The sequence below is a fragment of the Candidatus Wallbacteria bacterium genome (assembly GCA_028687545.1).
Taxonomy (GTDB): Bacteria; Muiribacteriota; JAQTZZ01; order JAQTZZ01; family JAQTZZ01; genus JAQTZZ01.
In genome coordinates, this window is the sequence record JAQTZZ010000016.1 from 1 (window position 1) to 57,671 (window position 57,671).

Genomic DNA, 57,671 nt, shown 5'->3' on the forward strand with positions numbered 1-57,671 from the left:
ACGGCCAGACCTGAGACCGGGTGGCCACCCAGGGAATGCCGGATTGCGTCCAGGTCGAAGGAACCGGCCTGATTATAAAGCATCATGAATCCGAGCAGCATCATCAGGGCTCCGAAAACAGTCATCAGGAATGACTTGTCTGCCCTGAGAACCTGATGTTTTTCGCGGTAGAATCCGATCAGCCGCCAGCTGACCAGACTTGTGATTTCCCAGAAAACATACAGCACGATCAGGTTTCCGGCAAACACCAGTCCCATCATCGCGCCCAGGAACAGAACCACCATCAGGTAATATTCATTCTGATTATTGCATTGTTCGATGTATCCGAAGGAATAAAGCACAATCACCGCGCTGATGAAGGAGGAAACCAGCGCCATGAAAAGCGCCAGCTTATCACCTACGAAGATGGATGAAAAACCGAGCGGCATGTGCCGGTCGATCTGGATTATCTGATCATTAACAAAGATCGACTGGATCAGTAGAAGGGATAGAAAAAAAGAGGAAGAACTGAAAAGGAGAGCCATGATGTTTCTGAACAGCTTGGAGATTTTTCCGAAAAAAGGCAGCAGGAACGCGCCAATGGTAGGTATGAAGACGATGCTCAGCAGTATGCTTTTTTCCAACTTGGGCTCCAGGACTTTTTAGTAAGACGCCCGTAATTTACAACGCATTCCGCAGGATTATTTTACTAACATTTCAATGCTTGTCAACAAAAAAAAAATACCGGCTGACACTATCCTCCAGACCTTTTCGGAATAATTTGCCAAAACCCGGTACCATGTGTATCATGTCTCAAAAATATTGCCATGGAGTTTTTTATGAAACTGGAAATTTCAAAAAAGGAATTGCGTCAGGCTCTGAACAATGTCCATAAAACAGTAGCTACACGATCCACCCTGCCGATCCTGAACAATATTTATCTCAAGGCCTATGGAAAGGAAATTTATCTTTTCACTACGAACCTTGAATCATACACTGAGGTGAAGATACCTGCCAATGTGATTGAAGAAGGAGAAATCACTCTTCCTGCCAGGCTGATGCTGGAGATGGTGAACGCCATTTCCTCAGGAAGCGAGGAAATCACTCTGGAGAGCAGCAATCTCAAATCAGCCAGACTTTTTTCCGGTCCCTTCAATTACATGCTCAACGGCATTGAAGCATCTGAATATAAGGAGTATCTGCCTCAGTTCAACCCGGCTTTCAGCTTTTTTATCTCAGGCAGCCTGCTTAAACAGATGATCAATATTGTCCGCTGCGCTGTTGCGACAGATGAAAGCAAACCCAGCATGATGGGAGCCAGGGCTGAATTGAAAGGCAACAATTTCAGGCTGGTGGCCACTGACAGCCGCAGGCTGGCGATCACAAACTGCAGACTGGCTGAATCGGCGGTGGCAGATCATTTTTTTCTGATCCCAGGCAAAGCGCTGAATGAAATCTACACTCTGATAGACGATCAATTCCCTGTGAAGATCCAGCTCAATGACGGTGGCAATATAGTCGGCTTCGAAATCAACAACCTTAAATTTTATTCCCGGCTGCTCGAAGGCGAATTTCCTGACTATGAGTCGTTCATAAAATCCGAATGCCCGATTTCATTCAAGACTGAAACTGCCGCCTTTGTCGAATCACTCGAAGGAATCATGCCGATCGCCAGGGAAAACGCCAACATCGTGAAGCTGTTCATCGGCGACGGCCGGATCACCCTGGAAGCCGCTTCTTCAGAGACAGGGCTCGCTAAAATTGAGCAGTCATGCGAAAAGAAGGGCGGGAATCTGGAGATCAGCTTCAATGCCCGCTATCTGATCGACGCTTTGAATTCGATCAACGCCGGATCTGTAGAACTGTCTTTCAATAAACCGCTGACACCCTGTTTCATAAAATCCGCAGACGGACAGGGGGATTTCATCTGGGTGATAATGCCGATCAGACCGGCCTGAGGAGGAGTAAATGTGGAAAATTCTGATTGGTTTTCTAGGGACTTTCATTTTAGGCTTTTTTCTGGGTTACCGCAAAGGCGGAAACAGTGAAAGTTGTGACGATCTTGAGGAAGACACAAGATGCGTGGTTTTTCAAGTACAGGCTCCCGAAGCTGCAGGAGTAACCCTGGCCGGGGATTTTAACAACTGGGACCCCAAAGCCGATGAACTTTTCAACCTGGGCGGGGGGAAATGGGGAGTTACGCTCTACCTGAAACCTGGAAGATATCAATACAAGTTCGTGATCGACGGACTGAAATGGATCGAAGACTCCAACTCCCGGGAGACCGAAGATGACGGTTACGGGGGAAGAAGATCGATCATTTACGTGGAATGAAACCGCTCCGGAGTTACTTACTGCGGATTAAAATTCTTGACCGCTATCTGCTCACAGAGATCCTTCCTCCATTCTTGTTCGGCGTTTTCCTGTTTATGGCCATTTTTCTGATCGACATTTTCATGGAACTGACAAACATGGTTATCAACAAGGGTGTTTCAGGTTTCGATGTTCTGAAATTCTTCCTCTACAGCCTGCCGGCCTTGGCAGTGCTTGTTTTTCCGATGGGACTGCTGCTGGGGGTCGTGATTTCTCTCGGCCGTCTCTCCTCGGATTCAGAGATCGTAGCTTTGAAAGCTTCGGGGATCAGTTTTTTCCGGATCCTGATGCCGCTCGCCCTGTTCTCAATTTTCATGAGTTGCGCGTCCTTCCTGATCAATGAATTTGTAGTTCCTTACACAAATCGCGAACGAGCCAATCTGCAGCGCCAGATTCTTTTAAAAAAACCCATTCCGCAGATCGTGGAAGGCGAGTTCAAGCTCAGCAACAACGAGCGGGCTCTTTACGCCGAAAAAAACCAGAGAGGTGAACTTGGTGGCGTCGTGATGCTTGAATTCCAGAAGGGAACCTTTCCGATACTGCTCTGTGCCGACACTGGACGATTCGAAGGGGACAGGTTTATTTTCGACGATGGGTACTGGTACAATTTCAACAGATCAGGGGATTTCAGCAGCCAGGTGAAGTTCGAAACCATGCAGCGTCCGCTGCAGATGGACCTGGGCGATTACAAGGAGGGCTCTAAAAGCCCCAGGGAAATGTCTTTCGGTGATCTCAAATCCAAAATCAGGGAATACCAGAACATGGGTTTGAATACAGACAGTATGGCATATGAGCTGTACATGAAGACTTCGCTGCCCTTTGCCTGCCTGGTATTCGTACTGCTAGGCGCGCCTCTTTCCTTTGTCCCGAGCCGTAATTCAAAAGCGATTGGTACCGGCTTGTCGATTGTGATTATTTTCTTTTACTATATATTATTATCTGTGGGAAAGGCCTGCTACCTGACCAAGGCATTGACCCCGCTTGTAGGAGCATGGCTCCCGAATATTATCGTTGGAATCGCTGGAGGAATCCTGGTTTGGCGTGCAAGAAGATAATTTCTGGCGGCTTGTTCGTAACCTTTGAGGGACCTGAGGGCAGCGGTAAAAGCACTCAGATCTCTTTGCTTAAAAAGCATTTCGAGGAACAGGGATACCTGGTGAAATTGACACGGGAACCAGGAGGCACACCAATCTCTGAAAAAATCCGGCAGCTGTTGCTCGACCCCTCAAACACAGCCATGATCCCTGTGACTGAATTGCTCCTTTATGCTGCTTCACGCACGCAGCATCTCGGCGAAGTGATAGTTCCTCATTTAAGGGAAGGATATCTGGTACTTTGCGACAGATTCCACGATTCCACAACCGCATACCAGGGTTATGCCAGAGGATTGGATCTGTCTCTGATCAAGGCGGTGCATGAAATTTCCCTGCACGGAATACTGCCTGAACTTACTTTCATCCTGATGGTGGATGTGGTAGTGGGAATCGACCGTGCCAGACAGGAAAGCGAGTGCAATGGTAAAATGAAAGGCGGAGACAGGCTGGAACAGGAAAATCTGGATTTCCACAGACGAGTAGCTTCAGGCTATCAGATGATCGCCAGCGAGAATCCGGACAGGGTGATGCTGGTAAAACCCGGCCGGATCGAGGAAACAAACCGCATCCTGCTCTCTGAGATCGAAAAAAGGCTCAAGGAAAAACTATGAGGGTGAACACCGATAAAGACATCAGAGAAATCCAGCAGAGGGGGAAAAAAAGCATTGAAAAGCAGGCAGGGATTTTTTCTGCACTTTTCGATGCCCAGGTGGATAAAAAAATCACGGAACGGGTCAAGAGACTCTCAGACGAAGTTGAAAAATTGTCCCAGGATCTTTTGTATTACCGGAATCCGGATGTGCTGAGACGCTTCAAACAGAAAGTCAGGGAATTCACACAGGAATTGCTTTCCCAGTATAAGGTGAAAACCATTGTAAGCAAAGTGGCGAATCGGGAGGGATTACCCAAGGTTCATCAGATCGTGGAAAGCATTGACCAGAAAATGGACGAAATTACTGAAAGCGCCATGCTGAAATTGAAAAAAGAGGTCCTGCAGACAAAAATCTCCGAAATCAGAGGACTGATGGTGGATGCAATTGCTTGAGCACAGGGAAAAGATATTTTTCGTAAGCGGCCTTTCCGGAGCCGGTAAAAGCCAGGTGTTGAAATTTCTGGAAGACATCGGCTATTTCTGCGTGGATAATCTGCCACCCCTGGTATTGGATAAATTTCTCTCAGTGATCGAGAATTCCAGCTTGAGAGAGCGCAAAATCGCGATCGGTATTGACATCCGCAGCAGTGAATTTTTTGATGAATTCCGCAAGATACTGGTTTATCTCAAAGAAAAGGAAACAGAATATAGCCTGATTTTCATGGATGCCAGCGAAGAAGTCCTAGTGAAGCGTTTCAGCGAGACCAGGCGTGAGCACCCATTGACCGGCAGCGGCACCCTGCTTTCGAAGATTCATCGTGAACGCTCGATGATGGAAGATTTCAAGGTCCGCGCTGATGTGGTGCTGGATACATCTGAAACCAGCGTCAAGGAATTGTGGGAAAGACTCCATCAGATGTTCTGCGAAGAAGCTGAAGACAGCTTTTACCTGAACATCCTGAGTTTCGGCTATAAATTCGGGATCCCGATTTCTGCGGATCTGGTTTTCGATGTGCGTTTCATCCCTAATCCGTTTTACATCCCTGAACTTGGTTCCCTGAACGGGAACGATCCCAGGGTGCTGGAACACGTCTTGAGCCATAAGGTCACCCGGAAATTCATCAAGCTGGTGCAAACTCTGATCCTGACCCTGATCCCGTATTACAAAAAAGAAGGAAAGAACTCGCTGGAGATCGCCTTTGGTTGTACTGGCGGACAGCATCGTTCAGTGGCAATCGCAAATTACCTGAAAAAACTCCTGTCAGGCAGATACCATGTCAAGCTCTATCACAGACAACTTGAGGAGGACTTCCATGAAAAGGGTAACGACAAACACAATTAAGCAGGCCAAGAGTTCCCGTAAAATAGCTGCAGTCACGGCTTACGATTTTACCATGTCCACTCTGGTTTCCGAATCGGGCATTGATATTGTTCTGGTGGGAGATTCACTGGCCCAGTGCTTCAAGGGCGAAGAGACTACGCTTGGAGTCACTCTGGAAGAGATGATTTATCACACCAGGCAGGTGGCGCGCGGCAGCAGCCATTCCCTTGTGGTCGCCGACCTGCCGTTCATGAGCTATCAGGTTTCAGTGGAGGAGGGTCTTCGCAACGCGGGGCGTGTCCTGAAGGAAACTTCCTGCCAGGCAGTAAAGCTGGAGGGCGGAAACAAGGAATGTGTGGAACTGATCAGGCGCTGTGTGGAAGCCGGTATACCGGTGATGGGGCATCTTGGGCTTACCCCGCAATCAGTGAATGTTTTCGGAGGATATCTGGTGCAGGGTGCAAGTGCCGAAGAGGAGGAGCGGATCTTCCGCGAGGCAATCAATATTGAATCTGCAGGTGCCTTTTCCCTGGTGCTGGAATGCGTACCCTACCAGCTCGCCAGGAACATCACCCAGAATCTGAAGATCCCTACGATCGGGATCGGCGCCGGACCATACTGTGACGGACAGATCCTTGTGATCAATGATCTGCTCGGCCTCTCGGCCTGGAAGAAGAAACCGAGATTCGTGAAGACATTCGCAGATCTAAGGTCTGAAATCAGGAAAGCCCTGGAACTTTACAAGCAGGAAATCTGTGATGGGAGTTATCCGGACCTGTCTCAAAGTTATAAAGGGGGAAGTGAAGTTGAAAACGATAAGCCGGCTTGACCTCCTGAACCATGAAATCAGGGAAATGAAAGCCAGAGAGCTGAAAATCGGATTTGTTCCTACGATGGGGTATCTGCATGAAGGCCATTCTTCACTGATCGATAAAGCCAGGCAGGAAAATGGAGCTGTTGTAGTGAGCATTTTCGTCAATCCCAAGCAATTCGGCCCGCAGGAGGATTTGAGCAATTATCCCAGGGATCTTACGAGGGATTCATCCCTCTGCGAAAAGCACGGAGCAGACCTGATTTACCTGCCTTCAGAGGATGTGATGTACCCTGAGGGATATTCGACCTACGTTGAAGTGGAGGGATTGTCCGGAATTCTCTGTGGCGCTTCCCGTCCCGGACATTTCAAAGGTGTAGCTACAGTAGTCCTGAAACTTTTTAATCTGGTGTCGCCTGACAGGGCTTATTTCGGCCTGAAGGACTTTCAGCAGTTTCGGGTAATCCGGAGGATGGCGCTGGACTTGAATCTACCGGTTGAAGTCCTGGGATGCCCGATCGTCAGGGAAAAGGACGGGCTGGCCATGAGCTCCAGGAATGTTTATCTCAGCCGGGAGCAGAGGGCTAAAGCCGGCCTTATCCATCAGTCCCTCAAAGAAGCGAGGAATTTGATCGGGAATGGGGAGACGAGCGGAGAGCGCGTTATCTCAATGATGGGAAAGATGATCTCCGGAATCCCGGACAGCAGGCTCGATTATATTAAAATCTGCCATCCGGAAACGCTCGAATCAATCGCTGAAATCAAGGAAAAAGTCGTGATCCTGGTAGCCTGCCACGTCGGCAGGGCAAGGCTGATCGATAATCTGACTGTGGAGACTGCATGATGCTTATTTGGAAAAAAATCTTCCTGGGAATTTGTTTCATGCATGCGATGATTCTTTCCGCAGCCGGAACAGCTGCGGAAGAGGCTGTCACCCTGAAAATCGTCGGGAGTCCCAAATTTTACTGCAACACCGGAACATCGTTACATACCCCATTGATGGTCCAGCTTTTTAATCAGGACGGAAGCCCGAAGAGTGGAGTGCAGATCGATTTTGAAGTAATTAATTACAAGAATGACACCTTTCTCTCCCACAATCTTGTCATGACGGATGTGATGGGAATTGCTACCGTTGAACTTGCTCTTACAAAGAATGTACCCGATAATGCTCAGATCAACATTTCCGCCAACTGCCATGGCGATGAATCTACCCGTGTATATTATTACATCACAGCACAATCTCCCTACTGGATGAAATTCCTCTTCTTTTCCCTGCTGGGCGGGCTGGCTCTGTTCCTGCTCGGGATGGAAATGACCAAGCTCTCTCTGCAGAAAGTCGCAGGCCGGAAGCTGAAGACGATCCTGACCTCGGTTACCAACAATCGTTTCCTGGGAGTAATGATCGGGACACTGGTGACTGCCGTGATCCAGTCCAGCACAGCCACCACTGTGATGGTGGTGGGATTCGTTTCCGCAGGGTTGATCGGATTCGTGCAGTCGATGTCGATCACAATGGGAGCTGAGATCGGCACCACCTTTACAGTACAGCTGATCGCCTTCAAACTGACTGATTACGCCCTGCTGGTGATTTTCCTGGGTTTCCTGGTCAAGGTCAGCCAGAAGGACGAACTCCGTGCCCAGTACGGTACCCTGATCATGGGCCTGGGCATGATTTTTTACGGCATCAAGGTGATGGCAGATTCCATGCAGCCTCTCAAGGATTATCCACCGATCATTGAAATGCTGAAAAATTTAAATGATCCTTTCTATGCTCTTCTACTTGGTACATTTCTCACTGCACTGATCCACTCTGGAGCCACTATGGCGATCCTGATCGCACTCGGCAGTCAGAACATGATCACTCTGCAGCAGGCAATTCCGATCGCTTTCGGAGCCAATATCGGGACCACTATCACAGCTATCATTGCCAGTTGGGGTTCCAATGTCAGTGCTGTGAAAGCCGCTTACTGGCATGCCCTGCACAAGGTGCTGGGAGCGCTGATCTTTTACCCTTTCATTCCCCAGTATGCGCGTTTGATTGAAAAGATCACGCTCTGGTCTGGCTCTGATTCGGTGCCCCGCCAGATTGCCAATGCGCATACGGTTTTCAATGTAGTCAATGTTTTTCTGTTCATCGGATTCATCCAGTATTTCGCACGCCTGATGGACTGGCTGGTCAAGGACTCTTCGGACAAGCCCAAATTCAAAACCTATTACATCAAGGAAAACCTGCTGGACACTCCCACTCTTGCCCTGGAACAGGCTTACCGGGAAATTCTGCACATGGCCAATATAGTGGAGCGCATGATCATCAACATCAAGCCCTCAATCCTGGAAAAAGATTACAGACTGATCCAGAAGAATATCAACAAGGACGACAAGGTGGATGTGCTGGAAGAAAAGATCAATCCGTTCCTGACTACGATCTCAGGCAAGGAACTCTCTGAAGTCGAGTCCAGACGTCTGACAGGAATGCTGTTCGTGGTGGACAACCTGGAGCACATCGGGGACATAATCAGCAAAAATCTGATGAAGCTCGCGCAGAAAACCATTGACCAGGATTACAAATTCTCTGAAGACGGCTACCGGGAAATTTTCGAGTACTATGATAAGACTCTGAATAATTACAGGCAGCTGCTACTCGCTTTGCGCAAGGAAGACTTCGGAATCGCCAAAGCCCTGTCTGAATACAGGCCGCAGATCGAGCCTGAAGCCAAGAAATATTACCTGTCCCATTTCAAGCGGATGCAGAAGGGCATGAAGGAAACAGTGGAAACCTCTCCGATCCATCTGGACATGATCGACTGCCTGCGGGCCATCAATTTCAGGATCGCGGAGATCTCAAGCAACCTGGCCTTCGAAATCATCGGCAGCAAGAATTAGAGCAATTAATAATTCTGTCAGTATACAAGACATGTCGAGTAATGAAATTCAGATTGATTTAGGCTGAATGAAATCCGTTGTCCTCAGCCTTTGCTGGGCGGGATCAGCACTATGTCCACGCGCCTGTCGCGCGGGCGGTTTTGGGATTTGTCGCCCGGATCGAGCGGATGGAATTCGCCGTAGCCGATGGCAGCGAGCCGCTCAGGCGGGATCGGCCCGTTCTGCATCAGGAATTTCAGCACATTCAGCGCTCTCGCTCCGGACAGCTCCCAGTTGGAAGGGAATTTTGAAGTATTGATCGGCAGGCTGTCTGTGTGGCCCTCGACCATGATCTGAAAATTGTTATCTTTGATCGTGCCGGCTATCTTACTCAGTTCAGCAATTCCATCTGGTTTAAGGTCAGAGCTCCCAAGTTCGAAAAAGATGTTGGATGAGAGTCGCACCACCAGGCCGCGTTCCTCCACCTGCAGCTGCACACCCAGGGCATTGACCTCGCCGGTGAGCAGTTGCTCCAGGCTGCCTTTGATAGTCTGTATCTGTTTGTATTCTAAAGCCAGCTGCCTGTTCTTGGCTTCCAGTTCCCTTGTAGTGACCAGAAAGTTCATTTCCCTGGTCCCCTCGAGGAAAGTCGTGCCTTCGGATTTTCCGTTCCGCAGTTCCATCAATTTTTTCCCTGAATATGGCAGAACGGGATTCTTACCGCCTTCGCCGGCAGAGAAAACATTGAATCGCAGGGATTCTGCCATCTGGTCGAACTTTTTTCGATCGACTTTGGACATGGAATACATGATGATAAAGAAAATCACCAGCAGAGTGACCATGTCGGCATAAGTTATCAGCCAGCGGTCCTGATTGACTGATTTCTCCGGCCCCTTCTTCCTTATCATCAGACTTCTTCCTCAGCCAAGCCTTCCTGGTCTGCGGAGGATTTTCTGCTCTCCGGGTCAAGGTAAGCTTTCAGTTTTTCTTCCACCACGCGTGGATTGTCGCCGGCCTGGATTGCCAATACTCCCTGCAGGATCACTTCGTGAAAAATCAGCTCTTCCCGGTTTTTCTGCCTGAGCTTCGAGGCCAGGGGGAAATACAGAAGATTTGCAGAACTGATGCCATACAGAGTGGCAAGGAATGCTACTGAAATCATGGGTCCGAGCTCTTCAGGATGTTCCAGGTTTCCCAGGATTTCGACCATTCCCAGAACTGTTCCGCAGATTCCCAGGGTCGGAGCATAGCCGCCTGCAGCTTCGAACCAGTCGATTCCACCTTTATGCCGCTCAGCCATCTGGTCGATCTCAGTCTGGAGGATGCTGCCCACGAGTTCAGGGTCAATTCCGTCGACTACGAGCTGCAGGCCTTTAGCCAGAAAGGCATTGTCGAGCTGGTCGATGTCCTGCTCAAGCGCAAGCAGCCCTTCCCTGCGGCTCTTGTCCGTAAAGCTGACCATGGTGGAGATCAATTCCAGCAGTTTGTGGTCTTCTCTGCGGAAAGCGACTCTGATGATCCTGAAGATATTCTTTGTGGTACTCGCATTAGCTGAAGCGATGGAGACTCCGATCGTGCCTATCACTGAAATGCAGAAGGCGGAAGGATTTAGATACATGCTCAGGTCCGCGCCTTCGATCGTCATTCCAAGCCACAACCCGCCGAATCCTACCAGGAAGCCGATTACAGATGACAGATCCATATTTCATCCTTTTTTTCCAGGTTTCATGTGTAAAATAACAACCCGGGAAGGTTTTTTATCTGGAATATTTATCGAAAGATCTTTGAAAATCAATAGACTTGATTTAAAAAAAGTACCTTCTGCAGGAAGTTCAAGGAGCACTGACAAAACTCTGTTTTGAATTAGAAGCCTGCTGTTTTTCCTGGTATACTTATAGCTAAGGAAGAAAAGAAGGTCTGATGAAATTCTTTAAAAAACTGATTTGTATTTCTATCCTGGCGATTTTACTTGGCTGTACTCCCGGCTTCGCCGCTTCCACGTCTGAGACATTCTTTTCCAGAAACAGCAAAGAGAACAGAGCACTTGGGGATAAAATTTTCAAGCTCAGGAGTTCCATCTCGATTTACATCTCAAAGGATGTGGCACTGGACAGCCGTGAAGTGACCTGGTATTACTCCTCCATCGGCAGACTGAATCGCATGCAGTGTAAATTGCTAGGGACTCTTTCCCTTTTATACCTTACTCCAAATGTACGCCCTGACAGGAGAATCGATTATGCGAGGGAATTTACTGCTTTCAATGGCAGGATCGCTAAGGAAGCAGATGATCAACTGGCAGGTCTTAGGAAAATCAGCCGCTCATTCGGTGTAAATGCTGCCACAGAAGAGGAAAAGTTCAGGTTCATTGCCGGACTTTTGGAAACTTATCAGGGAGTGAAGACATACCTTGCAGGTTTCAGCGGAAAGTCTGCTGAATTCTGGGCAGGCTCCAAACTTGACATTGCGGGGACAGCAGAAATGCTCCTGATTCCTGCTGTAGCCTCTTATCCGAATCTGGAACCTGCAGCAGAGCAACTGAAAAGCAGCAGGAACATCCTGAGCAGTTATCTGGACGGCCCGGGGCTGCCAAGATTTGAACTGGAGCGCTACCTGCGTGAAATCAATAACATTGATGAAGCCCTGGCCTCACTGGAGAACCTGAAGCAGCTCTATCTCCTCAAGGACATGCTCGGCAGCCCCTTCAACCTTGGCAGTCATCTGATTTCGAGCAAGTCGCATCCGGGTGTGCTTAATTCAGCCATCGACTCATTGAAAAAATATTCTGATCCTGAGAAAACCGGTATTGATCCAGTGTTGAATGCAGGAAACGTCAGGGATAAAAATATATTTCTCTACAACATGAAGAATCTGTCTGAGGTTTACTGCGGAGTGAACGGAATAATCGTGAGGTTTCAGGATGATTTCCTGACCGCCTGCAGGATGAGCAGCAAGGCCGGCAAGTAGAAGGATCCAAAGATGGAACCTCAAAAATCTACCCGAGATTTTGCGGGTAAAAACAGTTTGAATGAGGCTTTATGGATAAGGAACTGATAAAGCAGCGCATCGAAGAACTCAGAAACTTGATCGACAGGCACAATCACCTGTATTACATTGAAAACCAGCCGGAAATCAGCGACCTGCAATTTGACCTGCTGCTATCCGAACTTTCAAAACTGGAACTTGAATACCCTGATTTTCAATCTGCTGTCTCTCCTACCCGGCGGGTAGGAGGAATTCCGGCCGAGGGTTTCACTAAAATTTCTCACAGAATACCGATGCTTTCACTTGGAAACACATACGATTATGACGAATTGATGGACTTTGACAGGAAGGTGCGTGAGGCTGCAGAACTTGCGGCAGTAAATTATTATGTTGAACTTAAAATCGACGGGTTGTCCATCAGCCTCACTTATGAAAAAGGAGAATTTATCACCGGAGCTACCCGTGGTGACGGTGAAACAGGCGAGGACGTGACAGAAAACGTGAAGCGGATTGGAAGCGTTCCCCTCAGGTTGTTCGAGCCGGTCGACATCAACGTCAGGGGAGAAATCTATCTTTCCCTTCCTTCTTTTGCCAGGCTAAACGAAACAAGAGAATTGAGGGGAGAAGAATCATTCGCCAATCCCAGAAACGCCGCGGCTGGAACTGTGCGCCAGCTTGATCCGAGGATTGTGGCAGAGCGCCGTCTCGAGATTTTCGTTCATTCCTTCGGGTCAGCCCCTCAATTGCAGATCGATTCGCAGTCCGGGATGTTTGAGGTTTTGAAGAAGCTTGGCTTCAAGGTCAATCCTCATGGCCGGCTCTGCAGGGATATCGGAGAAGTTATGTCGTTCTGCAGAGAGTGGGACGGAAGACGGCACGAACTGGCTTATGAAATTGACGGAATCGTGGTTAAAATAGACAGGTTTGCCGACAGGGCAGTTCTGGGGGAAACCTCCAAGATCCCGCGCTGGGCGATCGCCTTCAAGTTTAAAGCCCCCACTGCAGTCACCAAAGTAATCCGCGTAGTGTTCCAGGTGGGCCGGACCGGAACGATCACCCCGGTCGCTGAACTGGAACCTGTGAAAATCGGCGGAGTGACTGTGAAGCGCTCCACCCTGCATAATTTCGACGAAATAGAGAGGCTTGGTCTGATGGAAGGGGATCAGGTGGAAATCGAACGCGCTGCAGAGGTAATCCCCCACATCATCAGAGTACTGATTAACCAGAGAACCGGCATGGAAACCATGATCATTCCGCCGGAACTTTGCCCTGCCTGCAATACCCGATCGGTCAGAAACGGGGTGTTCCTGAAATGCCCAAATCCGGATTGTCCTGAGCAGCTAAGGAGAACCCTGGAGAATTTTGCCGGCAGAACTGCCATGAATATAGAAAACATGGGTACATCGATTGTGGATCAGCTAGTCTCGACAGGCTTGGTTTCTTCAATTTCAGGCATCTACCACCTGAAGCTCGATCAGCTGGCGGGTCTTCCCAGATTCGGAGAATTGAGCGCAGGCAAGCTCCTCGAAAACATTGAGAAAAGCAAAAGCAGATGCCTTTCCAAGCTGATCGCCGGCCTTGGCATCCCGGGAGTAGGGGAACACCTGTCTGAGACGCTGGCCCGCAGGTTCGAAACGCTGGATAGATTATCTGGTGCCTGCATGGAAGAGCTGCTGGCCGTTTCTGAAGTCGGGCTACAGACAGCGGCTGCAGTCAGAGAATATTTTGGCAGGCCGCAGACTAAGGACCTGCTGGAAAAACTCAGGGAAGCCGGAGTCAACTTCCATTATCTGAAAAAAGAAGGTTCACTTTCAGGGAAGTCCTTTGTGGTTACTGGATCACTTAAAAACTTCACCAGAGACCAGATCCGTCAGAAAATCAGAGAAAACGGGGGAGAAGTAAGGGATACGATTTCCAGAAAAGTGGACTTCCTGATCGCCGGTGAAAATAGCGGGTCCAAACTGGAAAAGGCTCAAAAAGCGGGAGTCAGGATTATTTCGGAAGATGAATTTCTAACCCTCAGTTCCGAACTTTGATCATCATCGCAGTGATGTCATCCTGCTGTTCAGTGTTTTCTGTCTTGAAATCCATCAGAACCGAGAAGAGCTTGTTGATCGATTCTTTGGCTGTTTTCCCGACAAACTGGTGCAGGTATTTTTTGAGGAGTTTCTCTCCGAAACATTCTTTTTTGCTGTTTGAGCATTCTGTGACGCCGTCGGTGTAAAGAAGGATCATATCGTCAGATTCGAGCTTGATCTCTTCGATTTCATAAGCTGTGCTTTCGAACATCCCGACCGGCAGGCCTTTGCTTTCAAGCATTTCCACTTTTTTCGATCTTGAGCGGTAAAGCAGGGGTGGGTTATGGCCGGCATTGATGTATTGAAGGTCGTGCGTTTCGCTGTTGTAAAGCCCGAAAAAAGCGGTGACATACATTCCGGCATAGAGGTCGGTGATCAGCGAATTATTGAGCTGGTCGAAGATGTCGGCAATTGAAAAGCCGGTGCGGAACATGGCTTTGAGTATGCTGTGGAACATGGCAGCAACGATCGCGGCGGAAATGCTCTTTCCAGAGACATCGGCGATGCAGAAACCGATAATGTGCTTCTGAAAGTCGAGCTGGTAGAAATTGTAATAATCTCCGCCTACTTCTTTGGCTGTCTTGCAGAGACCATATATGTCCAGCCCCGGGAACTGACCTTCAAAGTCCTTGGGCAGGATCTGTTTTTGAATTTCCTTGGAAAGTCTCAGTTCGTGCTGGATATGTTCCCGTTTGAGCCCTTCCTGGTAAAGTTTCGCGTTTACGATCGCGAGGGCAGCCTGATTGGAAAGGGCTGTCAGAAAATCCAGTTCCCGCGATCTGGCTGAAACTTTTTTCTTGGAGCTGTCCAGGTACATTGCTCCGATGTTTCTGTTCTTGTAAACAAGCGGCAGACAGACGATCGAAGCATTGACTTTGTGCCCCATGATGCTTTCGAATTCGGATAGGCGGATGTCCTTGAAAGCATCTTCAGTGACCAGGGCTTCCCCAGAATCCGCGACTCTGGCAGCGATGTGCTTGCTGATGTGGTGGGAATCCAGCGAGGACTGGTCTTTCTGCTCCATGCCGCGGGCGATGGTGACTTCCAGATCTCCCTTTTCGTTGAACAGGATTACAAATCCGCGCTCAGCGTTGCAGAAATCCAGGGCTGAATCAATGAGATTGGTGAGAACTGTGCTCAGGTCCAGGGACGAGTTCAGTTTCTGGGCAGTCTCAAACAGGGTCAGGAGCATGCGGTAGGTATTCTGAAAATTAGTGATGTCGTTGCCCAGGGAGTTGAGCAGATGTTTGAGAAACTGTCTGGACCGCTCTGTGCCGAGTTCTTCGTCGCTTACAGTACCGAGAAATTCCTGGATCGAGGAGATCTGACGGAAAATGCTGTCTGTGAGATCTGTTTTGCTGAGGATGAAACTGCCCGGAAGTTCCTCGATGAATGTGAATTCCTGCTCTCCGCAGCGGATCACGTCATTGTGACGCAGGCGCTGTTTTTCGACCTTGTTGCCGTTGAGAAAAGTGCCGTTGGTGCTTTTCAGGTCGCAGAGAAAAAACTGGTTATCCTCCTTGACGATCTGAGCATGATTCCTGCTGACAGTCGGGTCCCTCAGCAGGATTTCATTTCCGGGCTGTTTGCCGATCCGATAGGCCGGCATCGACAGGAAGATTTTTTTCTGGTCGGAAAAGAGTAAGTACGGCATCTGTTCATGATAACTCCTGGCTGAATTGTTGTAAACGCCGGGGAAGATTTATTATGGCCAGATTTTTATCCGAAGATGCGTGGTGATGGTCCTGCCGCTTTCAGTGCAGGAAATTTCCAGCGTGTCGGAATCTCCTGAACCTGGTGCCGTATAGAGTGTGCCAGTGACAGATCCGCTGGATGGAATATAGCTGAGACCGCTCGCTTCCTGGGTTGTGCCACTGGAATAAAACACGGTTTTTTTGATGGTCGAGAGTTCAAATGTGCTGCCTGCAGTTACTTCCAGAGTGAGAGGGCTGGTAGTAATGTAAAGAGGTGAAAGGGCCGGGGAAGCGGTTCCTGTATACCAGATGTCCCTGGTAGTACCACAGATTCCTCCGATTGCCCAGATTCTGTTGTCATAACTCAAACCCGCAAGGGAATACCTTGGGGCAAATGCGGAACTGGCTGTCACAAGCGTCCAGCTGCTGCCATCGGGCGAGGACCAGACATCGCTATAACAGTCACTGCCGCAACCGCCGATCACCCACATTTTTTCATCAAAAACGAGGCTGGCCAGATATCCTCTCGGACTGAAAGCCGTGCTTGCAGTGGACTGAACCCAGTTCGAGCCATCCCCGGAACTCCAGACATCGTTTTGGTTACCAATACCGGTACTGTATCCACCGATCACCCACATCTTGTTATCAAAGACTATGCTGGCATGACATTTTCTGGCGCTGAAGGCAGCTCCTGAAGTGGCCTCTGTCCAGTTCACCCCATTTGCAGAATACCAGACATCGTTCAGGTAACCGGTTTTGCTGTATCCACCGATCACCCACATTTTATTGTCGAAAACCAGACTTGTATGCCAGCCTCTGACGCTGAAAGCAGCTTCGGAAGTGGCCTCTGTCCAGTTCGTTCCATCCGCGGAATACCAGACATCGTTCAGGTAAGAGGTTGTGTAGCCGCCGATCACCCACATTTTGTTGTCAAAAACCAGACATGTATGACGGGATCTGGCGCTGAAAGCCGCGTTGGCAGTGACCTGTGTCCAGTCCGCCCCATCAGTGGAATTCCAGACCTCATTTTTTTTATTGGCCTGGTAATCTTCTCCACCGATCACCCACATTTTACCATTGTAACTAAGGCCGGAGGTAGCTACTGCCTGAAAAGCCGCTTCAGCGGTAGCCTGATGCCACGACACTCCCGGGATCTGCACATAAGTCAATGTATGGGCCTGATCCTCGTTTCTCATCGTTGATACTGCTGCAGCCGGGATGATCCAGCCGCTGGCAGCCTTGCATTCGATCGTGAATAATGAATTCTCCTCAACTCCGACCGTGTCGCCGCTATTACTCCATGAGCTTCCATGGTTGATGCTCCACTGCACACCATCGCTGACAGCCTCAGCCGGGGCGAGAGTCACAGTCAATGCATGCTGTGGAAGAGGACCTGTGATGATATTGACTGTCAGTTCCTGAGTGGCAGTGATATTTCTGGCTGAGAAGCTGACTACTAGTTCATCCGTTCCGTCAGTGTCTGGAGCAGTATAAGTGCTGAGTGCACCTCCGCCTGACTTCATGTTCCAGGTCATGCCGGTGGCGGTTTCCTGGCTGCCGTTGGAGTAGACTGCTGTAACTTTGATGTTTGACAGAGTGTAACTGGTACCCGGATGGAGGTTAATCGAAGAAGGAGAAATAGTGACCCCGGTCAGGGACCTTGTCGGAAGCCCTGACAGATACTTGAGTGTGCCTGGGCGGTCCATGTAATACCAATAACCGTGATTTGGATCCAGCGTCTGAAGGGTGGAAAAACCGATGGCTGCATTGTTGATGAATGTACGGAAACCTTCGCTGCCCCCATCGGAAGGACGATAGAATCCCGAGATGTATCTGGCCACACCGTCGATTGATGTCAGATTGAAGACCGAGTCGATCACAGTGCCGGTCTGAGTTTCCATAGTGGGAAGGCTGTTGCTGGTCGAAAGCCAGTATCCTGCAAGGTTCCAGCCTGATTCAAGAGACCATTCTCTGGTGTCTGCGATGGCAATTCCGCTCACTTCCAGGGTGGCGGCCTTGCTCATATAGGCCCAGTACCCGTGGAGTCCGTCCATGGTCCTGAGAGTGGAGAAATCTCTTACAATGTCCAGGTTCATGTAAATCCGGAATCCTTCAGTACCCGCGTCAACAGGCAAGCGGAAGAATCCCAGCACATATTTCATGTCCGGGCAGCCCGCAAAGATCACTTCAATCGATCCGCTGGCCGGAGTCAATCCCAGGCTGATCAGGTTCCAGCCCTGTTTGAGCGGGATCTGGGAAGTGAGGGCTGAGAGGGAATCAAGACTGAAGGACAGCAGAATAAAAAGTAAAACAAGGTTATGAATCTTGAATCTGATTTTCATGGATACCTGCCTTGGTTAAATTGAGAACATATTATTAAAATTTCAAAAATTTAGCAAGCCAGGTTTTTGACCAGCAGGATATGGCTTCCGCCTTGCAGCGGTTTGAAACTGACTTCATCCAGCAGGATGGAAATCAGGTTGTAGGAATCTGCAGAGATCATTTTTTCGCTGTCGATGTGGTCCCCTTGGGTGCGGATGCCGACTTCCAGTCTGTTGGTTTTAGCGACTACTTTCAGCTCCCAGATTTTATCGGTTTCGCTGGTGGTGTCCAGGTTCTGCAGGGTGAAGAGCAGTTTGGGAAAGGCAATCCTCATTTTATTCTGGAACTGGATGTCAGGATAGTATTTCGAAAGGAAGGGTCCCACAATTTCCTTGATTTTCTCCAGCCCCTGCATTGTAGGATGTATCATATGAGTGCTGGATTCCTGCAGGGAATTCTGGATGGCAAAAATGGTGGCATCGTCCGGAAAAACACTGTTGCCGCAATGTTTTTTCAAGGCCTCGAACAGCATGGTTACAAGGTGTTGAGGGTCTGCTCCATTCAGAGGGAAAGTACTGCGTATTTTTTCCAGTGAAAATTCCCGTCCCAAATTATCGCACGCTTCTGTGACTCCGTCGGAAATCATCAGAATGGTGTCTCCTGTCTGGAAAGGCAGTCTGCATGTCTTGAACTTGTTGTCGCGGATGATTCCGAGCGGCACATTGTCGAGGTTTGTCAGAATCCGCCAGTTCTTGCTGCCGGCAGAATAGTAATGCAGTGGCAGATGTCCGCAGTTCACGAATTCCAGTTCTTTCCTGTCCAGGTCAAGGATTCCACAGAGCAGGGTGGCGAACATGCCTTTGCTGGAAAGTCTGTGGATTTCGTTGTTAAGTTCATAGATGATCCTGGCGGGTTTCTGGAATCTGAAGACCATGAATCTTGCCGAAGAGAGCAGATGCACCATCATGAGGGCAGCCGGAATTCCCTTGCCTGAGACATCCCCGAACAGGAAAAAGTAGCGGTTCTCCTCTATTGGAAACAGATCGTAGCAATCGCCGCTGGCGTTCTGGGCATTAATCTTCTGCACTCCAAACTGGCAGTAACCCCATTTGACTTCCGAAATACCCGGCAGAAAGCTGTCCTGGACTTCCATGGCCAGATTGAGCTGCACCTCATTTTTTTTAAGGTTTGTTACAGATGAAGATTTAGCTGTTTTGGAAGTTTTCATGGTCACCTTGCAACCGATTCAAGTTTACAGTCCCGTTTTCTCCTTGTTGGCGATCGCGTAACCATACATCAAGTCATAATGCGATGCGAGCAGGAGATCTGAAGAAAAATGCTCCATCAGTGTAAGAATGATCAGCGCTCCGCAGGGAAGGGCGTCAGCCCTGGTAGGATCCATACCAGGTATTTTTTTCCTGCTTTCCAGGTCCATTTCCGACAGATTCCGGTAGATTTTCTCCAGGCGGGCTCTTGGAATTCCGTGCCCCTGCACTTTAGTCTGGTCGAATTCTGGAAGGCTGAGGTCGATCGAGGCCAGGGTAGTGGCAGTGCCGCCGATACCGATCAGTCTGGTGAAGCTTCCTGTGGATCGGCTTTGATTCAACCCGGAGAGGACCGCTTTTCGGATTTTGTCGAACCTGCCGGATTCCCAGTCATCCAGAAAGCGGATGCAGCCGACAGGTTTGCTCTCAAGGAGGCATTCCTCCCCGCGCCAGTAAATCAACTCCATGCTTCCTCCGCCCAGATCGACTGCCAGAGAGTCCAGATCGTCACGGAAAAAGTTTTTCACAGCCAGATAATTAAAATATGCTTCGTCTTTGCCACTGAGTATTTTAACGGTCAGGCCCAGTTTACCGGCTTTCTCCAGAAAATCACCGCTGTTCTTCGCCTCCCGTAGGATATTGGTACCGAATGAGCGGACCTGAGCCTGCTGCTTCCTGCAGATTTCAAGATATCCGCCGGCGACTGAGAGAGTGCGTGCTACTGGGGCCATTTTCAGGATTCCGTCTTCGAAAGCTCCTTCCGAAAGTCTGGTGACAGTTGTAAGTTCGACGAGCGGATGAAAAATATCATCGGTTTTTGTGATCAGAAGGCGGGTGGAGTTGGATCCGAAGTCGATCACTGCGATTTTTTTCTGCTTCTCAGATTTCATGAAATCAGGTTATATGGTCGGAAGCATAAAGTAAATATTCAGGTCTGAATTTCTCCAGGTATCGATTCGATGCTAAAATTAATCATGATCAAGATTTATCTACTGGACATGATTTTTTCCTATCTCACCACTTTTTTCATTTTGTTCATTATCTATTTTCTGTTCTGCGGCAGGAAAAGAACCTGGGTTGATCATTTGATTGTGGCAGTGGCAGCTCTTCTGCTGTCAATCCCCCAGTGGGATTTGAAATCAGTTAAAAAAATCCTGACTTCTTCAGAGACAGGTGTTAATAATTCGGAACTCAGAATTCAGGATACAGAAGAAATTACAGGTGGACAGGGAAAATGATTCCGGTCTACCTGTTCTGGAAACAGTAGATTGTTTCATTGGTGAAATAAATCACGCGTTCACTGTCGACCAGCGGCGGGATTTCACTGATGCTCTCCCTGCTTCTGAAATGCCAGAGCAGAGCTCCATCCAGATCCCTCGCTTCCAGGTGACAGAATCTGTGATCAGCTTCCGAATAGGGAAGATAGATTCTTTCGTTGAACACAACCAGTGTGGCGTGATGAGTGAAATACTTGCGTTCACTGAAAATTTCCTGACCCTTCCGCATGTCCTGGATTACAAATCTACCGGTCGAGAGGCTTCCGCCAAGATAATAAAGCCTGTCGCCTAGCACGGTAAAGGAAGGGGAAAGAGCTGACTGGAGCAGGTCAGAAGGCCAGGGATACATTGAGGTGAAAATTCCGGTTTTCTTGTCTATTTTATAGACCAGCGGAGAACTTCTGCCTGATTCGTAGCCAACGACTGAAAAACTATTCTGATCCGACGACAGAGTCAGGGTGGGGAAAAAAGGGATATGCCACAGGAGAGCTGGATGGCGGTCGGTTAAAAATACGAATGGCTCCTCTTTTTGCTGCTCAGTGCCGAGGAAAGTGTTGATGCGTTCCGGGGAGATCCAGAGTTTGTACATCTTGTTTTCCAGAAACACCCATTCCGCAGGAGTGCCTCGCTTCAGCTGAGAGGCTTCACCATAATAATGACCAATAATAGTCTCGTCTGTAGTGATGGCTCCAATTTCCATTGTAGGCGCAGGCACTTTGGCAAACCGCATTTTCCAGCCTGCATCGTTCCAGATGTATTTAGCTTCAAGATAAAAGTATTCGGTTCCATCCTGAAGGGTGAGTTTTTCAGAATAAGGAGTGATCTTGGTGCCGTTGTATTCGAGTATGCCCCTGCGTCCCTCTGATCTGGTGCCAGGAGCGACCAGTTCGACCTTCAGGTTCCAGGCTGCATTTGAAGAACATACAAAGCAGAACAGAAAAATGATCGTCAGAAGCCGAATTGTTGCATTTGCATTATAGAGCATGCCGCCTCCGTGTGGATGATGATAATTCAATCCAAGGTTCAAAGCAATATATGAAAATGTAGATAAAAAGATGGCAATATGTTTTGATCCGAGTCTAAATCTGTCTGCGTAGGGAGCATGGTTTGATTAGGAAGAACCTTAGCCGCGGAGCCGGTGGGGTCCCCGCAAAAGCGGGGCCGGCGGAGCGAGATTGGGATGATTGCACAGCCCTGGCTTCTGCAGTACCAATATTTAATCCTAACCCGTCGACCGCAGCAGGCAGATTTAGACTCAGATCAATCTTCTTCCAACACGGCATGGTAGCGATACTCATAATACATTGAGCCAACTCTGGTCATTTTGAAGCCATGCCGGGCTGCAATCCTGCTCATTGATTCCGGATGATGGGCGAAGCCGAGTTCACAGAGAGGCGTAAAAGAAAGAAGATGGAACAGGTCGCGGCAGAAGATGGCTGCAGCATAAAAAAGTCTTACTGCCTGAGGTTTTTGATTGCCGATGATTCTGTAATGATAGAGCAGATAAATCCTTGGATCTATCACATCGAAGAGGATGATTTTTCCTCCGGGATTAAGGCTCTTTTTACAATTTCCCAGAAATTCGTCCAGCATCCGGCTGTTGAAATACTGGACAACCTGGCCGCAGGTGATTCTGTCGAATTTCCGGTCCAGTTTGCTCCAGACAGTCCTGTCGTCAGCCTGGATCAGATTGACATTGTTGATTCCGAGGCTCTTGAGTCTTTTTTCCGCGCTGCCCAGCATGGAGCTGGAAAAATCAGCCCCAACCGCATAGTTGAACGCTCCTGCAAAATAGGATAAGAGCTCTGCAGCCCCGCAGCCGAAATCCAGGATCGATCCGCCGGATCCCAGGTGGAAAAGTTTCTCCCTGGCTTCGAGAGCCAGGTAAGACTCGTCATTTTGCCTGTGACCGCCGTCTGTCTTGTCTGACCAGAAATTCTGCCAGTTCCGTTTCATTTTAAACCTCAAATCTCGCCGAAAGAATCCAAGCTGATCTTTCCGGCAATTTTCCTCAGTACTTCAAGTTCTCTTTCTCTCTGGTCCGACAATCTTGACCGTTTCCGAAGCAGATCATCGCAAAATCCGGGATGTACCATGATTTCAGTCACACCTTCCGCGTGCCTGAAAACCCTGGTGAAATCCCGCAGGCTCCAGCGTCCGCAGAACTGCTGGCCAAAGAATGAATCAGGATAACTGAAATTGTATTTTTCAAGCAAGGCTATGATCTTATGAACTGACCAGTTCAGCAGCAGTGTTTTTGCAACAAGTACCGGGTGTGAGCCGGGAAAAAGCCTGGATTCGAACGGGAGACGGGTTTCCCTGATCCCGAAATCCCGCATCAGCGGGAAGACGATCCTGGCGAATTTTTTTGAGAAAAAGTAAAAATGCTGATGCCCGTCGAAATGATCAGGTTTCAGACTCGCAGACATTCTTTCCACCTGGGCCGACAGTTCCAGACGGATTTCTTCCGGGTTGAGCCTGCCGCTCTGCAGCAGCAGCCAGAGTTTTTTCAGGTCGTGAAAGCGGCCTTTGCTGTTTACGAGTGAAGGAACTTTTTCAGCAGGCAGTACAGGCTTTCCGGTTGTCAGGTTGAGGTGAATTCCAGCCGGCAGGCCTGAATTCATCAGTTCCTGGAGCTGCTCAACACAGTCCGCCTGATTAACCAGCACCGAAGTCGAACTGACCGCGCCTGAGCGGAAAAGTTCCAGAATGCCTCTGGAAACCCCAGGGCTGAGGCCATAATCGTCGGCATTGATGATGAATTTCTTGTTCATTTTAAAATTTCCAGGGCCAGGTCAACGATCTCTTGAGGTGAGATGGAGTTCATGCACGGTGATTCCGGGCAGCGGCGATGTGCGTTTTTCTCGCTTCGCCTAAAAGCCGAAGTGCAGGGAGCGCAGGGGAAATCCTTTTTCAGGAAATGGACCTTGTCTCCAAGCGGATGGCTGAGGCTGAAATCAGTCGGCCCCCAGAGCACGATCAAGGGTACATTCTGTGCACCTGCCATGTGTGCGATACCTGAATCAGCCCCGAGAACCAGGGAAGCGCTGCCAAGCACTCCGCTCAGCTGACTGACAGTGGTCTGCCCGATCAGGTTTCTGACCGGGAAATCGCAACCTGCAGTCAGCCTGTTTCCAAGTTCGAGTTCAGTTCTGTCGCCGACCAGGACAAGCTGCCTGCCGGATTCTTTCAACATTTTCAGAACAAGCAGCCAGTGTTCCAGCGGATATTTTTTCGGGGATTCCTGGTTACAGGTGGTTCCCGGATGAATCACGATGTATCCGGGAGCAAGAATCGAAGGAACGGAGCGGATCTTTGGAACACTGATGAATTCTTTGTCGCTGATCTGAAGCCCTGACAGAAGGTTCAGATATTTCCGGCTTTCATGGACCCCGGATTTCCAGGAATATCCCCTGGAAAGCAGAAGCCTGTTGCAGATCCCCCTGAATCCGGGAAGCCCCGCATGCCCGATGACAGTTACCCGGGGCCTTAAAATACGCAACAGCATCAGGAATTTGTAATTACTGCCCTGATAGGGATGAAAGTAAACATCCAGATCAGGAAGCTCGGAAAGCATATTCATGATTCCTGAAAAAGGTGCTGTTTTAGGCAGGAAATGGAATTCATCGAACAGCTCGGCAGGCAGGATTTTTTCAGGTTCCCAGGGCAGGCCTCCGATCAGATGGATCGAGGCATCCGGAAATTTATTTCTCAGGGTGGAAAGGAACGGGGTAAACATCACTGCATTTCCTATCCCCAGATAAAATGGAATCAGGAATTTCATCGAACCCTCATTTAAGGCTGTTGTCTTCATAAACAAGCTTCATATCCACCAGTCCGGGTCTTCTCAGTCCGCGCAAGCCGAAGACGCGCTCCGGAAATTCTTCGTTGAAATCAATGCTGTCCGGCACAGTCGACGCTTTTCCAGTAAGCCTTTGGATGATACTTTCTGCCAGAAAGCTGTCCTTCCCGTTCTGGGCTTCTTCTCTTGCCAATCTGGAATATTTGAGGGCGGATTCAGTTTCCCCTGTTTCCAGATAATAATATGCAAGTTTAAGATGTTCAATCACATTTTCAGGATTTCTTTCCAGACTTTTCAGGATCTGATTCAGATCTTTCCCTATTTGCTGAAGTGCTTCATTTTTAAAATCAGCGAGGAAAAAAGTCCTGGGCTCCACCAGGCAGGCTTTCCGGAAAAATTCCTGGGCCTTGTCAAACTGACCGATTTTATTATAATACACAGCAGCCAGAGCCAGGCTTTCGCCGTGGAAGGCCTGAATCTCACCGGCTTTTCCGAGACTGATCTCCAGATTGACCTTCCAGTAATCAAAACAGGGATAAAGGCATGAGCCTTTGTTATAGTAGCCAGAAGCCATTCCCAGCCAACTGCTTTTTTGCAAAAAAGCTGCATTGCCTGCATAAAACAGTTCCAGAGGGTTCACAGGCCAGAGATAATTTGCAGAGGTACTGAAGCAGGAGAGTGCTCTCGAATAGTCCTTGTTTTTCATGAAATCAACGCCAGTTTCATAGATAGAAATTTTAACCAGTATGATCAGGCAGACGATGAACGCAGAAGTGGATTTTTTCAGCAGTTTACTAGGCATTCCCGGTTTCAGAAGCGGCAGGTAACAAAGCGGAAGCAGAGAAAAAAACACCTGGCTTTTAATGAAAATCGCAGCAAAAAAGAAAAACGGATAAAACAGGAGAGCCTTGATTTCCCAGTCCGTCAACAACTGTGACTTCTGGCTTTCTCCTTCCTTTTCATCAATGGAAAAATAAAGCAGGACCAGAAAAAAAATAACCACTATCTGGTAGGAATAGAAGTTGTTGTCAAAGAAACTGGCCAGGAAAAAAGGCAGCAGAGCGAGCAGGCATTGCTTACTCCTGACAAAGTTTTTCATGAATCTGTGCGACAGCCAGAGAAGTATCAGTACTCCACAGATCCCGAAACCGGAAAGAAGCTCCAGATAAAGCGAATGCGCATGCAGCTTGATCAGCGGTTTATGCTCGAGAAACAGCGAGGAAAATGAGCCCCAGCCATTGCCGAACCAGGGTCTTTCTTTGAACTGCTCCCAGGCGTTCTGCCAGATTTCCTGCCTTGAAATGGCATAGTTCGATTCAGATATTCCTTGCGACAGCTTGGCTCTGCTGATGTTTCCGATCAGTATCAGGGAAAGGAAAACCAGCAGGTAGGCTAACGGCTTTAACCTGCGCTCTGAAAAAGCAAAAAGCAAAAGTCCGGACGCCAGCCCCAGCCAGCAGGCTCTGGATGCTGCGGCAGCAAGACAGATCAGATAGCTGAGGCCCCAGGGGAAGAACTTTTTATCCAGAACCCGGGAGAGATTAAGAAGCAGGAAAGCCCCGAAAAAGCTGGCATTCTGGAAAAAGCCATGTGTGGTATATGCCGAGAGCGAGGTCAGAAAACCGGTCTGTACAAGCCCGATCAGCATAACTCCAGCCAGGATGAAATCGAGCATCCGTCCAAGCTCGCTGCGGATCAGGAATTTCCGGCCGGAAAAAAAAACGGTCAGGCCTGCAGCGATTGCGCTGTCACGGAGCAGTGTGCAGAAGACAGTAGCGCTGATCATCAGATTGAAAACCAGCAGGAAGGCAGTCCAGAGAAGAAAACGCGATTCCTTATCTTCCAATGGAGGCAGTATCAGGAGCAGCCAGCACCAGATCAGGCCGCTGACCAGAAGATGCAGATAATCATACTGAGTGTTATAGAAGAACAAACAAAAAAGCGCCAGGAAAAAGGCGCTTTTCAATTTGTTCTGACTAGTGCTCGACTTCGGTAAATTTATTAAATTTATCTCCTGAAAACTTTGTGGGGTGGCCAGTGTTAACTTTTCCTCATCTGAGCTACTGCGAAGAAGAGAAAAAGTTGACACAGGACAGGACCCGCCACAAATCATGGCTTCACAAAAGCATCTGGCTGCACACCACAAAAATTTACCGAACTCAAATTAGTATTTCCCACTTCCTGCAGCCTGGCCGCTGACAATCGCTACAGACGCGCTGGCTCCGATTCTGGTAGCGCCTGCTTTCACCATTTCCATGGCTGTCTTGGTGTCGCGCACGCCTCCTGACGCTTTTACTCCCATGTCTTCGCCTACCGCTTCCCGCATCAGGGCTACGTCCTTGACTGTGGCGCCGCCTGGCCCGAAACCGGTGGATGTCTTGACAAAATGAGCCCCTGCAGCCTTGGAAAGGGTGCAGCCGATGATTTTCTCCTCATCAGTAAGAAGTGCGGTCTCCAGGATCACTTTCACAATCCTGTCGCCCGCTGATTCGACTACGCGGCGGATGTCTTCCTCCACCAGCTTGAAATTTTTGGATTTCAGGGCTCCGATGTTGATCACCATGTCGATCTCGCCGGCCCCGTCAGTGGCAGCCCTCCTGGTTTCATAAGCTTTCACGCTGGAGGCAGTAGCTCCCAGCGGGAAACCGATCACAGTGCAGACCCGGACCTTGGTGCCGGCAAGAATTTTGGCAGCCAGGGAAACCCAGGTGGGATTGATGCAGACTGAAGCGAACTGATATTTTTTGGCTTCTTCACACAGAGCGATCACCTGATCGGCTGTGGCATCCGGTTTAAGCAGGGTGTGGTCGATATAGGAGGCAAGATCTCCAGGGGCGGATGGAATTCCGGCACCTGACCCGATCCTGATTGCGCCAGCTTCCATCAGTTTGGAGACTGAGTTTTTGTTGTTCACGATGCAATAGCCGCAGCCTGTGCAATTTCCAGGATCGCAGAAACTGCAGGCGCCTGAGGAAAGCAGCATTTCAGGCTTTGACGTTGCTTCCAGTGCGGCAGGTGAATGACCGGCAGAAAGGCTTTGTTCCAAGGCTTTCAATTCAGAGATAGCGTGTTCGAGAATCCCGATCTGCTTCCTGACCAGGTTCAGCTGGGGAGATTCACAACTGGGACGGGAAGTCTGGCTTCCTCCCAGCTGCTTTTTCACTTCTTCAGTGATCTTGCGGATCAGCTCGTTGTTATCCATGGGTTGCTCCAATTTTCAGCATGTTACTTTTCTTTTCTATGTTTTTTTTCCTTTTTGTCGTCAGTTTCTTCTGCCTCAGGCTTTTCCAGATTCGGAAGTATTGATTCCACGTCCTCATGCGGATTCGCAATCAGGCGGGCAGACAACAGTTCGCCGACTTTCTGGGCAGCAGCGGCTCCAGCCTCGATGGCAGCCTGGCAGGCACCCACATCACCTCTGACAAGAACCGTCACCATCCCCACACCGATCTTACGGTATCCCACCAGTGTGACATTGGCCGCCTTGGTCATGGCGTCAGCCGCTTCCACGGCTCCCACCATCCCCCTGGTTTCCACCATTCCCAATGCTCTTTTTTCCATCATTCCCTCCTATCTGCAATTTCTATCTTATCAACGATACCAACGATCACCGCAGAGAGCGGCACTTTATCGTCATGGAAAAGTTCGGCTGCTACAGATCCCTCATTCACCACCAGCACGGTTTCACCTGCGCCGGCTCCCACAAAATCAACTGCGATCAGTTCGCCTTTCTCGTCCTTGCCCGTTAATGGAGAAACAGGCTGCACCAGCAAGAGTTTGTAACCATCAAAACGCGGTTCCTTGCAGGTAGACACCAAATTTCCTTTCACCCTGGCGAGGATCACTTTCCACCATCCTTTGATTTATCCAGAAGCAGGATTTCGTCCACGATTCCCAGAATCGAAGCATCAGTCGGGACAAGCGGATTTTCCATGGTGTTGCTCGCTTCCCTGGAAGTCACGTAAAAAACAAGTTCATCGGTCCCAGCGCCGATCAGATCAGTGGCGATGATCTGTTTCCCGGTTTTTTCCAGTTCTCCGTTCAGCGGCTGGATCAGGATCAGCTTATATCCATCAAGAGAAGGATATTTGTGAGATGCCACCACATTTCCGCAGACGCGAGCAAGATTCATTTTTTCCTCACTAATGCGATGCCTTTGTCCCTGAGAAAGTCTCTGGCCAGCGGTGTGACAATTGTACCGGATCCTACAGTCAGTTCAGATCCGGAAAAAATTTTCAGATCATCAATTGTGATCAGCTTTTTATCCGATACATGAGCGGGTTTTCCGGATTTGGCAAGACCGAATCCAGAGATGATTTCGGAGATCAGCCGTTCGATTCCTGAAAGGCTTAATGAGAACATTTTTTCAATGGCAGTGATCTTGTCAATCCTGGCCTGATGCCTGCCACCCTCATAGCCGGTGGCAAGCCAGAGTTCCAGCAGTTCCATGGTTTTGCCTGTCCCTGTGACCTCGCTGCCTAGAGTGAGAAGATTTGTGTCATTATGTTTGCGGCTGTTTTGTACAATGAAATAGTCATTGCCGCAGACAGCTCTGACACCTGGAACTTTATTAGCTGCGATCGCTGAGCCGACGCCTGCGCCGTCGATCATCACACCACGTTCGCATTCACCGCCTGCCACCAGCCTGGCTACCTTTAATGCGAAATCAGGATAATCGGAATTTTGTTGCTCGAAAGCACCTACATCTATGACTTCATGACCTTTTTTTTTCAGGTTTTCCAGAACTGATTCACGCAATTTCATGCCGCGGTGGTCGCTGCCGATCGCTATCTTCATCCTTCCACCCCTCTTATAAATTACTGTTTATTAGAGCCTTTATCCAGCTCATTCAGCCGATACAGGTAAATTCCAAATGAGACATATCCCGAAACAATCAGAAGAGGAGAAACATGACCAAAAAGATTATCAGCCCTGTCGTTTACAAGATACAGGCTTGCATATCCAAGCAGCAGTAAAATAAGGGATAAGCTCAGGATCTTCAAAACAGCACCGTTTCCAGGTCAGGATGAGGGTTAGGTATCACCACTTCCTCGATGATCAGTCCCTTTTCCTTGAATTCGGCATTCACTGCTGCGATGGAAGCTTTGCAATCTCCCACGCTGCCTGTGGCCAGTACAAAAGCCTTGCCGCCCAGCCCCTTGGCCAACCGTATTTCAATCAGATGTACCCCTGCGGCTTTGACCATTGTATCAGCCGAAAGAATGGCTCCTGTCAGGGAGAATGTCTCGACAACCGCCAGAGCTTCAAGTTTTGCCACATCAGTTGCAGCATTGATGGCCGGAAAGACTTCCTCTGCCACATTTGGAATCACGATGCTGTCCACCAGATATTCTGATCCCACTTGTTCGCCTGCCTGGACGGAATTTTCCACTGATCCGACCTCGCCGCCGACCACAATTAAATATTTTCCCGGGCAGACCGGGCGGGAATCGATTAAAAAAACATCGGCAGCTTTGAGCATGGCATCGGTTGATTCAATACCTTTGGCAATGCTGCGCAGTTCAATTACCCCGATCGCTCTTTCCATTCTCGACTCCTACGTTGATCACTGAACTCTGACCGCGGACGGAGTTTTCCACATTATCCTTGGATTCCGGGTCAACCACCCAATTCCCGTCCACTATGAACTTGTATTCATATTTTCCCTTATTTAACTCCATGTCTTTGATCCAGTATCCGTCGTTTGACAGAGTCATCGGATCCATGGTGGCGTTCCAGAAATTGAAATCACCGATCAGGTAAACGGTTTTGGCCTGTGGTGCGAGATAGCGGAAATGGATCTTGACCTTCTCTTTGTTGCAGTATTCTGTGAACAGCTTGGTATCACGCTCCAGCGCGGAGAGAAATGCCGTCACGATTTTGGGGTCAAACTGGGATCCGGAGTTTTTTCTGATCTCATCCACTGCGAATGCGAGCGGCAGTCCCTCACGGTATGGCCGGTTGGAAGTCATGGCGTCAAAAGTGTCGGCAACTGCGATGATCCTTGCAAAAAGTGGGATGGTGTCACCTTTCAGGCCCTCAGGATATCCTTTGCCGTCATACCTCTCATGGTGATAACGGATGGAGGGGATTTTGTCCTGTAGAAAAACGATTGGGTCAACTATAGATGAGCCGATGTTCGGGTGATTCTGGATGATCTTGAACTCCATGTCAGTCAGTTTAGCCCGCTTGCCGATGATTTCTTCCGGAATTCCGATCTTGCCGATGTCATGCAGGAGAGCGCCAAATCTGAGTTCCTTGAGTTCCTTGGAGTTGAATCCCATTGCCTTGCCTACTGAAACCGAATACTCAGTTACGCGGTGGGAGTGTCCCCGTGTGTATGCATCTTTGGCATCGATGGTATTGGCGAGAGCCCTGATGGTACTGAGATAATTCTCCTCAAGTTCTTTATAAAGCCTGGCGCTGTCAATGGCGACTGCAGCCTGGTTCGCGAAAGCCTGGAACAGCTCCACGTCTTCTTCCAGGAAAGTGTCGTTCTTTAAACTGTTGAGGATCTCCATCACGCCGATGATTTCTCCGTGTTTCAAACGCAAAGGGACGCACATGATGGACTTGGTGATGAAGTTGCTCTGAGAGTCAGTGTTGAACCAGCGGTTGTCGGTCTTGACGTCCTTGATCAGCAGAGGTTCTCCGCTCTTGGCAACCGTACCTGCGATACCCCGCCCCAACGGGACACGGATGCTTTTAACCATATCGCCGGACTCGCCGGTGGCCACTTCAAAGACCAGTTCGCTGGTTTTTTTGTCCAGCAGAAGGACAGATCCGGCTTCGGCGTCGAGCACTTTGCAGGCTGCCTGGACGAGCAGATCGAGCAGCACATTCAGTTCAGTAATCCTGTAGATGGATTTGTTGACTTCAAGCAGAAGGTCTCGATTCTCTTTCTCTTTCTTGAGGATTTTCAGCTCATTCCTTAGTGTTTCAAGATTTTCCGGATTAGTCATTTTATCCTGTTCCACTTCCTACTCCCCGATCCTGATATAATTTGAAGTTACTTCCATCACTGAACCTGAAATCGAAGCATGGCAGTTGCTTGATAATTTAGCTTCCGCTCTGGGCGCAGCGATTTTTTCACCGGCTTTGACTTTCTGGCCGACCCTGACAAGAGGAACTGCTGGTTCTCCTATATGCTTCGCTAAATTGATTTTCACGTTTGAAGGTTTGAAAGCAGTATCCTGCGAAGAAATCGGCAGCTGATAATATTTTTCCAGCCTGAAGCGTTTCAAAAGTCTGGAGGGAGGAATTTTCATCCATTCGCGCTGAGAGCGTACTGCATCAGGTTTTTCCTGGTGAGGGTTGGCGACCTTCTGCTTTTTGAGCTCTGATTTGAGATACTGATTGATATTTCGAGGAGAAAGTCCCATCGGGCAGCCGAATTCACAGGCTCCGCATTCACAGCAGAGGAAAGCAGCAGGAATTCTGGCTGGACTGTTGTGAACTATGCTCTGCATGATCCGGTGTGGTTCCAGAGCATGACCGAGCTGATATCTGGGACAGGTGCGGGTACAGTCCGTGCAGTTGCAGCAGACTGCAAAATCGCGTTTCAATTCACGCTGAATATTCAAGGCACGATTCAGCGAGATTGGATGGTTTTCCGGAAGTACCAGGATTCCGCTGGTGGTTTTTTCGATCACTGAGTCCTGGCTGATCATTTTGCCCATCATCGGACCACCATCGAGCAGCACAAACTTGTCACCTATGGTTCCTCCGGCTGATTCCAGAGCTTCTCTGACTGATGTACCGATTGGATAAAAACCCACTACCGGATTCTTCACCTCACCTGTGATTGTCACTACTCTTTCCGTGACCGGAAGGTCAGAGCTGACAGCCTGGAAAACCTGATAGATGGTGGCTACATTATCGACCACAACCCCGACCTGAAGCGGAAGCCCACCCTCAGGTACGATTCTGCCGGTTACTTCATAAGTCAGAGCCTGTTCGTCTCCAGCAGGATAGAAATTACCCAGCCCGAAAACTTTCAGGCAGTCGGCTGAGGAAGCCAGCCTGGATAAAGTCTCAAATGACTCGTACTTTTCTTTGAGGGCCAGGATTGCCGACTGGGCTCCGGTTATTTTACGGATCAATGAGAGTCCTTTCAGAATTTCCCCTGGATATTTTTTCATCAAAAACTGATCTGACTTGAGCAGGGGTTCACACTCAGCACCGTTTCCGATCACTGTTTCCACCCGGGAGTTCAGCTTGAAATATGTAGGGAATCCGGCTCCGCCGGCTCCCACGATTCCTGCTTCCCTGATTTTCGAGAGTTCTTCCATAGTGTCCCTTAAAAAATTACATTAAAGCAAAATGACCTCAAATAATCTTGAAGTAGTCCACCAGAACACAACGGCGTTTGCGGGTAAAAGTTTTGGCGGTAGTGACACCTTCTCCAGTCGGTGTGCAGATAGTGAGCGTGGTCGGACCTTCCCCGTCAAAGCCAAGTCCATTGTATGATGAACCGTTTTTAACGAAAATAGTCGTGTTAATCTGCCTGGCCAGATCATGGAGATTCTGAATATTTTTGGAGTGCATGATCGCGGTGTGCAGATTGCCTAATTCCACTTCGCAGGCCAGATCGATGGCTTGAGAGATGTTTGCGACCCTGACGAGCGGGAGCACCGGCATCAGAAGCTCGGTGAGCACGAACGGATGTGAGGCGGGAGTTTCGCAGAGTATCAGCCGGATCTGTGAACCTACATTGATGCCGATTTCCCGGAGAATTACCGCTGCATCCCTGCCGATGAATTTCCGGTTGGGGCCTCCCTGCGGATTCATAATCACTTTTTCCAGTTTTTCGATCTCGTCTTTTTTAAGTTCATAAGCGCCGTTGACGCGCATTACTTCTTTCAGTCTGTCTGCGATCTGGTCCACTGCGATGATCTCTTTTTCTGCGATGCAGAGTACATTGTTGTCAAAAGATGCACCGTTCACAATGTCGCGCCCTGCTTTTTCCAGATCTGCGGTTTCATCTACAACTACAGGAGGATTTCCTGGTCCGGCTGCCATCACCTTCTTGCCGCTCTTGAAAGCTTCGTGGACGACTGCTTCGCCTCCGGTGACAACCAGGAGCCTGGCTTTTTTATGATTCATCACTGCTCTTGAAGTTTCCATGGACGGGTTTTCGATGGCTGTGACTATGTTCAGCGGGCCGCCAACGCTCAGGGAAGCTTCGTTCATAAGTTCCACAGCGCGCAGTGATGAACGTCGGGCAGCCGGGTGATTGTTGAAGACGACGGTATTGCCAGCAGAAACCATGCTGATACTGTTGTTGATAACTGTGGCGGCAGGATTAGTTGAAGGAGTAATGGAAGCAATCACTCCGAAGGGAGCGCATTCTTCCAGGGTCAAACCATGATCGCCTCTGAAAATCAGGGGTGTGAGGTCTTCCAGGCCGGGAGTCCGCTCGATCGCCAGCATGTTTTTCTTGATCTTATCGGCGACCTTGCCAAAGCCGGTTTCCTCAACCGCAGTCCTGGCAAGAAACTCCACTTCCTTCCGGCAGAAGGAACGATAGGCGGAAATGATCTCATCCCGTTTTTTTAAGGTGGTCTGGCTGAGCTGCCTGAAAGCGATTGCAGCTGCCTCGAAGGCTTCATCGACAGTCGGGAACACCCCTTTTCCGCCCGGCCGTGGTGCTGTTGATGTTTCCTGAGCCTGTGAGACAGCAGGTTCTTCACGTTTTTTCAGGCGATAAACCACCTGTTCGACGATTTTTTTTAATTCTTTTTCGTCAAGGGACATAGATTATGCCCTCCAGCAGTTAAGAATTTCCAACCTATGTTTGCAGGTTGATGGTATCCACTATGCCGACTACGATGCAGTCCACCGGTTTTTTATCGGTCTTGACGGTCTGTCTGGCTGAGGAGCCGCTTACAAGCAGCACTGTCTCAGCTGCACCCGCCCCTACCGTATCCACTGCTATATGGAATTTTCCAGTGGGTTTCAGTTCGATCGTCAATTCCTCGACGACCAGGAATTTGAAACCGACAAGGTTAACATCTTTCCTGGTGGCGACAACAGTGCCACAGATTTTTCCAAGAAGCATTTAATATTCCTTAAAGAGTATTTACTTTTCGCCTTTACCGATCGGCAGCACATCTTCGAGACTGTCGTGCGGTCTCGGGATCACATGGACAGACACCAGTTCTCCGACTTTCTGGGCGGCTGCTGCGCCGGCGTCGGTCGCGGCTTTCACTGCAGCGACATCGCCCCGCACCATGGCAGTAACATAGCCGGAACCGATCTTTTCCCAGCTCACCAGTCTCACATTGGCGGCTTTTACCATGGCGTCTGCGGCTTCAATCATGGCGACAAGCCCTTTGGTTTCGATCATTCCCAAAGCGTCTTTCATTGTTTCCTCCTAATGATTTTCATCCGGACAAGCTGCAACAAAACCGTTAGTGGACCGCCACGCCTAAATTATGGTTTCAGAAACATGAGATCGAGATTGATTCGCGAAGCGGCGACAAGGCAACCTGGGCTGGTTGCCGCGACAGCCGCGTCAAAGAAGCAGGCCGATATCATGTTTCACTCCTTACAGGCTGCCGGATGGCGGCGATTCGTCTGCTGCGTTGCGGCTCGTTGTCGATGCACCACATCGACTCCTCACCGCGCCTTGCATCCAAATCACCGGCACTCCAGCTGAAACCACAATTTATGCGTGGCGGTCCACTAGGGTCTTGAAACGCTTAGTTCAATATTTTACTCAATCCTCGATGCTCAATGCAATCCTTCCTTAATTAACGATTTCAACCAGTTCACCGCCTTTGATCAGTGCGGAGTTACCCTCGTCGGTGTCGACATGCATCTCTAAGGCAAATTTATCAGATACTCTGCAGAGTACTTCTCCGAATATCAGAGCTCTGCCTCCGAATGTTCTCACCCTTACTTTCTGTTTATCTGTCACTCCCAGCCGCATGGCATCCCGAACCGTAAAATGGATATGTCTGCAGGCGATGATCACTCCCTCTTTCAGGGTCACAGCTCCGGCAGGTCCGACAATCACCAGCTTTTCCGATCCGGCAAGGTCGCCTGAATCGCGGACAGGAGGGTTAATGCCTAGAACATAACTATCGGTTCTGGAGACTTCTACTTGAGTCTGCACTCTATATGGACCAAGAATCCGGACTTTCTGGAAAATGCCCTTGCAACCGATCAGAGTTACTACTTCATTGGCAGCATATTGTCCGGGTTGCGACAGGTCCTTCTGCTTTGTGAGCAGTGCCTTGTCGCCGAACAGGATCTTGAAATCAGCTTCTGAAACATGCAGGTGACGGTTGGAAACCGCGATCGGCAGCAGTTTGCTTTTATCCGCAGCTTCATTTCCGCCTAACGAATAGTTTTTAAGGATTTCGGCAGTCACTTTCTGAACGAGTTCTTCATTGTTCATGACACATCTCCCCATTTTGTTTACAAAACTTGTATTGAATAGTTCTAAATTTTACCACCTAAAATCTTCCCGGTTTCTGTATCAATATAAATTTGCATGTACTGGATATCATCACTGTCGACATTATGGGGTATGACTTTCAGATTAATTATCCATGCTAATCTCAAGTCCTTGGTGCCATCAGAAAGTACAAGTTCATTATTTAGAAACTTGTAGAGAAGATTTTTCAGTGAATTTGAAAAGATGTAATTTGGATGGACGGCCACAGGTCTGGAGAGATCAACATCCATTAATTCTGGAGAAATAGTGATATACTTGTTCGCATTGTCGATCACTTCCAGCTGATAGCTACCCTTTTTTTTCTTGATTATATCATTTTCAGCATATTCACAGGCTATTTTCGAGGCTTCTTCCACCGATTTTTTTACACATGTCGACCATAAACTGTAAGTATCATAATTTGAACAAAATGCGATTTTTCCATCAGCTGAAAGGTCCATGTTTATTCCATCTGAAGATACATATCCATTTATGCATCTTTTCCATTTAAATCTCCACTTCTTTTCTGTTCCGCAATCAGAGGGAGATACATGCCAGATTAGTTTATAATCACTGAAATCAATATTGTTCCAAAAAGTTTTAAAATATTTTTCTGCCTGGCTGATTGCAGAATCAAAATTATTTACTACTGTTTCACTTGTTTGATTTTCAATGCTGAAAGAAATGATTTCCATGGTTTCTTGGTTAAAAGTGAATGCAAAGGGAGTTTTATCTAGCTTTCCATAAATATCAAATCCAGATTTATGATAAAAAGGAAGATCTCTTTCGTGATTTGGCTGGGAAATATCCAATTCAGTCCAGTTGTATCCTAAGTGACGAAAAACAGTCTTAATTTTTTCATTATTGACAGTAGAATCATTAGCCCAACAGTGCTTCAAATCTACATTAAAAATGAAAAATAATAGTATTCCTATCATCATACTGCTTACTGGTCCAATTTTATCTTACTAGGATCGCCAGGACCACCTATGTAGAGGTGATATTTTCCAAGATCTTCTTCTCCAGTAATATCTTTAATCCCTTCTTTTGCTGCTTGAGTTATAGAAGGAGCTTCACTTACGCCCTTTTGCTTTTTACAAAAGTAAAAAAAAGAGTTCCCAAATCTCATAGCAAAACTCGGTACTTGGTTAAAAGTCCAACCCACGTAAACATTAGCGCCAAAAGCTTTAATGTAATCATCACGTTTTCCCTCAGCAACACCTGTATGACAGGCGTTTAAGAAAACGAAGGGGCATTTAGTTCCAGAAGGAATATCTGATATCTCAAGTGTATCAGGTCTTCCAGTGCCTATTCCTTGAACTTGATTATAATTTTTATACATACAGATTCCGCTGAACTCGTATTTACCATTTGGATAAATTGTTTTTATTCCATGACCAAGAAAGTAAAAAATAGAAAACTTATTTTTTATAAAGTCTTCTTTGAATTCATCAAGCGTAGCACTTGCATCTCCAACAACTGAATAATTCAAGTCTTTGATCTTAAAATAGGTTAATATGTATTTAGGTAATGCAAAGAAACATTGCCAATATTGTGCTCCACTTAAAGCCCTGGTAGCATAAGCATTGCCTTTGCTTTGCGTAAAGAATCTATCGAATAATGTTTTACTTCCTGATTTGCTTATCACATCTGAAAATTGATACTCTACACCAATATCTTTTTGATCAATCCCACCTAAAGCAGGATTACCTTTCAAAACGCTATATTCTTTACCGGAAATTGTAATTTTCTTGTTGCCAAAATCTTGTGGAACTAAATAAAAAGGTTCTGAAAGAAAACTATTTTTTCTTACTCTAGTACATTCAATTTTATCAACCGAATCAATGGAGCTTTTTAATTTGACAAAAACGGATGGCGAATTACTCTTGTCGATAATTTTAACGAAAAATTTGGAGTTAGTTGGAATGAATTGTTCTTGATCTTCAAAGCCACATGTTCCTCTCTCAAAAAAAATATTTGAAGCAAAATATAAATCCTTACGGTTTTTTGTAGGAGCTCTCCATATAGGAATCTGCATCATTATTGTGTCATCTGATAATTTTAGAGAAAATTTCATTAGATTCTGTCCTGGTTTGAAATAAGATACATCTTTACTGTCCAATGGAGTAGGCGATTCAAGTTTAACTTCAAATTTAGAATCTTCAGAAACAAAATCTCTGCTATCTTTTTGAGTTTCATTTAGATAGATATCACGAACATCCATCCCATTTTCATCAAGAAAACACATCTGAATCTCATCAGTAACATCAATGGAAAAATCCGTTTTAAAGTTAATGCTTAATTCAATCTGATTGTTATAAGGAGATTCACCCTTGTCGATACCACTATTTGGACAATAAATTGGAATTCGGGCAAGTCTCTGTCCAAGTTCATTCACCAAACTCACTGGTGCTTGATTATCACCTTCGAGCCATATTTCAGAGGAAATTCCTCTTAATACACCGAATCTTGCATCAATCCTGCATTTCGCCGTGAGTATTGTATCCAGAAAATCGCCTGTTCCACTTTTGTATTTTGCAGTATTGTCTTTCCAGGTGAAAACATGCCCGTCACCTACATTCCCGCTTTCTTCCCATTTCCATTCCCTGATCGAACTGGTCGGGATCAAGGCTGGTGTGTCGTCAGGATAGGTCAGGGAAGCAGTAAAAGTTCTTGGTTCACTTTGTGGAGTCGATTCATCAATTTTTACTTTCAAGATTTCAGACAGACAGTCTTTGGAATTGACCACAATGTCATAGAACCACCATCTGTCATTGCAATAAGAGCCGACCACTTTCGCGAAATCCTGCTGTGCTTCGGAATACCTGCCTTGTTCTGCATTGCATTTGCCCCGATACAGGTAAGCTTCAGCTCGGAACACTTCATAGTCCGGATAAATGTCACTGTTCAGTGCTTTATCAAGGTGGGACAAAGCTTCAGAATAGTGCTGAAGACCGTATTCGCATTTACCCAGGAGAAGCTCATAATGTGGGGCATTGTCGGAAGTATCTCTGGCTAATCCGAGATCATTAAATTTCTGGCAGGCTGCTTTGCCGTCTGCATATTTTCCCTGTTCTACTAAGCAATCACCTTTGAAGAGCAGGCTGTAAGCCAGATAATTATTCGCTGCGCTGTTGCTTCCATATTTATCAATGACCTTGTCATACCAGCTGATGGCATTGTCATAGTCCTTCAGGTATCTCAAGGCATCTCCGCTGCAGCCCATGCCGATTGCAATCATATCCATACCATACGATTCATTATCAATAACTTGCTTAAGTGCAGAAACGGCTTTGTCTGCATATTCACGCTGCTTATCCTGGCTTCCGTTTATGCCGCTATAGTCTCTGACGAGTTTCGTGTAATTGTCACCAATATAGAGATTGGCAAGTGCAATCCCTGCGCCCTGGCTCAGGCCTATCGCGTCTGTCCAGGATGCAATGCTTTCCTTGTAATAATGCTCTACCTCCTGGATATTGTCCTGGTCTTCGTAACATTCAGCGGCACGGGAATAGCTCCTGGCAATATTTTGCCTTGCCTCAAGGCCACCATAATAACTCAACAGGTTGTTTTGGAATGCAGCGACAGCTTTAAGGCAATAGTCTGCCTTTTTCTGCAACACAAAAGTATGAGACTTGGCAGGATCGAGATATTCCATGTAACCTATTTTCAAATAGCAGGTTCCAATATCCGTCCACCTGTCCAAAGCGTATGAATGGTAGACATCTTTCATTCTCGTGAAAACTTCAACAGCTTTCAGGTAATATTGTTCGCGCGCCTCATTCTGATATGCAAGAAGTTTATGCAGATAGTCGTCGCAGTAGCCATACGCTGCATCATAAAGGGCGCCATGTGCAAACTGATTGGCAGGATACTGGTCTACGAATTTTACTTCTAATTCTATTCCAAGCAGAAAATAACTGATTTTTTTGGCTGGATCGGTTTCTTTCCAGCTCAGATTATAATAAGATCCGGCCTGAAGTTGAACGGGTGTCCAGACTGCCTCGTCTTCCTGCACAGTGCCACGCCTGATTGCTGCGTTCAAAAACTCAATTGCCTTGAGACCGTTTTCAATGCTGTCAGGCAGCAGGCGAATGTAAATAGAAACGCCTGAAGCCATTGCATGCATTCGATAAGGCTTCCGTCCGTCTCTATCTATACTTTGCCTGTAAAAATCTATGGCTTCGCTGTATTGCTTCAATTCACGGTAACAATCACCGATCAGGCTGTAACAGCCGACTTTAGCGGCATAAACAGGATCAAGTTTCTGCACTTCTGCGAAGAGGCCGGCAGCTTCTTTGTATGAAGCTGCGGAAAATGATTTCAAGGCTTTTGCATAAAAATCTGCCGTGTTTTCAACAGTGCTTTTGGGACAGTCTTTAAAATTCAGCTCAGAATAAAGAGCAAAGGATTTTTTGAAATATGGGAGCTTTTCATCATATTCATCTCTCTTGCCTGTTTCCAGCAGTTCAGTCAAAGCGCCAGACTGAAAACCTGCGGCAGACACGCCGTATTTGTCGATCATTTCAGTCATTTTCGGATTCTGTCCAAAATCGACATGAGCATTGCCTACTTCTACAACTATTTCTTTAATCTTGGTTATGATTTCAGGATGAGAATTAACAAACTGCTGATTCTGAGATATTTTTTCTTCCAGTTTTGTGGCAAGGACACCCATCCCATTTTTGACGGTATTTTCGGAGTCCCTGAAACAATCGGTAAATTTCCGGAATGAGGCTTCATTGCCTAAGAGCAGTTGACTGACAATGTTTTCAGCAATTACTGTTGATTCACGTTCAATCTCATCCAGGGAAGAAACATAGACCTGTTCCACGGATTCTTTATCTATTCCTGCACTAAGCTGTTGCGATAATCGCATTGTCCAGAAGGAACCGTTGATCAAGCCGGTCAAGGACTGAAGATCCTTGCCTGGTCTTTTATCGGTAATTGTTAATTCTGGAGCTTGAATTCCGCTGGTTATCAACACATTGGTTAGGTTGGAGGGCATTGCTGGAAGGATTATGGTAAAGTGAAGCAAAATCAACAGAAGCAATATTTTATTCATGAATCCCTGTCTTTCAATCACAATTTATACATAATTTTACCAGATCGTTCAATTTTATCAAGGCAAAAGTTTAGCCCCAAATGTTTAGAACTGACGGAAAATATCAGGGAGAATCACAGGCAGCAGAGTGAAATGGAAGGTCTGGGTTTCGATCAGGTGGAGAAACCGTACCTGCAGTCTCTTTACTGACTGGTAAAGAGGTCTTTGAAATAAAGCTTGAAAATGGCTGTATCAGGGCGTAAATTAATGTCGTGGAAAAGTGGGTCACCCCACTTTTTTATTTTCATTAGATATTGGAGCTGAATGAACGGGAAAAACGAATTTCTGGAAACCCTGAAAGAACATCTTGAGATAGAAATCAATAGCAAGGGGTTACGGATCCTTGACCTGGAAAATGTAGGCAAGCATCAGATCAGGATCGTGATTTTTATTTACAGGGAGGATGGAAAACCTGTGGGAGTAGAAGACTGCCAGCTTGTCAACCGGAGTGCCGAAGATTTTCTGGATAATGAGCAGGACTTCCCGGAAAATTATTCGCTGGAAGTATCTTCACCAGGTCTCTCCAGAAATTTGAAGAAAGAATGTGATTTTCAATATGCCCTGTCGCGAGAAATCGAAATCCATCTGCGCAAGCCCGTAGACGGCAAGTTTTCGCTGGTGGGAAAGCTGAAGTCTTTCAATCAGGATGGGATTGTATTGATGATTAACGGAGAAGACAGAATGTTTTCGAGGGATGGAATTAAAACAGCAAATCTGTTTTTTAATTGGGGAGGTAAAAAAAATGGTAAACCTTGAACTGATTGGTGCTCTGAATGACCTTCAGAAAGAAAAAGGCATTGACAAGAATGTGGTTTTAGCTGCACTGGAGGATGCACTGTCCTCTGCTTACAAGAAAAGTTTCGGCAAAGACAGGGAAATAGTGGTCAAGGTGAATCCTGAATCAGGGGAAATCCAGATTTTCCATGCGAGGATCGTGGTAGCTGACGTGGATTATACTGCGGACATCAACCAGATCAAATTCAGCGAGGCGATAAAAATCAACAAGAAAATCAAGCTCGGTGAGGAAATCAGGGAAGAAATGATCCCAGATAAGAACGACTCCCGGATCGCTGCCCAGACTGCGAAGCAGGTGATAGTTCAAAAGATCAAGGAAGCCGAAAAGGAAATGATCTTCAATGAATACAAATCCCACGAGAATACCATAGTTGTAGGTGTAGTCCGCCGTTTTGAAAGCCGTAATGTGATCCTGGCCATCAATGACAGAGTGGAAGTGCTGCTGCCTCTCAAGGAACAATTGCCCAGGGAACGTTTCCGGATTTCCGACAAAATCAAGGCTTATATCATCAATGTGGAAAAATCCGGCAAGGGTCCCAACATCATCGTTTCCCGCACCTGTCCGGAATTCCTCAAGCGTCTCTTCGAAATGGAGATACCTGAAATAATGGATAGTCTAGTCGAAATCAAGAGTGTTTCCCGCGAACCAGGCATCCGTTCCAAAGTAGCGGTGGTTTCACACAAGGAAAAAGTGGATCCTGTCGGTGCCTGTGTTGGATATCGCGGTTCACGCATCCAGGGCATTATCAGCGAGCTGAAGGGAGAAAAAATCGACATAGTGAAATGGAACGATGATCTTGATACGTATCTTTCCAATGCTCTCAATCCCGTGAAACTCGTTTCCATGAGGATAAAAAGTGAAACCGATGGCGTCAAACATCTGGAAGCCATTGTGCCGGATTCCCAACTCTCCCTGGCGATCGGCAAAGAGGGGCAGAATGTGAAACTGATTTCCAGGCTGCTTAAAATCAAGCTGGATATAATCAATGAGAGCGAATACAAGAAATTCATCGAAAAGAACATGTTCGGGAATGATACTCCCGCTAAGACCGAAGAAAATTAATGAAAGGGGGTGAACCCATTGAAAAAGAGAATCTACGACCTAGCCAAAGAACTCGAACTCTCTTCAAAGGATATAGTTGATTTCCTTAAAACCAAGGGACATGTGAAAGTCGCCAGCAGTACGATTGAGGATGAACTGATCAACCTTGTGACTGCCCGTTACAGGAAGGCTCCGCTTAAAGCCGTCAAGCCGGAAGTCCATAAAAAAGCTGAGCCAGCCAAAAAGGAAGACCACAAGAAACCGGAACCAGCGAAGAAACCGGAGGCAGTGAAAAAAGAATCTCCCAAAGAGGAATTGCCTAAAAAAACCGAACCGCTCAAGCCGGAAGTCCAGAAAAGACCTGAATTACCAAAGGCAGATCTTCATAAGAAGATAGAGCCGATAAAAAAAGTCGAGCCGCCCAAGGTGGAAGAGGCTAAAAAAATTGAACCGCAGAAGCTGGAACCGCATAAACCTGAACCCCCGAAAATAGAAGAAAAATCCGGGAAAACAGAAGCAGTCCCCGTCTTGAAAAAGGAAGAACCGGCTCCTGCTGCTGAAAAAACAGTCCAGGTCAAGCTGCCTTTTGAAATCTCATTCAACGACCTGTGCAAGAAGCTCAACTTTTCCAGAGCTGAACTGGTCAAGAAGCTGATGAGTTATGGGATCACCAATATTAATCTTCCCATTGATTATGAAACTTCATCTATCATTGCCGAGGAAGCCGGGTTCATTCCCGAACAGGACAAACCCGCTGAGGTTGCGGTAGAAGTGTTCGATCCCCGGGATCTTGAATTTCGATCTCCGATCGTCACCATCATGGGACATGTAGACCATGGGAAAACCACACTGCTGGATTATATCCGCAAGACTCATGTGGCAGAGCATGAGGCTGGAGGAATCACCCAGCACATCGGCGCTTACAAAGTGATCCTTGACAAACACAAGAAAAAGACGATCACTTTCATCGATACTCCAGGCCATGAGGCGTTTACTGCCATGCGCGCCCACGGTGCCAAAGTCACAGACATCGCTATTCTCGTCGTGGCCGCAGATGACGGAGTGAAACCCCAGACCATTGAAGCGCTGGACCATGCAAAGGCGGCAAAGCTTCCGATCATAGTAGCAGTCAATAAAATCGATAAACCTGATGCAAATCCTGACAAAGTAAAGCAGGAACTTTCAAATTACGGCATTATGCCTGAGGAATGGGGAGGGAAGACAATCTTTGTCAACATTTCTGCCAAGACCGGGCTGAATGTCAAGGAATTGCTCGAGATGATCGTTCTTCAGTCTGAAGTACTCGAACTGAAGGCTAATTATAAGATCCCTGCCAGGGGCTTTGTGATTGAGAGCAAGCTCGACCGGGGACTTGGCCCGATCGCCACGGTACTTGTACAACACGGTAAATTGAAGGTCGGACAGACGGTCTTGATCGGAAGTCATTATGGTAAAATCAGGACCATGCGCAACGAAAACATGGAAACCTTGAAAGAGGCAGATCCAGCCGATCCGGTGGAAATCTCGGGAATCTCGGGAGTTCCACAGGCCGGGGAAACCTTCAAGGTTGTCGAGACGGAAAAGCTGGCCAAGGATTTTCTCAAGCAGAAGGATGATATCTATAAGACCATGAGTCGAAGCACTACCCTGGAAGAGATCTTCCAGCAAATAAAGGATGGCGAGAATAAAACGCTGCGTCTGATCGTAAAGTCTGATGTGCATGGTTCAAGCGTGGCGATCGGTGATTCACTCGCCAAACTCGGCAACAGCGAGGTCAAGGTGGATGTGGTCCATCGTGGAGTCGGCGCGATCACTGAAACAGATGTGATGCTGGCCACCGCCTCCGCTGCAATCATTATCGGATTCAATGTCAGGCCGATGAGCAATGCCTTGAAACTTGCAGAGAAGAACAAGATCGAAATCCGCACCTACAAGGTAATCTATGACATCATCGAGGACATCAAGAAAGCATTGACCGGACTTCTCACTCCTGAGAAGAAAGAAAAAGTAACCGGCCATGCCGAAATCCGCGCAGTTTTCAAAATCAGCAAGATCGGAACGATCGGCGGCTGCTATCTGACAGATGGAAAGATTGTGAGGACTGCTCAAGTCAGGCTCCTGCGCGATGGAGCAATAATATACACCGGCAAGCTTTCCTCACTGAAGAGATTCAAAGATGACGCCCGCGAAGTGTTGCAGGGATTCGAGTGCGGGATCGGGATTGAGAACTACAATGACCTCAAAGTCGGCGATGTGATCGAATCCTTCATTATCGAGGAGATTGAAAAAACGCTGGAATCCGGTGACAATCTGGAATGATTTGATTGAGGCGCTATGGATAGAATCGAACGAGTCAATTCGCTGATCAGAGAAATCATAGCCGATATTCTGGCCAGAAAAACAAAGGATCCCAGAATCGGCATGGTGACGATCCATAATGTGGTGGTTTCACGTGATCTCCGCACAGCCAAGATTTTTTTCGGGGTGACGAACCTTGCGGAAAAAGAGCAGACTCAGCAGGCCCTGGACAGTGCCGCCCCGTTCATCAGGAAGGAATTGGGTAAAGAGATAAAGTTCAGATTTACCCCTGAACTCACTTTTATTTATGATGATTCCTACGAGAAGAGCGACCGCATTTTCCAGATATTGAGGAGCCTGAAGAAAAATGAGCCTGCCTGAGGAAAAATTCGATTACCTGATCTCTTCTCTCCAGAGTTGCCGTTCCTGCCTGGTCGTGACACATGAATTTCCGGACGGTGACGCAGTCGGATCCTTGTGTGCGATGGTCGGGATACTTTCCGGGCGTTATCCGGCCCTTAAAGTTCAAGCCTTTATCAAGACTCCCATTCCTGAAACATATGATTTTCTCGGGGCAGAAAGATTCATTAAGACAGACGTTGATTTCAAAAAATTTGATCAGATCATCATACTGGACTGCGGCAATCTTTCCCGTACCGGAATCGGAGAACAGATCAAGGGGCAATTCCTGGTCAATTTCGATCATCATGGCGACAACGATAATTTCGGCAGGCTGAACTATGTGTTTCCAGAAGCCAGTTCCACTTGCGAAATTCTGTGTTTTCTGGCTGGAAAGCTTTTAAAAGAACCTTTTCCCGCTGAAATAAGCCGTCCGCTCTTCACGGGAATTCTTACAGATACCGGCAGTTTCCGTTTTTCCTGTACTTCTCACCTTACTCATGAGGCTGTGTCCGGACTTTACCGCTCGCAGAACGCAGGATTGGACGCCATCATCAGAAAAATTTATTTCGAGGAGCCTTATCCCAGAATGAAGCTGCTTGGCGCTGTCCTCAACGGCATGGTTTTTGAATCAGGGATCTGCTATGCTGAAATCACCAGGGAAATCTGGGAGGAAACCGGCACTGATCCCAAAAATGTGGAAGGACTGATTAACTACATGTCCGGGATAAAAAATGTGGAACTTGCGATACTGTTCCAGGAATTACCAGGGATCGTAAAGGTCTCCCTCCGTTCCCACGGTACTGTCGATTGCCAGAAGCTGGCCCGGAAATATAATGGCGGCGGGCATGTCCAGGCGGCTGGAATAAAAATCGAAGGACAACTGTATGCGGTCAGAAACGAAATCTTAAAACATATAAAGGAACAATTAAAATGAGCAGTCTACGGGAACAGGAACTTAGCATTCTCCATTATTTCAGCGGCCTGCTGGGAAAAATCTTCGATTTTGAGGAACTTCTCGAGATGCTTGTCACTGCACTTACAAAACACTTCACCTGCCGCAGAATCTCCATCATACTTCTGGATGAGGAAGGCTCTCCTGTAGTCAAGATGGCCAAGGGATTTTCCAATGATGATGCTCTGGTTAAAAATCTCAAGCTCGACAGCATCGGCCCGATCAGCAAAGAAATCATCAGGAAGAAGAAGCCGATTCTATTCAAGACCAAGAAGGACTGGCTGGATGCCAAACTGAAGATCAACAGCAACTACAAGACATTCGCCTTCCTGTCAGTGCCGATTTTGAACAACAACGAAGTCAAGGGCATTATCAATATCGCTGAACCCGAAAAAAAACGGACTTTCAGCAACGAAGACATGCGGATGCTGGAAATCATCGCCACCCAGATCGGGTTTTCGCTGGAAACGATCTCACTGCACAAAGCCATTGTTCGGCAGGAAGTTTACAAGAAAGAGCTGGAGATAGGCAGAAAACTGCAGCTGTCGCTTCTGCCGGCCTCACATCCGAAAAATGACCGGCTTGACCTCTCACTCTGCTCTTTCCCGGCTATGCTGGTGGGTGGCGATTATTACGACTTTCTAAACCTCGACGACAACAGAGTCGCCATCGCCATCGGAGACATATCAGGCAAGGGTGTTTCAGCCTCGATCATCATGGCGTCGCTGCGCACACTTGTGCGGGCTCATCTGCCGCGCATGTGCAACAATCTTGCTAAGACTGTCCAGGATATCAACGAAGCACTGTATCAGGATCTCGGCTCCAGCCACTATTATTCCACTTTAATCCTCGGGATTTTTGATTTCAGCAAAATGACTTTTACCTTCATCAATGCCGGGCATAATTATCCGATTTTATACCGCGAAGCTACTGGTGAAACCATTGAACTTCAAGGCAGCTCCACCACTTTTCTGGGATCATTCCCTGAACTCAAACCTGAGGAGGAGATCTTAGATATCCATCCTGGAGATGTGCTGCTTTTTTTCACAGATGGGCTGATCGAAAATAAGAATGCCGAGAGAATCCCTTACGATGAAGAACAGATTAAAAATCTCCTGAAGAAACACTCCTCAGGCAACCGGGCTGTGCAGATCAAGGAGATGATCCACAACGATTTCAGGAAACACTTGAAAGGCAACCCGCTGAGCGACGATTATACAATCATCATTGCCAAGATTCTATGATCAATGATCTCAATGGCCTGATCATTCTCAATAAGCCGGCCGGTGTCGGATCGCTGGATACAATCCGCAGACTCAAAAAAAAATTCCCGGATCTATCCAAAACCGGTTTCCTTGGCACTCTTGACCCCATGGCTACCGGAGTGCTTCCCCTGTTTACCGGATTGTCCACCAAGCTGATCCCTTTTATCAGAAACAATCCGAAGGTTTATCGCCTGAAGATCAGATTTGGAATCGCCACTGATTCTTACGATTGCACCGGCAAGGTGACCAAAACCGCTCTTGTCGATCCGGACCTGCTCAACCAGCAGATCATCGGTGACCTGCTGAGCGGATTCCTCGGGGAAATCGACCAGGTCCCGCCTCCTCTTTCAGCCTGCAAGTCCAAAGGAAAACGCGCGTATGATCTTTTTTTCTCCGGGCAGCCGGTCACACTGCCGTCCCGCAAAAAAGAGATTTACGAGATAGATTTCAAGGGTTTTTTTCCTGGTGAAAACCCTGAAGCTGAACTCGTGGTTTCCTGTGAGAGCGGGACATACATGCGTTCACTGGCAGTGGATATCGGGAATAAAGTAAACCTTCCTGCACATCTTTCCTATCTCTGCCGCCTGTCCTGTGGAGATTTTCTGATCAGCGAAGCAGTCGGGCTGGAGACGCTGCTTGAACAGGGTCTTGAAAAATATCTGGAACCTCCCGACAGATTCCTGCCTTACCCCGAAGTGATCATCACTGAAAATTCCACTTACTTCCAGCTGGTAAAAAACGGGAATCAACTCAAGAATATCTGGAATGTTCCGGATGGATTGATCAAAATCAAGGACAACAGGCAGAATCTGCTGGCGATATATAAATCCAGGGGTAATTTTCTGGCCGCAGCCAAAGTTCTGCTATGAAAATCTTCCGCGGACTCGATTTTCAGATCAAAAACCCTTGCGTGATGGCCTTGGGAACCTTCGACGGGATTCATCTGGCACACCAGAAACTTCTGCGCTTTGCAAGGAGACTTGCTCGATCCCGGGGTCTGAAATTCGCCGTCTTCTCCTTCCAGAACCTTCCCAGGAATCTTTTTGTCGCAAAGCCTCTCCAGCTGATCATGACTGTTTCTGAAAAAGAGGAATGCTTCCGCAGGCTGAAAGTGGATTATCTGATTCATCTTGAATTTACCCGTGATTTTTCCAGGCTGACAGCCCGGGAATTCGTCGAATTCCTGCACGAACGCTGCCGGATCAATTATCTGTGCGCAGGTTTCAATTTCAAGTTTGGGCACTTGAATCGGGGTGATGTGGCTTTCCTGTCCAGAGCATGTGAGCTGCTGGGAATCGAAACCAGGGTGATCCCGCCTGTGGAACGGAATGGTGAAATCGTCTCTTCAAGCCTGATCAGGGACAAGATTGCAGAGGGTAAGATCGAGGAAGCCGTCTGTTTTCTGAATCATCCGTTACTGATATCGGGCAGAGTCATCTGCGGCAGGGGAGCAGGAAGAACTTTTGGCTTTCCGACAGCAAACCTAATTCCTGAAGAGGAGATCGTCCCAAAATACGGGGTATATTTCTGCTATGCGATTCTTCCTGGAAAAATGATTCTTCCCGGTGTGATCAACATTGGCTTAGTCCCGTCTTTCTTTACAGGCGGTCTTCCCAGATTTGAGCTGCATATTTTGGATTTCAACGGAAATCTTTACCGGAAAAAGATCACAGTCGCGCTCCTGCATTATCGAAGACCGGAATCCAAGCTGACCCAGGCAGAATTGAAAAAATGCATCGCCCTGGATATCAAGGCAGCCCGGAGTTACTTTGCCACAAGGGGGAAAGATGATAAAATCCTGCATAGTGTTTCTGGTCCTTAGCATGATCACTCTTGCTGATGCCGCCGGATTCAAGGTTGGACTGGTCACTGACATCAAAGGGCTTGGTGACCGCTCCTTCAACGATTCCTCCATGGAAGGGATCACCCGCGCCGAAAAAATATTTAATTTCAAGGCTTCAGTGCTTGTACCGCAGACAACAGGCGAAATCGGGGAAGATCTGCTCAGGCTGGCGATCGGAAAATGCGATCTGATTGTTGCCGCAGGGTATTCCATGCATGACGCGGTGCTCAAGGCAGCTGAACAGTATCCTGAGATACGGTTCGCAATCGTGGACTCTGTGGTGAATCTTCCCAATGTCTGCTCCATTGTTTTCAGGGAAGAGGAAGGCGCTTACCTGGCAGGCATGGCTGCGGCTTATGTCAGTAAAACAGGTAAGATAGGTTTTGTGGGGGGAATGGATGTACCTCTGATCGACAAGTTCAGACTGGGTTATTCTCAAGGGGCTTTTGCAGTCAATCCGGCGGTGAAGATTCTGTCGGGATATACCGGATCTTACGGAGAACCTGTCAAGGGCAAAGAGGAAGCCGTAAGGCTTTACAAAGGTGGAGCTGACGTAATTTTTTCCGCTGCAGGACTTTCCGGGCTCGGGGTGATCAGCGCTGCAGAGGAATCCAAATTTTATGCGATCGGAGTGGACCGCGATCAGGACGACCTGGCTCCGGGATCGGTTCTCACCAGCATGGTGAAACGCGTGGACGAGGCTGTGTACCAGGTTGTGAAAGAGACTTACGGAGGGAATTTCACGCCTGGTGTCAGACGATACGGACTGCGGGAAGGCGGGGTCGGACTGACTGATTTCAAGTTCACGAAAAATAACCTTCCTGCTGATCTTTTCATCAGGCTCGAGCAGGCTAAACGGGATATCATCAGCGGCAGGATCAAAGTGAATGCGGTGAAGAGATAACAATCATTGGTTCGGGGTACGAGGATTGAGGTACGAGGTTTGAAGATTCCCATATCCCGTACCTCGAACCGCGAACCTTGTACCTTAAAGTCCCAGGCTGAGTGCTAAATTTTCCTGATTATGCAGAAATTGCAGTCTGGATTGAAGTAATAGCAGCCTTTTTCCGGCGAAGAACAGATGAAGCGATTCCCGGCTTTGTCCAGCAGGATTTCCCTGAGCCTGGAGATTGCCATCCTCACCTGTCCATCGTCATGTTCCGGATCATATGGCCTTTTCCAGACTGCAGGGAACAGGATTTCAGGCCTGACCGCCTCCCCGGGGTTTCTGCAGAGTTCGTAAAGAAGGGGCACCAGCATCCTTTTTCCGAAAAAGTTGATTTCCGTCCCGTCCACTTCCAGAAGTCTGGCTTCGAAATCCGCGAACAGTTCGAATTTTTTCCTGTCTCCTGTATGTTGTTCACGATCAGCAGAACTGATTTCCGAAGTCCCGTTTCCTGAGAGCAGGAGAAACTCCTTACTGCCCCTGGTTTCAACGGTTTTCAGAAGCCATTCCGCATCCTTTTTGAAGCGTTCTCTGGCCGGTTCGGGCAGGAGGCTCAGGGATTCCAGATACTTCTGTGAACAGGATTCAAAAGCCTGGGAACCGGAACATCTGTGGAACAGCGAAGAGAGCAGGAAATATGAGCTGTTGAGTTCCGGCAGATGGAGCCTGCCGCTGAAATCTCTGACTCTGTCGAGAAGTGACTGGGTTTCATGCAGCCGGCCGGAGACCAGCTTCAATCTGGCAAAATCCAATTCAACAAAGCACAGTTCCAGCGGGAAATCGATTCTGCCGAATCCTGCGAGCGATTTTTCAAACTGGATTTCTGCTTCCGGATAGCGTCCTGAGATTGTATAAACTCTGCCAAGGATTCTGCATAACTGTGCTGTTTCATAAATCCAGTCGTATTTCATGGTCAGGTTGAGGGCTTTCTGGATCATTCTCCTCGCTTTGATTGCTTGCCCGATTCTAAGGTAAATTTCCGACTGCAGAATCAGGTCATAGACCAGACCGATATTGTTTCCGATCAGTTCGAAACACTTGATGGATTCTGTAAGGATGGTCTGAGCTGAAACGAGCTTCCAGTCGTCGAGCAGGCAGAGCAGTTTTGCCTTTTCGTACAGCACTCTTGCCAGTAATCCGGTCGCGCCATGTTTTCGGCAGTTGATTTCGGCTTTTTCCAGTGTTTCCAAGCCCTGGAAAATTCCCCCGGTTTTTCCGAGAAAATCCGCTTTGCAGCATAAAATAGCAGTCCACCTGATATCAGGTTCGAGCTCAGTCCGGGCATCCAGTTTTGCAAAGCAGGATTCTGCGGCTTTGATATCTCCGAGCCTGGCCAGGCACAATCCCGAGTCGGAAAGAAGTCGTATCTTGAGGTCATTGCTTATCTTTCTGCCTTCAAGCAGGCGATAGAATTTCAGGGCTTCCGAGTATTGTTCCCTGATGAAACAGACACGGCCTTTCAGAAAAATAGAGGTTTCATCGTCTCCCAGCCTGCCTGTCAGTTCCATCGCTTCCGGAATCCGCTCGTAGAAAATCAACAGTTCGACTTTGCAGCGCTGCAGTTCAGGCAGTCTGTAATTCTGGCAGACAGTTAGAGCTTGATCCAGAATCGTGAGATAGTCCGGGATTTCCTCACCCAGAAGGAAGAAAAGGTCTCCCAGGGCAATTGCGCAATCAACAGCTTCCTGGAAAAGCTCAGCCTCTCTGAAATGGAAAAAAGCTTCCTGCAGATTTCTAGCTTCATGTGCAGCGCATTTCGACAGGATGATTCCGATTTCAGCATGGAGCTTTTTTTTCCGCTCAATTTCGATGGTACCTGCTGAGAATTCCTTCAGAAGTTCGTGGAGATAGACATTCCCCCTGCGATCATGTTCGAAAAGCAGCATGTCCTCTAATTTCTTACCAGCCCAGGAGTCTTTATCGAGGAAAATATTGGGATCTACCGGTTTCCTGAGTAGAGACAGCTTTTCAAGCAACTTCCTGTCTGTTCCCGACAGTTTTTTCCAGATTATTCCTGACAGATAGATTGCCCATTCGCGGTCCAGGATAGATCCTTCTTCCATGAGATTCTGCAGTGTCTGGCCTGAGAGCAGCAGACTTATCAGCAGTTTCAGGGAATAGGGGTGACCGTGAAGCTTTTCGAAGATCGCTTTTTTATCCGGGTCAGCCAGATCTTCACGGCAGTGCGCACCAAGGATCCCTGCAATGAATCTGCCGGTTTCTTCTGCGGAAAGACCTGACAGCTTCAGTTCAAAGATGTCTGCGCAGAGTTCAGGCGGAATTCCCGGGCGTTCCCTGGAGATAAGAATCAGCCTGGCTTCGGAAAAGGCGGATAGACTTGCCCGGATAAGATCGGTCAGAGCGTCTGCAGGTGCATGCTGGGCATTATCGATGAACAGGATTATGGAATGATCCTCCAGAATTCTGCAAAGTGATTCTGCTGAGAGTTCGGGTTTGCGGATTTCAAGGGCGAGTTCAGAAGCGGTGCGGGTGATTTCGGATCTGAATCCTGAACCTGTGATTCCGGCCGGGCAGGTGAACCAGAGCAGATCCTTGTATTCTGCAGTGCGCGACAGGCGTAACGCCAGGGTCTGGGCAAGTGCAGTCTTGCCGATGCCGCCAAGCCCTTCGATTGCAAGAATCTTCTGCTCCGGCAGAGCGCGGAGCAAGATGGCGAGTTCCCGCTCGCGACCGCAGAAATTGACAGGCTGCGGGTGTTTCCTCTGCATGTTTAGAATTATATAGAGCTGACTGCAAAATGTCCAAAAGCAGTGTTTCTGGAAATATTATTGAGTTTTACCTGGTCAAAGAACATTTCGAATTGCAATTTCATTCAGCTGTGCCGCTTACATTGACCAGTTAAAGATCATTATTGATTTCAAAGATCAATAACTCCAAGAAATCACCCTATTCCAGCAGCCACTTGTAAATCGGCTTGACTGTGATTGCTTTTCCTTTCAACTTAATTTCTTCATCAGTATCTTCAGTCAAAATAAGCGCTGTTTTCAGCTTGAGTTCGTCCATGGCTTTTATCAGCGCCTTTAGCTCTCTCTGCCTTGTTTTTTCGTCGTCCAGATTATCTGTGACCTGAATCAGCGATAAACCGTTTTTACCGGACTTGAGCAGAAAATCGACTTCCAGGTTATTCGTGGTCTTGTAATAATAAATCTCCTGGGATTTGCGCCTGAGTTCAAGGAACACCAGATTCTCCAGAAACTTTCCTTTATTCTTTGAAAACTGAAACCCGACCGCATCCGCCAGACCATTGTCGATGCAGTATATTTTCTTATGGGAAACAAACTGCTGCTTGAGGGAATAGGAAAACCTGCTGGTAAGAAATATCAAGTAACTGTTTTCCAGAAAATCCGCGTAACTCTTGATTGTATTCATGCTACCCAATCCCAGAACATTTTTCAGATTGTTATAAGAGAATGTTCCTCCGAGATTGCTTAAAAAGTACAACCCGAGTTCTCTCAATGGTTTAACATGTTTGATGCCATATCTTGCCACTATGTCACGATACAGAATGTCCTCATAAACCCTCTTCAGAATGGTTGCATCCTGATATTTCAGATATTCGGGCATACCTCCATGCAGGAGATATTCAGCAAAATGCTTTTTAATCAATGCTCTATCTTGAGTCAGCGAGATGCCGTTAACGGGCAAATGAAAACCCTTGAATGAGAGATATTCTCTAAAAGAAAAGGGGAAGAGCTCGACGCTGACATTTCTGCCTGTCAGTTTTGTACCAAGCTCCCTGCTGAGAAGTGAAGCATTCGAGCCTGTAATAAAGAATTTGCATCCTTTGCCCTGCATCCGGCGCACGAAAGTTTCCCATCCGGGAACGTTCTGAATCTCATCAAGAAAGAAAACTTTTTTATCCCCGTACAATTCCAGAAACACCTCATACAGATGATTAAAGTCTTTAACATTGAAGTCCATCAAGCGTTCATCTTCAAAATTGAAATAATAAACACATTCCATGTAAAGATCTCTGCTGATCTGATTGAGCAGCGTGGATTTGCCGCAGCGGCGCACTCCTGAGATAACTACCGCATGAGGCAGAGAAGCGTGCCGTGAAATGATATTTAACATATCTCTGGGAATGCCGGCATCGATATTCTGATGTTCCTTTTCCTGTTCGAGAATGATTTCCTTTAATAATGGTTTGTTCATCCTTCACCTCTTGTTCTCACTGGTAATAAGAGAATACCATCAATAATTCTCAGTGTCAATGAGAATTATTGATTATCTTTCCTGAACACCAGTGTTTGGGTACCCGCGAGGGGCATCCCTGTGATGGTAATTCCATGAAATGACTCAATGCTGTGAATACTGTTGCAAAATGTTGCGGCGAATCTGTCTGCAATTTTATCAAACAGACCCATAATAAAAAATAAGGAAAGGCAAAACCGATCCGGAAATAAACTGTGGGGGGGTAAACATGTTCATTTACATCATCGAGGCTGTGATTTACTTCTACTTCAGCTACTGCATCTATATGATCGCAGAGCGGATGGGACACTCGGCGTCATGGCAGGCCTTTGTGCCTGTCTGGAACTTCTTTCTGATCTGCGACCTGGCTGGATACAACTGGGGCTGGGCTTGTGCCCTGATTCCTCTGCTGGGATGGGATCTTTTCTCATCATTGCTCCTCTCAGTTATCACTCTTGGTGATCCCGCTGCAACTCCATGGTACTGGCCGCTGGTCAGGATTTATCCGCTGCTCTGCCTTGGACTTCTGGCTGCCATGTTTTCGAGCATTTCAGAGTCATGCAGCAGACCTGCCTGGCTGGGTCTCCTGATGGTGGTACCTCTGGTGAATCTCGGAGCTGCCGGCTACCTCGCTTTTTCCTCCTGCAGGGAGTACGAAGTGATCAGGTCCGCAAAAGTAGGCAGAGTAATTCCTGATAAAACTATAGCCCCCAGGCCTCGTCCTAAGAACGGCGCAGTGACTCTCGCCCAGCGCAGTGCAGGAGCTCAGAGACTTGCAGAAGCTCAGAGGGAAGAATACCTTCAGAGAGTGCTTGAAGCCAGGAAAGTCAGGAATGGATGAAAAATTGAAACTTAAGGCCTGCCAGCAGGTAGAATTATTAAGAGGGTCTAAAGTGCAGAGGCGGAAACATGGGGTGGTTTGAGAATTTTGTGCTGAGCCTGGAAGGGGAATGGGCTGTATATAAGAATGAAACATTACAAGAAGCAGAGGTTCCTGGAAGTCTGGAGATGGTATTCTGTAATTCTGATAAAATCAGGAGAGTCTGCGACAGATTCGTGACCATGCTCCTGATGGCTAAAGGATATTACAGCATTGCCCCGCTTGACCATAAATCACCGGCCGATATCTTCGGGTTTTGCGAACATAAGGAATTTCAGCATCTGGTGCTGATCAAAGTCAAGAGCATCGGATCTGATTTGAAACAGTCTCATCTCACTGAAGGGGAGATCAAGGATCTGAAGGGATTCTGCGGCTTCACCTTTGATAAATTCAGGAAGGAAAAACCTGAATCAAGATCTGTCGCGGTCAGTTGCGGATATGCAGTGGTATCTTCCGAATACAATGTCTGTGAGTTGTATGACTCCGGATTGACCGGAATAGATCCAGGAATCACTGATCTTGAAAAAAAGATCCGCAGTGTCCACCTGCTTTAGAAATTCAGATACCCGGTATCTACTCGCTCCCACCCTTCTGCCTGATGAATCTGCGGATTTTCTTGATTCTTCGCTCCCAATTTAACGCATTCTGCATTACAGTAACACCAGCTGGCGGATTTCCATCTGCCGCAGGCAGCGGCACCTTGACATCCGGGCTTGAAATCAATATATTACTTATGAAAAAAAAGGGGGATAAATGGCTGCCAGTTCAATTACTAACAAAAAGATCATCCGGGCTTGTGTGGCAAAACCCGGCCTCGACGGACATGACCGGGGTGCCAAGGTGCTGGCCAGAGCTCTCAAGGACGCCGGCATGGAAGTAATTTACACCGGCATCCGGCAAACACCGGAACAGATCGTTGAAACCTGTATCCAGGAAGATGTGGACTGCCTTCTGCTTTCACTCCTGTCCGGAGCACACAACCACCTGTTCCCCAGGATCACCTCTTTGCTCAATCAGAAGGGCAGGAAAGACATCCTGGTCCTGGGAGGAGGAGTAATCCCTGATGAGGACGATAATTTTTTGATGCAGAACGGGATAGACCGGGTATTCCATACCGGCGTTACCACAGAAGAAATCATCAGTCACATCAAAGCGAAACTGGGACAGGAATGACCCTTGCCATCAAACAGCTTGAACTTGGCCGTCTGATTTCCCAGCTGGAAAACGGTGAAATCTCCTTTCATAACCTCAAAGAAAGATTCTCTCAACCGAAACAGCAAACTTTTGTGCTTGGTGTGACTGGCTCTCCGGGTGTCGGCAAAAGCACACTCCTGAATCTGATGATTTCCGAATACCGCAGGAATGGGGAAACAGTGGCAGTGATCGCGGTGGACCCGACCAGTGTCAGGACAGGCGGTGCACTGCTTGGCGACAGGATCAGGATGCAGTCCAACGCAGTGGACGAAGGTGTTTTTATTCGTTCCATGGCCACCAGGGGACATCTGGGTGGTCTCTCCGCCAGGACCAGGGAAACTGCAGAACTCCTGAAACTGGCAGGTTTTGACATTATTATAATCGAAACAGTCGGGGTAGGTCAGACTGAAGTGGAAGTGGTGGAAGTGGCGGATATGGTGGTCGCGGTGACAACACCAGCCCAGGGAGACGAGATTCAGGTGATGAAGGCAGGAATTTACGAGATCGCTGATATCATTGTGCTCAACAAGAGCGATTACAAGGGGGCGGAAGCTGTCTTTATGGACCTCTCAAGGCTGGCGACAACGATCAGCAGTCCGGGATGGCGGATCCCGGTGCTGAAGACCGTCGGTACGGAGAGGGAAGGAATTGCTGAATTGATGGATAAACTGATGGAATTTCAAAAAACTTTGAGAGGTAATCATGAAGGCCAGATCTGATGAGTGGAATGCGAAATATCAGGAGTCACTGAAAAAAAGACCGGAGCGGAAAAAATTTCACAACCATTCCGGTTTTGATGTGAATTGCCTGTATACTCCTCAGGACCTAGAAAACCTGGAT

The 57,671-nt window shown here is 47.7% G+C and carries 54 protein-coding genes (1 of these 54 running past the window's edge); 26 read left to right on the forward strand and 28 right to left on the reverse strand.

What is annotated here, in order from left to right; all coding sequences use genetic code 11:
- Window positions 1–623, reverse strand: a 623-nt coding sequence (locus tag PHW04_08665) for a proton-conducting transporter membrane subunit (protein MDD2715950.1), incomplete at its 3' end; no start/stop codon positions are given.
- Window positions 624–818: 195 nt separating this feature from the next.
- Here PHW04_08665 and dnaN point away from each other — a divergent pair.
- From dnaN to PHW04_08710, 9 genes are read left to right on the forward strand one after another with little or no spacing between them, the layout of a single operon-like run.
- On the forward strand, window positions 819–1,937 hold the full coding sequence (gene dnaN / locus PHW04_08670; GenBank protein MDD2715951.1) for a DNA polymerase III subunit beta: 1,119 nt from the start codon (window positions 819–821) through the stop codon (window positions 1,935–1,937).
- Between the two features lie 10 nt (window positions 1,938–1,947).
- Window positions 1,948–2,313 (forward strand): isoamylase early set domain-containing protein, encoded by a 366-nt coding sequence (locus PHW04_08675; GenBank protein MDD2715952.1) that lies wholly within the window; start codon window positions 1,948–1,950, stop codon window positions 2,311–2,313.
- Window positions 2,310–3,407, forward strand: a complete 1,098-nt coding sequence (locus PHW04_08680; GenBank protein MDD2715953.1) for an LptF/LptG family permease — start codon at window positions 2,310–2,312, stop codon at window positions 3,405–3,407. The genes PHW04_08675 and PHW04_08680 overlap by 4 nt, the downstream gene beginning before the upstream one ends.
- Window positions 3,389–4,057: a dTMP kinase gene (gene tmk, locus PHW04_08685; protein MDD2715954.1), complete on the forward strand. Its 669-nt coding sequence runs from the start codon at window positions 3,389–3,391 to the stop codon at window positions 4,055–4,057. Before PHW04_08680 ends, tmk begins: the two co-directional genes overlap by 19 nt.
- Window positions 4,054–4,491 (forward strand): DUF327 family protein, encoded by a 438-nt coding sequence (locus tag PHW04_08690; protein MDD2715955.1) that lies wholly within the window; start codon window positions 4,054–4,056, stop codon window positions 4,489–4,491. The genes tmk and PHW04_08690 overlap by 4 nt, the downstream gene beginning before the upstream one ends.
- Window positions 4,478–5,380 carry an RNase adapter RapZ gene (gene rapZ, locus PHW04_08695; protein ID MDD2715956.1) on the forward strand — a complete coding sequence of 301 codons (903 nt, stop codon included), beginning with the start codon at window positions 4,478–4,480 and terminating at the stop codon, window positions 5,378–5,380. Before PHW04_08690 ends, rapZ begins: the two co-directional genes overlap by 14 nt.
- Window positions 5,352–6,188: a 3-methyl-2-oxobutanoate hydroxymethyltransferase gene (gene panB, locus PHW04_08700; GenBank protein MDD2715957.1), complete on the forward strand. Its 837-nt coding sequence runs from the start codon at window positions 5,352–5,354 to the stop codon at window positions 6,186–6,188. Before rapZ ends, panB begins: the two co-directional genes overlap by 29 nt.
- Window positions 6,189–6,213: 25 nt before the next feature.
- The gene (gene panC / locus PHW04_08705; GenBank protein ID MDD2715958.1) at window positions 6,214–7,014 is read left to right on the forward strand and encodes a pantoate--beta-alanine ligase; all 801 of its coding nucleotides are present in this window, start codon (window positions 6,214–6,216) and stop codon (window positions 7,012–7,014) included.
- Window positions 7,011–9,053 (forward strand): Na/Pi cotransporter family protein, encoded by a 2,043-nt coding sequence (locus PHW04_08710; protein ID MDD2715959.1) that lies wholly within the window; start codon window positions 7,011–7,013, stop codon window positions 9,051–9,053. Before panC ends, PHW04_08710 begins: the two co-directional genes overlap by 4 nt.
- An 83-nt stretch (window positions 9,054–9,136) precedes the next feature.
- Here PHW04_08710 and PHW04_08715 read toward each other — a convergent pair whose 3' ends face one another.
- Together PHW04_08715 and PHW04_08720 are read right to left on the reverse strand one after the other, a co-directional pair.
- The gene (locus PHW04_08715) at window positions 9,137–9,940 is read right to left on the reverse strand and encodes a flagellar motor protein MotB (protein MDD2715960.1); all 804 of its coding nucleotides are present in this window, start codon (window positions 9,938–9,940) and stop codon (window positions 9,137–9,139) included.
- Window positions 9,940–10,734, reverse strand: coding sequence for a flagellar motor protein (locus PHW04_08720; GenBank protein ID MDD2715961.1), 795 nt, complete (start codon window positions 10,732–10,734; stop codon window positions 9,940–9,942). Before PHW04_08720 ends, PHW04_08715 begins: the two co-directional genes overlap by 1 nt.
- A 218-nt stretch (window positions 10,735–10,952) precedes the next feature.
- Between PHW04_08720 and PHW04_08725 the strand changes: the two genes are divergently transcribed.
- Both PHW04_08725 and ligA read left to right on the forward strand, forming a co-directional pair.
- Window positions 10,953–11,996, forward strand: coding sequence for a hypothetical protein (locus PHW04_08725; GenBank protein MDD2715962.1), 1,044 nt, complete (start codon window positions 10,953–10,955; stop codon window positions 11,994–11,996).
- Window positions 11,997–12,067: 71 nt separating this feature from the next.
- On the forward strand, window positions 12,068–14,050 hold the full coding sequence (ligA, locus tag PHW04_08730) for an NAD-dependent DNA ligase LigA (GenBank protein ID MDD2715963.1): 1,983 nt from the start codon (window positions 12,068–12,070) through the stop codon (window positions 14,048–14,050).
- On the opposite strand, the gene PHW04_08735 is transcribed toward ligA, so the two are convergent.
- The 4 genes from PHW04_08735 to PHW04_08750 are packed head-to-tail and all read right to left on the reverse strand — an operon-like array spanning window position 14,034 to window position 20,263.
- On the reverse strand, window positions 14,034–15,746 hold the full coding sequence (locus PHW04_08735; protein ID MDD2715964.1) for a SpoIIE family protein phosphatase: 1,713 nt from the start codon (window positions 15,744–15,746) through the stop codon (window positions 14,034–14,036). The two genes, ligA and PHW04_08735, sit on opposite strands and share 17 nt — an antisense overlap.
- A 51-nt stretch (window positions 15,747–15,797) precedes the next feature.
- The gene (locus PHW04_08740) at window positions 15,798–18,128 is read right to left on the reverse strand and encodes a hypothetical protein (GenBank protein ID MDD2715965.1); all 2,331 of its coding nucleotides are present in this window, start codon (window positions 18,126–18,128) and stop codon (window positions 15,798–15,800) included.
- A gap of 50 nt (window positions 18,129–18,178) precedes the next feature.
- On the reverse strand, window positions 18,179–19,336 hold the full coding sequence (locus PHW04_08745; GenBank protein ID MDD2715966.1) for a PP2C family protein-serine/threonine phosphatase: 1,158 nt from the start codon (window positions 19,334–19,336) through the stop codon (window positions 18,179–18,181).
- Window positions 19,337–19,360: 24 nt separating this feature from the next.
- Entirely contained in the window at window positions 19,361–20,263 is a 903-nt protein-coding gene (locus PHW04_08750) for a hypothetical protein (protein MDD2715967.1), read from the reverse strand.
- Window positions 20,264–20,347: 84 nt separating this feature from the next.
- Here PHW04_08750 and PHW04_08755 point away from each other — a divergent pair, with 84 nt between their 5' ends.
- The gene (locus PHW04_08755) at window positions 20,348–20,611 is read left to right on the forward strand and encodes a hypothetical protein (protein MDD2715968.1); all 264 of its coding nucleotides are present in this window, start codon (window positions 20,348–20,350) and stop codon (window positions 20,609–20,611) included.
- 7 nt (window positions 20,612–20,618) lie between these two features.
- Here the strand turns inward: PHW04_08755 and PHW04_08760 are convergent, their stop codons facing one another.
- The 19 genes from PHW04_08760 to PHW04_08850 form a co-directional block, all read right to left on the reverse strand.
- The gene (locus PHW04_08760) at window positions 20,619–21,635 is read right to left on the reverse strand and encodes a hypothetical protein (protein ID MDD2715969.1); all 1,017 of its coding nucleotides are present in this window, start codon (window positions 21,633–21,635) and stop codon (window positions 20,619–20,621) included.
- A 275-nt stretch (window positions 21,636–21,910) separates the two neighbouring features.
- Window positions 21,911–22,606, reverse strand: a complete 696-nt coding sequence (locus PHW04_08765) for a methyltransferase domain-containing protein (protein ID MDD2715970.1) — start codon at window positions 22,604–22,606, stop codon at window positions 21,911–21,913.
- An 8-nt stretch (window positions 22,607–22,614) separates the two neighbouring features.
- Entirely contained in the window at window positions 22,615–23,424 is an 810-nt protein-coding gene (locus tag PHW04_08770) for a ChbG/HpnK family deacetylase (protein ID MDD2715971.1), read from the reverse strand.
- Window positions 23,421–24,434 carry a glycosyltransferase family 9 protein gene (locus PHW04_08775; protein MDD2715972.1) on the reverse strand — a complete coding sequence of 338 codons (1,014 nt, stop codon included), beginning with the start codon at window positions 24,432–24,434 and terminating at the stop codon, window positions 23,421–23,423. The genes PHW04_08770 and PHW04_08775 overlap by 4 nt, the downstream gene beginning before the upstream one ends.
- Before the next feature lie 7 nt (window positions 24,435–24,441).
- Window positions 24,442–26,418 carry an O-antigen ligase family protein gene (locus PHW04_08780; protein ID MDD2715973.1) on the reverse strand — a complete coding sequence of 659 codons (1,977 nt, stop codon included), beginning with the start codon at window positions 26,416–26,418 and terminating at the stop codon, window positions 24,442–24,444.
- 198 nt (window positions 26,419–26,616) lie between these two features.
- Window positions 26,617–27,336, reverse strand: a complete 720-nt coding sequence (deoC, locus tag PHW04_08785) for a deoxyribose-phosphate aldolase (GenBank protein MDD2715974.1) — start codon at window positions 27,334–27,336, stop codon at window positions 26,617–26,619.
- A 341-nt stretch (window positions 27,337–27,677) separates the two neighbouring features.
- On the reverse strand, window positions 27,678–28,013 hold the full coding sequence (locus tag PHW04_08790; GenBank protein MDD2715975.1) for a BMC domain-containing protein: 336 nt from the start codon (window positions 28,011–28,013) through the stop codon (window positions 27,678–27,680).
- A complete protein-coding gene (locus PHW04_08795; GenBank protein ID MDD2715976.1) occupies window positions 28,013–28,297 on the reverse strand; it encodes a EutN/CcmL family microcompartment protein in 285 nt (94 codons plus the stop codon). The genes PHW04_08790 and PHW04_08795 overlap by 1 nt, the downstream gene beginning before the upstream one ends.
- Window positions 28,294–28,584, reverse strand: coding sequence for a EutN/CcmL family microcompartment protein (locus tag PHW04_08800; GenBank protein ID MDD2715977.1), 291 nt, complete (start codon window positions 28,582–28,584; stop codon window positions 28,294–28,296). The genes PHW04_08795 and PHW04_08800 overlap by 4 nt, the downstream gene beginning before the upstream one ends.
- On the reverse strand, window positions 28,581–29,249 hold the full coding sequence (gene rpiB, locus PHW04_08805) for a ribose 5-phosphate isomerase B (GenBank protein ID MDD2715978.1): 669 nt from the start codon (window positions 29,247–29,249) through the stop codon (window positions 28,581–28,583). The genes PHW04_08800 and rpiB overlap by 4 nt, the downstream gene beginning before the upstream one ends.
- Before the next feature lie 202 nt (window positions 29,250–29,451).
- Window positions 29,452–30,000, reverse strand: coding sequence for a BMC domain-containing protein (locus PHW04_08810; protein MDD2715979.1), 549 nt, complete (start codon window positions 29,998–30,000; stop codon window positions 29,452–29,454).
- The gene (locus tag PHW04_08815; GenBank protein MDD2715980.1) at window positions 29,975–31,429 is read right to left on the reverse strand and encodes a GAF domain-containing protein; all 1,455 of its coding nucleotides are present in this window, start codon (window positions 31,427–31,429) and stop codon (window positions 29,975–29,977) included. Before PHW04_08815 ends, PHW04_08810 begins: the two co-directional genes overlap by 26 nt.
- A gap of 3 nt (window positions 31,430–31,432) precedes the next feature.
- Entirely contained in the window at window positions 31,433–32,743 is a 1,311-nt protein-coding gene (locus PHW04_08820) for an SLBB domain-containing protein (protein ID MDD2715981.1), read from the reverse strand.
- Window positions 32,744–32,780: 37 nt separating this feature from the next.
- A complete protein-coding gene (locus tag PHW04_08825) occupies window positions 32,781–34,208 on the reverse strand; it encodes an aldehyde dehydrogenase EutE (GenBank protein ID MDD2715982.1) in 1,428 nt (475 codons plus the stop codon).
- 34 nt (window positions 34,209–34,242) lie between these two features.
- A complete protein-coding gene (locus PHW04_08830) occupies window positions 34,243–34,512 on the reverse strand; it encodes a EutN/CcmL family microcompartment protein (protein MDD2715983.1) in 270 nt (89 codons plus the stop codon).
- Between the two features lie 21 nt (window positions 34,513–34,533).
- Window positions 34,534–34,818 carry an ethanolamine utilization microcompartment protein EutM gene (eutM, locus tag PHW04_08835; protein MDD2715984.1) on the reverse strand — a complete coding sequence of 95 codons (285 nt, stop codon included), beginning with the start codon at window positions 34,816–34,818 and terminating at the stop codon, window positions 34,534–34,536.
- Window positions 34,819–35,202: 384 nt separating this feature from the next.
- Window positions 35,203–35,856, reverse strand: coding sequence for a phosphate propanoyltransferase (locus tag PHW04_08840; GenBank protein ID MDD2715985.1), 654 nt, complete (start codon window positions 35,854–35,856; stop codon window positions 35,203–35,205).
- 44 nt (window positions 35,857–35,900) lie between these two features.
- The gene (locus PHW04_08845) at window positions 35,901–36,794 is read right to left on the reverse strand and encodes a hypothetical protein (GenBank protein ID MDD2715986.1); all 894 of its coding nucleotides are present in this window, start codon (window positions 36,792–36,794) and stop codon (window positions 35,901–35,903) included.
- A 47-nt stretch (window positions 36,795–36,841) separates the two neighbouring features.
- Entirely contained in the window at window positions 36,842–40,960 is a 4,119-nt protein-coding gene (locus tag PHW04_08850; protein MDD2715987.1) for a tetratricopeptide repeat protein, read from the reverse strand.
- Between the two features lie 303 nt (window positions 40,961–41,263).
- Here PHW04_08850 and PHW04_08855 point away from each other — a divergent pair, with 303 nt between their 5' ends.
- Genes PHW04_08855 through PHW04_08895 form a run of 9 tightly spaced genes read left to right on the forward strand, consistent with a single transcriptional unit; the run spans window position 41,264 to window position 50,500 of the window.
- On the forward strand, window positions 41,264–41,755 hold the full coding sequence (locus PHW04_08855; GenBank protein ID MDD2715988.1) for a hypothetical protein: 492 nt from the start codon (window positions 41,264–41,266) through the stop codon (window positions 41,753–41,755).
- On the forward strand, window positions 41,742–42,857 hold the full coding sequence (gene nusA / locus PHW04_08860) for a transcription termination factor NusA (protein ID MDD2715989.1): 1,116 nt from the start codon (window positions 41,742–41,744) through the stop codon (window positions 42,855–42,857). The genes PHW04_08855 and nusA overlap by 14 nt, the downstream gene beginning before the upstream one ends.
- A gap of 18 nt (window positions 42,858–42,875) precedes the next feature.
- Complete coding sequence (infB, locus tag PHW04_08865; GenBank protein ID MDD2715990.1) at window positions 42,876–45,155, forward strand: translation initiation factor IF-2; 2,280 nt, start codon at window positions 42,876–42,878, stop codon at window positions 45,153–45,155.
- A gap of 15 nt (window positions 45,156–45,170) precedes the next feature.
- Complete coding sequence (rbfA, locus tag PHW04_08870) at window positions 45,171–45,515, forward strand: 30S ribosome-binding factor RbfA (protein MDD2715991.1); 345 nt, start codon at window positions 45,171–45,173, stop codon at window positions 45,513–45,515.
- On the forward strand, window positions 45,502–46,470 hold the full coding sequence (locus PHW04_08875) for a bifunctional oligoribonuclease/PAP phosphatase NrnA (protein ID MDD2715992.1): 969 nt from the start codon (window positions 45,502–45,504) through the stop codon (window positions 46,468–46,470). Before rbfA ends, PHW04_08875 begins: the two co-directional genes overlap by 14 nt.
- Window positions 46,467–47,732, forward strand: coding sequence for a SpoIIE family protein phosphatase (locus tag PHW04_08880; protein ID MDD2715993.1), 1,266 nt, complete (start codon window positions 46,467–46,469; stop codon window positions 47,730–47,732). The genes PHW04_08875 and PHW04_08880 overlap by 4 nt, the downstream gene beginning before the upstream one ends.
- Window positions 47,729–48,622 carry a tRNA pseudouridine(55) synthase TruB gene (gene truB, locus PHW04_08885; protein MDD2715994.1) on the forward strand — a complete coding sequence of 298 codons (894 nt, stop codon included), beginning with the start codon at window positions 47,729–47,731 and terminating at the stop codon, window positions 48,620–48,622. The genes PHW04_08880 and truB overlap by 4 nt, the downstream gene beginning before the upstream one ends.
- Window positions 48,619–49,575: a riboflavin biosynthesis protein RibF gene (ribF, locus tag PHW04_08890; protein MDD2715995.1), complete on the forward strand. Its 957-nt coding sequence runs from the start codon at window positions 48,619–48,621 to the stop codon at window positions 49,573–49,575. Before truB ends, ribF begins: the two co-directional genes overlap by 4 nt.
- Window positions 49,541–50,500 carry a BMP family ABC transporter substrate-binding protein gene (locus PHW04_08895; GenBank protein MDD2715996.1) on the forward strand — a complete coding sequence of 320 codons (960 nt, stop codon included), beginning with the start codon at window positions 49,541–49,543 and terminating at the stop codon, window positions 50,498–50,500. Before ribF ends, PHW04_08895 begins: the two co-directional genes overlap by 35 nt.
- Before the next feature lie 104 nt (window positions 50,501–50,604).
- Here PHW04_08895 and PHW04_08900 read toward each other — a convergent pair whose 3' ends face one another.
- Together PHW04_08900 and PHW04_08905 are read right to left on the reverse strand one after the other, a co-directional pair.
- Window positions 50,605–53,271 (reverse strand): AAA family ATPase, encoded by a 2,667-nt coding sequence (locus PHW04_08900; protein MDD2715997.1) that lies wholly within the window; start codon window positions 53,269–53,271, stop codon window positions 50,605–50,607.
- 178 nt (window positions 53,272–53,449) lie between these two features.
- Window positions 53,450–54,718 (reverse strand): ATP-binding protein, encoded by a 1,269-nt coding sequence (locus PHW04_08905; protein ID MDD2715998.1) that lies wholly within the window; start codon window positions 54,716–54,718, stop codon window positions 53,450–53,452.
- A gap of 268 nt (window positions 54,719–54,986) precedes the next feature.
- Between PHW04_08905 and PHW04_08910 the strand changes: the two genes are divergently transcribed.
- From PHW04_08910 to PHW04_08930, 5 genes are all read left to right on the forward strand, one after another.
- Window positions 54,987–55,598, forward strand: a complete 612-nt coding sequence (locus PHW04_08910; GenBank protein ID MDD2715999.1) for a hypothetical protein — start codon at window positions 54,987–54,989, stop codon at window positions 55,596–55,598.
- Window positions 55,599–55,666: 68 nt separating this feature from the next.
- Complete coding sequence (locus PHW04_08915; GenBank protein ID MDD2716000.1) at window positions 55,667–56,191, forward strand: hypothetical protein; 525 nt, start codon at window positions 55,667–55,669, stop codon at window positions 56,189–56,191.
- Between the two features lie 199 nt (window positions 56,192–56,390).
- Window positions 56,391–56,810 (forward strand): cobalamin B12-binding domain-containing protein, encoded by a 420-nt coding sequence (locus PHW04_08920; GenBank protein MDD2716001.1) that lies wholly within the window; start codon window positions 56,391–56,393, stop codon window positions 56,808–56,810.
- Window positions 56,807–57,550 carry a methylmalonyl Co-A mutase-associated GTPase MeaB gene (gene meaB, locus PHW04_08925; GenBank protein MDD2716002.1) on the forward strand — a complete coding sequence of 248 codons (744 nt, stop codon included), beginning with the start codon at window positions 56,807–56,809 and terminating at the stop codon, window positions 57,548–57,550. The genes PHW04_08920 and meaB overlap by 4 nt, the downstream gene beginning before the upstream one ends.
- Window positions 57,534–57,671 carry the 5' portion of a methylmalonyl-CoA mutase family protein gene (locus PHW04_08930; protein MDD2716003.1) on the forward strand. It continues 1,509 nt past the right edge of the window, so only the first 138 of its 1,647 coding nucleotides appear in the window; it begins with the start codon at window positions 57,534–57,536; the stop codon falls past the right edge of the window. Before meaB ends, PHW04_08930 begins: the two co-directional genes overlap by 17 nt.

What these genes read in the sequence shown, in the direction of transcription:
- rbfA (MDD2715991.1), top strand. Translation starts at nt 45,171, where the DNA reads ATGGATAGAATCGAACGAGTCAATTCGCTGATCAGAGAAATCATAGCC.
- PHW04_08755 (MDD2715968.1), top strand. Translation starts at nt 20,348, where the DNA reads ATGATCAAGATTTATCTACTGGACATGATTTTTTCCTATCTCACCACT.
- PHW04_08810 (MDD2715979.1), bottom strand. Translation starts at nt 30,000, where the DNA reads ATGGAAAGAGCGATCGGGGTAATTGAACTGCGCAGCATTGCCAAAGGT.
- PHW04_08880 (MDD2715993.1), top strand. Translation starts at nt 46,467, where the DNA reads ATGAGCAGTCTACGGGAACAGGAACTTAGCATTCTCCATTATTTCAGC.
- PHW04_08770 (MDD2715971.1), bottom strand. Translation starts at nt 23,424, where the DNA reads ATGAACAAGAAATTCATCATCAATGCCGACGATTATGGCCTCAGCCCT.
- PHW04_08850 (MDD2715987.1), bottom strand. Translation starts at nt 40,960, where the DNA reads ATGAATAAAATATTGCTTCTGTTGATTTTGCTTCACTTTACCATAATC.
- PHW04_08825 (MDD2715982.1), bottom strand. Translation starts at nt 34,208, where the DNA reads ATGTCCCTTGACGAAAAAGAATTAAAAAAAATCGTCGAACAGGTGGTT.
- ligA (MDD2715963.1), top strand. Translation starts at nt 12,068, where the DNA reads ATGGATAAGGAACTGATAAAGCAGCGCATCGAAGAACTCAGAAACTTG.
- panC (MDD2715958.1), top strand. Translation starts at nt 6,214, where the DNA reads ATGAAAGCCAGAGAGCTGAAAATCGGATTTGTTCCTACGATGGGGTAT.
- nusA (MDD2715989.1), top strand. Translation starts at nt 41,742, where the DNA reads ATGGTAAACCTTGAACTGATTGGTGCTCTGAATGACCTTCAGAAAGAA.
- PHW04_08715 (MDD2715960.1), bottom strand. Translation starts at nt 9,940, where the DNA reads ATGATAAGGAAGAAGGGGCCGGAGAAATCAGTCAATCAGGACCGCTGG.
- PHW04_08895 (MDD2715996.1), top strand. Translation starts at nt 49,541, where the DNA reads ATGATAAAATCCTGCATAGTGTTTCTGGTCCTTAGCATGATCACTCTT.
- PHW04_08915 (MDD2716000.1), top strand. Translation starts at nt 55,667, where the DNA reads ATGGGGTGGTTTGAGAATTTTGTGCTGAGCCTGGAAGGGGAATGGGCT.
- PHW04_08800 (MDD2715977.1), bottom strand. Translation starts at nt 28,584, where the DNA reads ATGAATCTTGCTCGCGTCTGCGGAAATGTGGTGGCATCTCACAAATAT.
- PHW04_08725 (MDD2715962.1), top strand. Translation starts at nt 10,953, where the DNA reads ATGAAATTCTTTAAAAAACTGATTTGTATTTCTATCCTGGCGATTTTA.
- PHW04_08775 (MDD2715972.1), bottom strand. Translation starts at nt 24,434, where the DNA reads ATGAAATTCCTGATTCCATTTTATCTGGGGATAGGAAATGCAGTGATG.
- PHW04_08765 (MDD2715970.1), bottom strand. Translation starts at nt 22,606, where the DNA reads ATGAAACGGAACTGGCAGAATTTCTGGTCAGACAAGACAGACGGCGGT.
- PHW04_08760 (MDD2715969.1), bottom strand. Translation starts at nt 21,635, where the DNA reads ATGCTCTATAATGCAAATGCAACAATTCGGCTTCTGACGATCATTTTT.
- meaB (MDD2716002.1), top strand. Translation starts at nt 56,807, where the DNA reads ATGACCCTTGCCATCAAACAGCTTGAACTTGGCCGTCTGATTTCCCAG.
- panB (MDD2715957.1), top strand. Translation starts at nt 5,352, where the DNA reads ATGAAAAGGGTAACGACAAACACAATTAAGCAGGCCAAGAGTTCCCGT.
- PHW04_08680 (MDD2715953.1), top strand. Translation starts at nt 2,310, where the DNA reads ATGAAACCGCTCCGGAGTTACTTACTGCGGATTAAAATTCTTGACCGC.
- PHW04_08840 (MDD2715985.1), bottom strand. Translation starts at nt 35,856, where the DNA reads ATGAACAATGAAGAACTCGTTCAGAAAGTGACTGCCGAAATCCTTAAA.
- deoC (MDD2715974.1), bottom strand. Translation starts at nt 27,336, where the DNA reads ATGGAAGCTGGCGCAATCAGGATCGGGTCAGGTGCCGGAATTCCATCC.
- rpiB (MDD2715978.1), bottom strand. Translation starts at nt 29,249, where the DNA reads ATGAAGATAGCGATCGGCAGCGACCACCGCGGCATGAAATTGCGTGAA.
- PHW04_08720 (MDD2715961.1), bottom strand. Translation starts at nt 10,734, where the DNA reads ATGGATCTGTCATCTGTAATCGGCTTCCTGGTAGGATTCGGCGGGTTG.
- eutM (MDD2715984.1), bottom strand. Translation starts at nt 34,818, where the DNA reads ATGAAAGACGCTTTGGGAATGATCGAAACCAAAGGGCTTGTCGCCATG.
- PHW04_08750 (MDD2715967.1), bottom strand. Translation starts at nt 20,263, where the DNA reads ATGAAATCTGAGAAGCAGAAAAAAATCGCAGTGATCGACTTCGGATCC.
- truB (MDD2715994.1), top strand. Translation starts at nt 47,729, where the DNA reads ATGATCAATGATCTCAATGGCCTGATCATTCTCAATAAGCCGGCCGGT.
- rapZ (MDD2715956.1), top strand. Translation starts at nt 4,478, where the DNA reads ATGCAATTGCTTGAGCACAGGGAAAAGATATTTTTCGTAAGCGGCCTT.
- PHW04_08790 (MDD2715975.1), bottom strand. Translation starts at nt 28,013, where the DNA reads ATGGAAAAAAGAGCATTGGGAATGGTGGAAACCAGGGGGATGGTGGGA.
- PHW04_08740 (MDD2715965.1), bottom strand. Translation starts at nt 18,128, where the DNA reads ATGAAAATCAGATTCAAGATTCATAACCTTGTTTTACTTTTTATTCTG.
- PHW04_08735 (MDD2715964.1), bottom strand. Translation starts at nt 15,746, where the DNA reads ATGCCGTACTTACTCTTTTCCGACCAGAAAAAAATCTTCCTGTCGATG.
- dnaN (MDD2715951.1), top strand. Translation starts at nt 819, where the DNA reads ATGAAACTGGAAATTTCAAAAAAGGAATTGCGTCAGGCTCTGAACAAT.
- PHW04_08675 (MDD2715952.1), top strand. Translation starts at nt 1,948, where the DNA reads ATGTGGAAAATTCTGATTGGTTTTCTAGGGACTTTCATTTTAGGCTTT.
- PHW04_08920 (MDD2716001.1), top strand. Translation starts at nt 56,391, where the DNA reads ATGGCTGCCAGTTCAATTACTAACAAAAAGATCATCCGGGCTTGTGTG.
- PHW04_08905 (MDD2715998.1), bottom strand. Translation starts at nt 54,718, where the DNA reads ATGAACAAACCATTATTAAAGGAAATCATTCTCGAACAGGAAAAGGAA.
- PHW04_08875 (MDD2715992.1), top strand. Translation starts at nt 45,502, where the DNA reads ATGAGCCTGCCTGAGGAAAAATTCGATTACCTGATCTCTTCTCTCCAG.
- PHW04_08910 (MDD2715999.1), top strand. Translation starts at nt 54,987, where the DNA reads ATGTTCATTTACATCATCGAGGCTGTGATTTACTTCTACTTCAGCTAC.
- PHW04_08900 (MDD2715997.1), bottom strand. Translation starts at nt 53,271, where the DNA reads ATGCAGAGGAAACACCCGCAGCCTGTCAATTTCTGCGGTCGCGAGCGG.
- ribF (MDD2715995.1), top strand. Translation starts at nt 48,619, where the DNA reads ATGAAAATCTTCCGCGGACTCGATTTTCAGATCAAAAACCCTTGCGTG.
- PHW04_08855 (MDD2715988.1), top strand. Translation starts at nt 41,264, where the DNA reads ATGAACGGGAAAAACGAATTTCTGGAAACCCTGAAAGAACATCTTGAG.
- PHW04_08820 (MDD2715981.1), bottom strand. Translation starts at nt 32,743, where the DNA reads ATGGAAGAACTCTCGAAAATCAGGGAAGCAGGAATCGTGGGAGCCGGC.
- PHW04_08710 (MDD2715959.1), top strand. Translation starts at nt 7,011, where the DNA reads ATGATGCTTATTTGGAAAAAAATCTTCCTGGGAATTTGTTTCATGCAT.
- PHW04_08745 (MDD2715966.1), bottom strand. Translation starts at nt 19,336, where the DNA reads ATGAAAACTTCCAAAACAGCTAAATCTTCATCTGTAACAAACCTTAAA.
- PHW04_08690 (MDD2715955.1), top strand. Translation starts at nt 4,054, where the DNA reads ATGAGGGTGAACACCGATAAAGACATCAGAGAAATCCAGCAGAGGGGG.
- PHW04_08830 (MDD2715983.1), bottom strand. Translation starts at nt 34,512, where the DNA reads ATGCTTCTTGGAAAAATCTGTGGCACTGTTGTCGCCACCAGGAAAGAT.